Below are 56,569 nucleotides of genomic sequence, written 5' to 3'. Positions count from 1 at the left end.
CGGGGACACCTCGGCCTTGGCCAGCGCGTCGGTCAACGCCCGACGGGCGTCCGGGGCGATCGGGCAGGAACCGGTGTCCGCCGCGCACCAGCGGGTGAAGGTGTCGAACGCCCGCTCGAACCCCTTCGCCTGGCTCTCCGACCCGGCGATGTAGTCCTGCTCCGGGTCGATCGCACCGTCCAGCACGAACGCCCGTACGTTGCGCGGATAGAGTTGGGCGTACGTCGCCCCGAGCAGGGTCCCGTACGAGTACCCCAGGTAGGTCAGCTTCTCGTCACCGACCGCGGCCCGGACCGCGTCCATGTCCCGGGCCGCCTGCACGGTGGCGTAGAGCGGCAGCTGCGCGCCGTACTTCGCCCCGCAGGCGGCACCGATCCGCTGGTTGAGCGCCACCAGGCCGTCGAAGGCGGCCTGGTCCACCGGGTCCGGGTCGGCCCCGAAGGTGGCGTCCAGGTCGCCGTCGGAGATGCACTTCACCGGGCTGGACCGGGCCACCCCGCGCGGATCGAAACCGACGATGTCGAACCGCTCGGTCACCCGCTCCGGCAGCCCACCCAGGTTCGCCGGGAAGGACAGGTACACGGCCGTGTCGACGCCCGAACCACCCGGACCGCCCGGGTTGATCACCAGCGAGCCGATCCGGTCCCGCTGCCTGGTCGACCGGGCCCGCAGCAGGGAGATCCCGAAGGTCTCCCCGGTACCGGGCAGCGCGCTCGCGCCAGCCGTCGGGCTCGCACCCGGCGCCGGTGGTGCAGCCCAGTTCCGGGGTACGGCGATCGTCGCGCAGTCGTAGCGCATGTCCGGCGCGGTCCGGCCGGCCAGCTCACGCGGGATCTCCGGGCAGGGCCGCCAGTCCGGTTCGCCGCCGACCGGGGCGGCCCGGTTCTCCTCCCCGTCGGTACGCGGCGCGAAGGCCGGCAGCGTGCAACCGGCGCTGGCCACCACCACCGCCATCAGCCAGGCCAGCCTGGTCCGGACGCGCACGCGGTGGCCGTCGGTCCGGCGCCCGGTCACGCGGTGGCCGCCGGATCGCCGTGCAGTACCTGGTCCACGTCGTAGCGGACCGGCCGGTCCAACTGGTCGTACCCGCACGAACGCGGGTCACGGTCCGGCCGCCAGCGCAGGAAGCGGGCGGTGTGCCGGAACCGGTCACCCTCCATCGCGTCGTACGCCACCTCGGCCACCAGCTCCGGGAGCAGCGGCTCCCAGTCCAGGCTCTTCTTGCCGCTCCACCGGCTCGGCGCGCCCGGAATCCGCTGCCCCGACTCGTGGTCCCCGTGCGTCCACGGGTGGCCCTCCACCCCGGTGCGGTACGGCGCCAACTCGTCCAGCAGTTCCTGCCGGCGGGTCATGGTGAACGACGCCGACGCGCCGACGTGGTGCAGTACGCCCGCGTCGTCGTAGAGGCCGAGCAGCAGCGAGCCGACCACCGGGCCGGACTTGTGCCAGCGGAACCCGGCGATCACCACGTCGGCCGTGCGCGCGTGCTTGACCTTGAGCATCAACCGTTTGCCCGGCTCGTACGGCAGGTCCGCCGGCTTGGCGATCAGACCGTCCAGTCCGGCACCCTCGAACACCTCGAACCAGCGTCGCGCGGTCGCCGCATCCGTGCTGATCTGCGTGACGTGGACCGGTGGCCGTACGTGCGCCAGGGCCGCCTCCAGTTTCGCCCGGCGCTGCGGGTACGGCAGCTCCAGCAGCGACTCGTCGCCCCACGCCAGCAGGTCGAAGGCGACGAAGTCCGCCGGGGTGGTCTCGGCGAGCAGCTTCACCCGGGACGCGGCGGGGTGGATGCGCTGGTTGAGCTGGTCGAAGTCGAGCCGGGGCTGCCCGTCCGGACCGTCCCGCCGGATCACGATCAGCTCTCCGTCGACCGCGCACCGCTCGGGCAACTGCCGGCGGGCCTGCTCCACCACCTCCGGGAAGTACCGGGTCAGCGTCTTGCCGCCCCGGTTGGCCAGCTCCACCTCGTCGCCGTCGCGGAAGATGATGCACCGGAAGCCGTCCCACTTCGGCTCGTACGTCATGCCGTCGCCGGTGGGCAGCTCCGACACGCTCTTGGCCAGCATCGGTTCGACCGGCGGGTTGATCGGCAGCTTCACGGCGACCAGTCAACCAGACCGGACCGACGTCGTGGTGCAGATCACCGTCCCACCCGTCGCACCGGTCCCAGTCGTGGCGGAGTTTTCGCAGCTCAGCGCTACCGTCGCGGGATGCGGGGGTGGGTCTGCGAGTGCTGTGGCCGGTGGGAGGTGACCGTCGAGCTGATCCGGGGTCGCTACCGCTACCGGCTGGCGCACCGGTACCGCGCCGAGGTGGGCGGCGGCCGGAACGTGCTCGGTGAGGTGAACTCGGTGGCGGCACTGGAGACACTGCTGCGCACCCGTACCCCGCTCACCCTGGCCGACCTGCGCGAAGCCGGCTGACCCGGGACCCAAACCTGCCCGGCTGACCCGGGAGCCTGCCTGCCCGCCCGGCGGTGGCGTCACCGTTTCATCGCCCCGTCGGCGATCGCGTCGGCGGCCTCGCCGATCGCCACGCCCACGATCTCCAGGCGCCGGACCAGCTCCCGTTCCTTCAGCTTCATCGCGTCCACCGGGCACTCGCCGGAGAAGATCCGGGAGATCTCGTACTGGTACATCCGCCGGATCGCGCCACCGGCCTTCTTCGCCTCGAAGGCGTCCCGCACCACTGCGGACGGACCGGCGGCCAGGTCACGCACCGCCTCCTCCAGCGCGTCGATTCCGACGAGGACCTGGTCGAGCAGGGGAGCGAAACGGATCTGGTCGGGTACCCGGTAGAGGTGCGACTCGCGGACGAAATCCCGCAACGAATCGAGTACGTCGTCGATCGAGCGGGACAACCGGAACAGGTCCTCCCGGTCGATCGGGGTGACCAGGGCGTCCCGTAGTTCGTCGACCAGCCGGCGGCGCTCCGCATCCCCCAGGTGCTCGATGGCGCGCATCTGCTCGTGTGCGCCGGTCCGGCCCACCTCGCCGCCGATCATCGCCATCGCCAGCCGCGCGCCCTCCCGGGTCGCGCCGAGCTGGCCGAGCAGGGCGGCGGTCAGCGCGCCGTCCATCCGACCGGTCAACAGGTCCCGGATCCGCCGTAACCGTTTCACGTACCCGCCTGTCCGGTCATGCGATCAGCCCGGCTCATCCCGTCAACTCCCGACCGACCAGGGCGGCGAGGGCGGCGACGACCAGGGTCACCGGCAGGGTCACCAGCCAGGCCAGCACGATCCGGGCGGCGGCGTACCAGCGCACCCGGCCGCTGCTCTGCGCGATGCCGGCGCCGATCAGTCCACCCGCGATGGCCTGGGTCATCGACACCGGCGTACCGATCGCCGCGCAGGTGATCACGGTCAGGCCGGCACCCACCTCGGCCGCCACCCCGTGCAACGGGCGGGAGGCGATGATCCCGTAGGAGAGCACCCGACCGGCCTTCGGCATGCCGTACAGCGCGCCGACCGCGAACAGTCCGGCGACCAGGGCTGTGTACGTCAGCGGCGCGTCGGAGAAACCCAGCGCGATCATGAAGAGGGCGAGCATCTTCTGCCCGTCGTTCGCCGCGTACGCCACCGACTGCACGGCGAAGGCCGCCACGTGCCAGTGCGGCAGCCCGCCGTTGCGGGTGACCCCGACCAGCAGCCGGACCGCCAACCAGGCGGCCGACCCGCCGACGAACGGCGAGGCCACCCCGACCAGCAGCACCAGCGCCACCCAGCCGGGGGAGACCGGCAGGCCCCAGCCCAGCCCGGCCCCGGTCAGCCCGCCCACGATGGCCAGGGTCAGGCTGGTCGGCCAGCCCCGGGAGCTGAGTACCGTCACCACCGCCAGGGCGGCGACCACCGCCACGGTCATCGCCGGCCCGCCGTCGGGCGAGTCGAACGTGGCCAGTCGGGTCACGAAGGTCAGCGCCACCTGGTGGGTGACCAGCGGGACCAGGGCCACCAGGACCACCAGGGTGAGGATCCCGGTCAGTGGTCGTACGCTCGGCAGTTTGAGCCCGGTGGCCAGCAGCGCGCCCCCGTCGTTCATCCCCGCCACCACCGCGAACAACCCGGCGACCACGATCTCCCACGGCACCGCCCCACCCATCCGGCCACCGTCGCGTCACCCGGCGGTGGTCTCCAGCTAGATGCTCGACCCCCGTGAACGGTGATGACCCGGCTGGACGGGCAGTCGGGTACGGCGCAGCCAGTTCGGCGCGGCGCGCTGCATACTCCTCCGCCTCTTCCCAGCCGGGTCACCTCACCAGTCACGATAGCCCCGTAGTGGGCTAATTAGGCAAAAAGGGCGATAATTCGCCTGGGTCGGCGCGGGCACGAGGTAGCCCTCCGCCCCCTTTGCTCTGCTTCAGCGGAGGCAACACCGACCTTCCGGGTACGCCCGCGCCCGGTCCACCATGGCCGCCCACTCCCCGGCCACCCGGGCCAGCCCGTTGGCGTACCGCCGCTCGAACCGGACCAACTCCGGGGCGACCACCGCGAGCGCCACCTCGTACGCCGTCCGCCGGCACCGGGCGTCCGCCCTGGCTGCCGCGCGCTCCTGCTCGACCACCGCGGACCAGGCCGGTCCACCCACCCCGCCGTAGCCCGGCAGCGACGCCGGGCCGATCCGGGCGCCGATCAGCTCGATCAGCTCACCGTAGGTCGACACCGGGAAACCGTCGGCCCGCATACAGTCCGGGTACGACCGGCCGGCCGCCCGGACCCGCCAGTCCTTCGCCACCCGGGTCAGCACTTCCTGGTACGCGCTGTTGAGCGGAACCCAACTCGGCGGAAAGTGGATTTCTCCGACGCCGTGCGGTGCCGGACAGGCGATCACCGCCTCGTCGTACCGCCGCCGGGCCGCCGGGTCGAGCCGTTCGTAGGCCGAGCTGATCGCGTCCTGTTCCGCCTGCTGAGCTGCGGACAGGGCGAACCGCTCCGGGTCGGCCAGGCCCAGGGTCTGCGGGGTCAGCGGGGTCAACCAGAGCCCACCGTCCACCGGGAGACTCTTCGACCCCGCGTACGGATCGGCGAAGGGTAGCGTCGGATAGGACAAGCCGGTCCGGGCCAGACAGTCCCGGACCGGATCCTGGTACGCGTGGTACAGCAGGATCTCCCCGGCGCTGCGCTGCCCTGGAGTGCCGTTGATGACCTGGGACAGTCTGGCCAGCCGGTCGATCGCCGCCTGTCGGGCGGCGCCGGTGAGAGTGGGCGGCTGCACGCCCGACCAGAGCGAGAGCACGCTCAGCAGCGCGAGTGCCCCGGCGACCGCCCGCCGACCCGGTAGATCTTGGCGACAACCGGCCCTTCCAAGGGCCTTTTGCCACCAAGATCGCCTGCTACCGGTGGTGCTCGTAGCAGCGCTCCCGCTCCGGACCGGCTTTTCCGACGAAGCCGGTCGACACCTCGCCACCTGCTTTGGTGACCACCAGGCTGGCCAGCGACGGCTCACCTCGCTGGATGCAGTCGTGGGCCAGAAGATCGAGCGGCCGGGACAGATTGCGCTTGGTGTACAACTGGTCGATCGCGGCGGCCAACTCGCCGTAGGTCAGGGTGGAGCGCCGCTTCGCCGCGACGATCAGCGCCGAACGCATCCGGGTCGTCGCCTCGTAGAGCCGGGCGTTGACCTTCAGCGTCCGGCCCGGCCGCCACTGCGTGACGATGTGATCACCGATCTTGAACGTTACCGAGGACACGTGTTCACTCCGGTGGCTGGCGCGGCGCGAGGGCATCGGCGATGGCGGCGAACTTGCGGAGCGCCGCCTGAAGGTCCTCCACGATCTCCTGCACGATCACCTCGGGCGGCAGCAGCGAACTTCGTGCTCGGGGCCCGCGCGCCGGTACGCCGGACCAGGTCACGGGCCAGCACCTCACCGAAACAACGGGTCTTGACCATCGCCGACTGGGCATCGGCGTAGACCAGCAGGGGATGGTCCCGGATAAACCCGAAGTTGGCGGAACGTTCCGCCAGACGCCGCACCTGTCGAGGATCCACGACTCTCCACGTCCATAGTCGACAGCGAACGGTCAGGATATCGACCGGCTGTGAAAGTGGCTACGTCTGAACTATCGCCAAATCCGGTCAGTGGTGTGCAGGATGCTCGTGTTTTCCCTGCTCAGCGGTGATATGTGGTGACCGGAGAGCCAGTCGGCTGATTATCGGGTTTACGGCTCTGGTGAAGATCGACTCTTGTGCTCGCGGGGCGTTCCTACGCAATTTCCGGGAAGTAGGGGCCTCCTGGCACGGCTGAGGCCCCTACTTACCAGAAATTGCGTGATGTTGGAGTCGGAGCGGTCAGCCCGCAGCCTCGATGGCTGCCTCTACCTTGTCCAGGTAGTTGAACCACCACTCGCCGTCTTCGGAAGAGGCGGTGGTGGCAAGGAGGTTGGCGGCTACGAGGTATGGGAGGACGACCACGCTCTCCTCTGGCAGCACGTTCTTCAGGGGCTGATGGTGGACCAGCGCCCGCAGGAGATCGGCCGCTTCTCCGCTGTCGACATCCATCCACTGTTCCTGTCGGGCTATGTCTCGGGCGAGTTCGTCGATCTCTGACTCGCTCGGCTTTCCTTCGTGGATGTCAAAGAGCACGTAAGCGCAGACAGCGACCGCAATTTCCACGCCGCGTTGGGTGAGGTCCCTGCTGATGAAGACCGACAGGGCAGACTCGAATCTGGGTGTGTCCCGGTTCACCGCCGCGTCCAGCGTTGCCCTGACCAGCGGCTCGACCTCATTATCGATCTTCACCTGTAGATCCTCGCTTCTTGTGCTTTGCGCGATATGCCTTGTATGCGCCTATGGCTCCTGCCGTTGCCAACAGGGTTCCAGCGACTGTTTTTGGCATCGCGGGCAGGAACTCCTGGAAGGTTGCGTATGCCGCGACCGAAGCAGACGTCCACCAGCCGATCTGCTCGCTGCTGATCCCCTCACGTGGTTCGGCCGGCGGGTTGGGCCGATCACGTCGGGTGTTTTGCCGACGCCTTCTGGTGGGGCGGACGGCGATCTGCGCATTGGCTGCGCTGTTGTCGTCCGGCTCGGGGGCGGCTGGTCGCAGTGGGAGTGTTCGGTAGGCGGGCGGCTGGCGGGTTGCGCTGCCACCACCCGCGCCTAGTTTCCCAGTGCCTGCACCCTGGCGATCGTTTCCTGTACGTGGTGCGTGGCGGGGGCGTTCGCGTCGACCGCTTGGCCGAGGGCCTGCCGGTACTGGTCGATGACGCCGATCAGCGGGCCGGCTGCGATGCCCTCCAGTGCTCCGGCGACCAGGGTCCGTGCCTCGACGGCGTCCTGGGCGGCCGCCATCGCCTTGGCCTTGGACTCGTTGAGCTTCTGGGTGGCTGCCGCCAACCGGGCGATCATCTCCGCTGCGCTCACGCGCGTCTCCCCCTTGATCGTCTGCACATCAGCCGTACGACACGCCGGCTTGATCCCTGCTGAAGGCTAGACGATCAACACGCACCGGAGCTATCCCGTGACCGGTCCACGACAGCGATGATCACCGCTCCGCGACGAAGACGCCTACACCTTGCACGCCTTCGATCAACCCCTCGGTCCGCAACTTGAAGATTGCCTGTCGCACCACGATGGCGGACACGCCATGCTCCTGGCAGAGCTGTGTCGTGGATGGCAACTTGTCTCCGGGGGCCAGCTCGCCTGACTCGATCTGCGATCGCAGATGGTCGGCAAGCCGCTCCCACTTGGGTTTGGCGGGCATATCAACTCCCTGGTCAGCACCGCCATTTGATCACGTGCGAGCTTTGCATCGCAACGAATGGGTGCTCATGGCTTGCTTTGTATCGGCGCCCATGTAAAGCTACGTACAGCCAACCTCCCTGGTCGGCAGCCTGGAGTTGGTCCTTCCCCACCGCACCACCACTGCGCCCGGCCGGTTGGCTCCCCCGGCCGGCCGGGTGTGCCAGTGGCGTACCCGACGGGAGGCCCCTTTGTTCGACAGGCCCGACACCTGTACCGACCCTGACCTGCATCGAGCCCGCCGTCATCGCGGCGCTGCGTTACAGCACGCGCGACCGGCTATCGCCGCGCAGTGGCGATCATCGTTCGGCGACGAAGACGCCCACACCGGGGACGCCGACGACAAGACCTTCGGCTTTGAGTGTCAGCATCGCGTTCCGCACGACGATTTCGGAGACGCCGTGGATCTTGCAGAGCTGCGCGGTCGACGGCAGCTTGTCGCCTGGTGACAGTTCGCCCGAGGCGACCTGTTTCCGGATGTGGTCGGCGAGTCCGACCCACTTTGCAGTTGGCATGGCAGTACTCCCTGGTCAGCACTGCCATTCGATCACCCCGGACCTACGATCGCAAGCGATCCCTTGACTGCCTCCTCGACTCCGATACCCTCCTATCGTAGGCTCTCGTTTGGCCAACCTCCCTGGTCAGCAGCCTGGAGTTGGTCCTTCCCCACCGCACCACCACTGCACCCGGCCGGTTGGCTCCCCCGGCCGGCCGGGTGTGCCAGTGGCGTACCCGACGGGAGGCCCCTTTGTCCGACCCACCCGACTTCGTCTCTCCACCCGACTTCGTCTCTCCGGCTGACATCGACGACGCCGACGACATCCTGTTCCACCACCCACCCCGGACGGTCACCCGCTGGCGGTGCGCCTGCGGCGAGGACTACCCGTGCTCCGAGGTCCGCTTCGCGCTGATCGTCAAAGGGCTGACACCCCGGGAGGAGCACCGGTGACCGGGCTCTCCACCGCCGACTATCACGACCACGCCGCCGCCCGGGTCGCCGAGGCGTGGCAGACGATCGCCGCGCACTCGACGCAGGCGTACACCGGGATCTGCGTCGTCTGCGGACGGCCCGGACCCTGCGACGAGCAGCGCGCCGCGCGGCGAAAGCTGGCCCGCTACGCAGGGACCGGCCCGTCACCCGAGGATGCCGTGCAGTCCGTCGCGGAGAGCCTCGACGACCTGCGGACCGCGTGGGCGACCATCATCGTGGCCAGCGACCGGGCCGGTGCGCAGGCTCACGGTAGCGGGCTGACCCGCCGACTCGCCCCCTGGCAGGGTGCGCTCACCGAGTGTTGGCAGGCGCTCGGGCTGGTCTACTCCGGGCTCACCGAGGCCCGCCGTGACCCGGCGACCCCGGGCGGCTCGGCCGGCGAACTCCTGGCTGGGCTGCACGCCGCCCGCGCCGACGCCGACCGGGCTGCCGCGCTGGCCGCCGCCGTCCGGTTGCGCCTGATCGTCGCCGAGGACCGGCTCCGGCGTACCGGATCACCGGCGGGCCTGCTCGCGGCCCGGCGCTGGGGCGCGGCGGTCCGCCGGCTCGACCTGGTCGCCGCCCGGCTCGCCGTCGGCAGTCGGGCCATCCAGAGGTACGCGGACAGCCTGGCCGGGGTCAGCGAACCGGCACCACCCCGGCCACCGTCACGGTGTACCGCTCCCGCCGAGGAGATCGCCCTCGGTGTCCGGGCGGCCTGCCGGCTGGTCACCGCGCGGCGGCGGCGGGTGCGGCCCGGCTTCTGGCGGACGGTACGACAACGGGTACGTGAGGAGTTTGCCTGGTGAACGATCCGATGCTCGCCCTGCGTGACCTGCTCGACGGCCAACTGCGCGATCATGGTCGCCGGCTGCGTGGCTTCACCGACCCGGACTGGCAGCGGTACGCCGATCTGCTCGCCGGTGCGTTCCTGCTCGCCGTGCGGCGCCGGTTCGCCCCCGGGCCGGATCAGGCCCGGGTCATCCGGTTCGTGGCGACGGCCCGGGAGCGGTACGACCCGACCGGTGTCACCCTCGACCCGGCGTTCGCGGAGGAACTGGTCCGCGCCGCGCTGCTCGACGATCCGCCACCGGTTGTCGATGCCGTGCCAGTTGATGAGGCGGTCCTTGTCGACGGTGCGGTGCCGGTGAGCACCGGTGCACTCGTCACCGCGCAGAGCCTGCTTCTGCTCGCCCTGTTGGAGGACGAGGGGACGAGCGCGGACGGCAATGCGGAACTCCTCTCGGCCGCCGGGCGACTCGTCCGACCGTCGGGTCCGGCCCGCTCATGCGGGGCGGACCGGGTTGCCGAGGACTGGTCGATCCGGCCCCCGGCTCCTGGTGGAAGCTGACCCGGCCCCGGCTGACCAGTCCTCGGCTGGCCTGTTCCCGGCTGATCCGGCCCTGGCCGACCTGTTCCCGGCTGGCCTGTTCCGGGCTTACCGCCGTCGGGCCAGCCAGAGCCGGTGACCGAAGAGCAGCCCGTAACCGGCGAGCACCAGGCTGAGTACGACGAGGCCGCTGCCGCTGCCGCTGCCCGGCCGCACCGCCGCGTCGACGAGTACCCCGAGCATCGCGGCGGCGACGATCAGCGAGACGTGGTTGGAGGCCCAGAAGACCACCGGGGTCATCCGCGTCGGGTCCAGATCGGCCATGGCGCCGCGCCGGAGCTGGACGGCGAGCCAGACGGACAACGGCGCGGTGGCCATCATCGGCGCCCAGACCAGCCACGGTACCCAGCCGAGCAGGGCGAAGCCGGTGAGCATCGCGTACGCCACCGGCTGGGCCAGCACGATCACGGTGACTGCCCGCCGGTAGCCGATGATCACCGGCAGGGTGCGTTTACCCACCGTGGCGTCCGAGCGCCGGTCCCCGAGGTTCATCACCATCATCCGGACCACCTGGAGCAGTGCGGTGGGCAGCAGGATCGCCACCAGCAGGACGGGCACGCTGCCGGTCTGGAGCACCACCGCCACAGCCGGCCAGAGTCCGTTGAGGATGGCGGCGACCGTCAGCTCCCCGGCGCCCCGGTAGTTCAGCTTTCCCGGCGGCGCGGTGTAGAACCAGGCCAGCACCACGGTCACCGTACCGAGGATCCGGGCCGGCCAGGACGGCATCGCCGCCACCATCAGCTGCGCCACGCTCCACAGTACGAACGCCGTACCGAGCGCGACGATCGGGCGGACCGACCCGTCGACCAGGGCCCGGCTGCCCCCGGTCCACGGGGTGAAGTAGACGTTCGCCCGGTCGGCGTCCAGGTCGAAGTACTCGTTGCAGTAGTGCGTCATCACGTGAACCGTCCACGCGAAGAGCTGCGCGACGGCGTACCAGGTGAGATCGAGGTCGTGTCCCTGGTGGACGGCCACGGCGGCGCCGAGCCCCACCGGTAGCAGGTTGTAGAGCAGGAACCGGAGCCGGGCCAGCCGGATGAACCCGGTCACCGGACCGGGCCGGATGGAACCGGAATCCCTGACTGTCGCACTGTGGGAGGTTGCGGTAACGGCCATCTCGCCCCCGTCGTTTGATGGTGTCCCCACCACCCTGGTCGGTGACGTGAGCCAAGAGTGCTGGACATTCGACAGTGTGTGCAACGCGACAGCCGGCTGCTGGAGGTGTAAGGAAGGGCCCCCTATTAACCGGTGGCCCGCTTCTCCAGCCAGGTCAGGCCCGGACCGGCCCCGGACGGGCGGTGGTCGTACGCCACGAAACCGTGCCGCCGGTAGAGCCGCAGGTTCGCTTCGCTGTGCGTACCGGTGAAGAGTTCGAAGCGGGTCGCCCCGGCGGCACGGCCGGCCTGCTCTGCGGCGCTGAGCAACCGGCCGCCGAGGCCGAGCCCTTGCTGGTCGGGGGCGACGGCGAGGCGGGCGATGTGGCAGGTGCCGTCCACCGTCCTGGCGCGTACCGAGCCGACGAGGCGGTTGCCGAGCCGGGCTGCCAGCACCACGGTCCCGGCGTCGACGAGTGCGGCGCGTACCTCGGCCAGGGTCTCGGTCAGCGGCGGCAGGTGCGGATCGCGGTAGAGCTGCGCCTCGGTGACATAGGCGGCCCGTTGCACGGTCAGGATCTCGCCCGCGTCATCGACTCCGGCCCGGGTGATCGTTGCATCGTCGGTCACCCGGCCAGCCCACCACATCCTGCCCCGACCGTTGTCGGGCGGGCCGTCGGCCGGAGGTGTTAATAGGGGGCCCTTCCTCTACCAAAAGCGATAAGAAGGGGCCCTTCCTTACACTTAAGCGGTGGCTGAAGTGGCGTACGCCGAGGTCGGCGCCACCCGGAGCGACGCGGCGTTGCCGGCGGGCTACCGCCATCTGCGGCACCGGGTGCGGCTGCCGGACGGCAGCCTCGTCGCCGCCGGGGAGGCGGTGCTCACCTGGCGACTGCACCGGGCCGCCGGGGTGCGGATCGATGCCGCCGGGCCCCGCGCTGAGCCCGGGGTGGCGGTCACCGTCGGGGTGGGGGTGGGTCCGTTGCGGCTGTGGGGGCCGTGCCGGGTGGTCTGGTCGGTCGCCGACGACCGGCAGGTCGGTTTCGGGTACGGCACGCTGCCCGGTCACCCGGAGCGGGGCGAGGAGGCGTTCCTGGTGGAGCAGGACGACCGGGGCGCGGTCTGGTTCACCGTCCGGGCGTTCAGCGTCCCGGACCGCTGGTTCACCCGGGCCGGCGGGCCCGTCGTCCGGGCGTTCCAGTTCGGGTACGCCTGGTGGCTCGGGCGCACCCTGCGCCGGCTCTGTGCGGGCGCGGTCGGCTGAGGACGTCTGGTCGACCGGGGTGGCCCGGATCCCGGTATGTCGACGCGGCGGCCAGCCGTGGGCGATCAGATCCCCGCAGGGCCGGGCTGCCGGGACGGGTGGTCAGTAGCGGGCGAAGGAGCGGATCGGCATTCTCGGCCCGAACCGGGGTGCCTGCACCCCACCGGCGGCCAGCAGCACGCAGACCCGCCCCCGGTGCCCCCGGAACGGTTCCAGCAGAGCCAGCATCCGGGCGTCGTCGCCGCGCGCCTCGCCGGCCAGCGCCCAGGTCACCGTGTTCGGCACGTGGTAGTCGCCGACGCTCACCGCGTCCGGGTCGCCGTACGCGATCCGGACCACCTCGGCGGCGGTCCACGGCCCGATGCCGACGATCGAGGTCAACCGGCGGGTCGCCTCGGCCGCATCCGCGCAGCGTTCCAGCCGGTCGGCGACGGCGGCGGCCCGGCGCAGTGTCTCCGCGCGCCGCTGCTCCACCCCGAACGGGTGGAAGACCCAGTACGGCTGAGCGGCGACCACCGCCGGCTCGGGCGGTACCCACAGCGGGTGCAGCGGACCGGGTGCCGGTTCGCCGAGGCGGCGCACCGTCGCCGAGTACGCCCGGAACGCCTCCTTCCCGGTGACCTTCTGCTCCAGGATCGCCCGCAGTAGCCGGGGGAAGACCTGCCCGGTGGCCGGCATCCGCAACCCGGCGTGCCGGTGGGCGAGGCGGGCCACCACGGGATGTGCCCCGGCCAGCGCGGCGAAGCCGGTCAGGTCGTCGCGCAGCCCGGCGATCCCGTCGGCCCGGTCGACCAGCCAGCCCGCCCCGGGGCCGTAGCCGTCGGCGACCAGGTCGGCGCCCTGCCGGTACAGGGCCAGGGTCGCCGGCCCGTCCGGGGTACGCGTGGCGAACCAGCAGGTGCCGGCGTCGACCCGGACGCACGGGTCGTGCGCGCCCATCGCGAGGGCCCGCACCGTGCCGGCGAAGTCGTAGCCGGCCGGCGGGTGAAGTACCCGGCTCACCGCCGGTCCGGTCCCGGTCACCTGCGGAAGATACCTTCCGGCGGGGGAACGGAGGCGGTGGCGGTGCTGTCCGGCACCGGCGTCGCCCCGCCGACGAACCGGTCCAGCTCGTCGTCGGCGACCACCCGCCCTGGGAACCAGTCCCCGGCGGCGCGCCGGGTCAGTGCCGTCACCGGCAGGTCGGTCCGCCCGGCGAGCAGCACCAGGTTGCCGTACCGCCGGCCGCGCAGCACCGCCGCGTCGACCACCAGCGCCGCCCGGGGCAGCACCGACCGGACGGTGGCCACCTGGGCGCGGGCGTGCCGCAGCGGCGGGCCGTCCGCCACGTTCAGCAGGTAGTGCCCGCCCGGGGCCAGCACCCGGGCCACCTGCGCGGCGAACTCCACCGAGGTCAGGTGCGCCGGCGTACGCGCACCGGCGAACACGTCGGCGACCACCAGGTCGACCGTGGCGTCCCTGGTCGACTCCACCACCTGCCGGGCGTCACCCACCCGGACCCGGAGCCGGGCGTCCGTGGGCCAGGGCAGCGCCTGCCGGACCAGCTCCACCAGCGCGCCGTCGACCTCCACCGCCCGCTGGGTCGAGCCGGGCCGGGTGACCGCGACGTACCGGGGCAGGGTCAACGCGCCGCCGCCGAGGTGCAGCACCCGCAACGGGGCACCCGGTGGGGCGATCAGGTCGATCGCGGCAGCCATCCGCCGGACGTACTCGAACTCCAGGTGCGTCGGATCGGTCAGGTCCACGTGCGACTGCGGCGCCCCGTCGAGCAGCAGGGTGTACGCCCCCGGGCGGTCCGGGTCCGGCACCAGCTCGGCGCATCCGGTGTCCACCTGGGCGGTTGTCCGTTCGGTACCCCGTTTCCGTCCCACCGTCAGCTACCGCCGTCCGCCCCGACGGACCGTCGAGGTGAGCACCCGGTGCAGCAGCCGGCCGTCGCCGAGCATCGCGCGGAGCCGGCGTTCCAGACCGGCGATCGGGACGAGGTTCTGCGGGGCGCGGGGGTCCTTGTAGGGGGTGGAGGCGAACCGGGGCAGCGTCACCAGGGACAGGTCGGCCAACCCGATCGCCTCCTCGGCGGTCAGGTCGGGGGAGCACTCGACCCGGACGATGCCGGCCCACGGGGCGCCGGTGGACACCGGCAGCCGCAGGTACCACGACCAGCCGCCCCACGAGGTACGCAGGGCGAACACCGGGGACCGCTGTCCCGGCGCCATCCGGGTCACCACCGAGGTCAGCCGGGCGTCGAGGTACTGCGAGTGCTGGGTCTTGATGTACCCGATGGCGCGCGGCAGCCGTCGGCGGTTGCGCAGCGGCCCGTCCACCACCAGCAGGTCACCATCGGTACGGGCAGCCCCGGAGACCGCCACCTCCAGTTCGGTCAGCGGCCCCTGCACCGCCGCCTGGAGCCGGGCCAGTTCACCGGTGCCGCTGACCCGGTGCACCGGGTAGCGGATCTGTCCGGCGACCACGTCCCCGGCGGACGGGCTGGCGGTGAACAACCCCCGGCCGACCCGGGCACCGGCCAGCGCGGCGGCACCCCGGCCCAGGTCGCAGCGGACCACACCGGCCGCGTACGAGGCGGCCACCCCCGGGTACGAGGCGCCGTCCGGTTCCGCCGTCCAGAGGCTGGCGTCGATCCGGCGTACCCCGTCGACGAGCAGCACCACGTCCGGGGCCGGTACGCCCGGTGTCGGGTCGACCGGCCGCCACTCGGCTGCCGGGATCTCCACCGACGGGTCGACCGGGGTGCTGCTCGGGGTGGCCGGGCCGCCGCCGGCCGCCTCGAACGAGGCACCGTAGGACGGGTCCCAGGAGTCGACGAAGAGCTGCGTCTCCTCGCTCACCGCGCCGGCCTTCCGTTCGCGGCTGCGGGGCTCGCAAGCTCGCTCCTCGCGCTCACAACCCGGTCCGTTCCACGCGGGCGGTGCGGGCGTCCTTGTGTACCTGGAAGCGCACCGGCACCCGCTCGGCCAGCGCCGGTACGTGGGTGACCACCCCGACCATCCGGTCACCCCGGGCGGCCAGATTCTCCAGGGTGGCCGCGACCACGTCCAGGGTGGCCGCGTCGAGGGTGCCGAAACCCTCGTCCAGCACGATCGACTCCAGGCTCGCCGCCGCAGTGGACATCCCGGCCAACTGCTCGGAGAGGGCCAGGGCCAGGGCCAGCGACGCCTGGAACGTCTCCCCACCGGACAGCGTCCGCACCCCCCGGCGCAGCCCCGCGTCGTGGTGGTCGACGACGAAGAACTCGCCCTTGTCGTGCACCAGCTCGTACTGGCCGCCGGAGAGTTCCCGCAGGATCGTCGACGCCCCGTCGACCAGCAGATCCAGCGCCTCGGCGAGCAGCCAGCGTTCGAAGTTGTTGGCCCGCAGGTGACCGGCGAGCGCCCGGGCGACCCGGGCCGCCCGTTCGTGTTCGCCGCGCTGTTCGTGCAGCCGGTCCGCCTCGGCCCGCCGCTCCACCAGCCGCCGGTGGGCCGAGCCGGCGCGTTCCACGGCGATCGTGGCGGCGCGTACCGGATCGTCGTCGGGGGTGAGCCCGACGGCGGTGAACAGGTCGGCGATGCGGGCCCGGGCGGTCCCGCTGGCCGCCCGGGACTCGGCGACCGCAGCCGCCCGGGCGGTGCGGTCGGCGCGGCGCCGGTCGGCTGCGCCGGTGGCCCAGTCGGCGAGGGCGGCCCAGGCGGCGGTCAGGTCGTCCCGGTCGACGGCGGGCGGGCCGAGCCGGGCGACCCCGTCCCGGGCGGAGTCGAAGGTCCGCCAGGCGGTGCGCAGCCGCTCCTCGGTGCTCTCCACTGCGGCGCGGGCCCGGCGGGTGGCCTCCCGGGCGGCACGCACGGCCGTCCCGGCGGTCTCCAGCTCGTCGCGGAGCGCGCGGTGGGCGTCCAGCTCCCGGCGCAGTGCGGCCGGCCCGGGGGAGTCGGCGAGCCGGGCGGTCAGCTCGCGGAGCTGCTCGTCGAGCTGCTCGGTCCGGTTACGGGCCCGGTCCCGGGTCCGCTCGGCGTCCCGGGCGACCCGGTCCCGTTCGTCGACCAGTCGGGCGGCTGCCTCGGCGGCGGCCCGGGCGGCGTGTCCGGCGGCCTCGGCGGCCGGTACCGCCGACCCGGCCGGCAGCGGTGGTACCGCGGTCACCGGCTGGGTGCAGACCGGGCAGGGCGCCCCGGCGGTGAGGTGGGCGCGCAGGGCGGCGGCCCGGTCGGCGGCCTGGGCCTCCTGGTACGCCCGGCGGGCGGCCTCCAGTTCGGCGTCGGCGGTGGCCCGTGCGTCCCGGGCGGCGGTCAGTGCGGCCTGGGCCGTCGCGTGGGCGGCGTCGGCCCGGCGCAGGGCGTCCCGGCCGGTGGCCGCCTCGGCGGTGAGCCGGTCGGCGTCGGTGTGGGCGCCCAGCAGCAGGCTCAACGCGGCCGGATCACCGGCTGCGGCCAGCTCGCCCCGGAGCTTCTCCTCGCGTTCCTCGGCCTGGGTGACCGCCGCGCCCGCATCGGCGGCTGCGGCGCGGGCGTCGGCCACCGCCCGGGCGATCTCACCGACCCCGGCTGGCGGGCGTAGCCGGTCCAGCTCGGCCAGTTCCGCGTCGAGCGCGGCCAGCTCCGCCTCGGCGGCGGTCACCGCCGCCAGCGTCCGCTCCAGATCCGGTACGGCGGCATCGACCGCCGCCGCGAGCCGGTGCATCGCCGCCATCTCGGCCTCGGCGGCGGCCAGGGATGCGTCGTCGGCGTCGCTGAGCCGGTTGAGTTCCTGGTCGATGACGCCGAGCCGGGCCTCGGCCTCGGCGGCCCGGGCGGTCGCCTTCTTCTGCACCTCCTCGTAGACGCCGAGGCCGAGCAGGTTGACCAGGATCTGCTGCCGGGTGGCCGGCTTGGCGTGCAGGAAGTCCGCGAACTGCCCCTGCGGCAGCACCACGCAGCTGGTGAACTGTTCGTACGGCAGCCCGACCGCGTCGAGCACCGCCTGTTCCATCTCGGCCGGGGTGCCGGCCAGCACCTCGCCCAGGTCCTCCGGGCTCATCCCGGTGTCCAGTTTGGTGACGTCGAACCCGGGCGGCATGAGCTGGAGCCCGGCGTTACCGGTCTTCACGTTGCCCCGGCCGTCCCGGCGGACCACGCGGGTGGCCACGTACCGGTCCCCGGCGGACTCGAAGACCAGCCGGACCCGGGCCTCGGTGGCCGACGGGGCGAGCGCGTTGGCGATGCCCCGGCTGCTCGCCCAGCGGGGCACCGTGCCGTAGAGCGCGAAGCAGATCGCGTCCAGCACCGTCGACTTGCCGGAGCCGGTCGGGCCGACCAGCGCGAAGAAGTCCGCGTCGGTGAAGTCGATGGTGGTCTCCTCGCGGAACGCCGCGAAGCCCGCCATGTCCAGCCGCAGCGGACGCATCAGGCGTCCACCTCCTCGATCAGCTCACCGAAGAGGTCGCGTACCCCGTCGTCGGCCTGGCCCCGGCTGGTCAGGTAGTCACCGAACAGTTCGGCGGGGGAGCGGCCGGCCCGCTGGGCGGCCCGGGCCCGGCTGGCCGGGGTGGGCAGCATGCTCGGGTCGACCCGGACATCGAGGGCCCGGGGGAGCAGGTCCTGCACCTCCTCGCGCAGCCCGGCCCGGGGCGGCTCCCGGACGATCACCCGCAGCCAGGCGTCGCCCGGGTCGATCGCGGCCAGCTCGGACAGGGTGCCCCGGACGGTACGCAGCGGCACCGCCGTCGCGACCGGTACCTCCCGGACCCGGGCGGCGGTGGTGGCGGTCACCTCGACCAGGGTCACCGAGGGGACGTTCTCCTCCTCGCCGAAGTCCACCGCGAGTGGGCTGCCGGAGTAGCGGATCGGGCAGGGGCCGTGCACCTTCTGCGACCGGTGCAGGTGGCCCAGCGCCACGTAGTGCGCGGTGCCCGGGAAGACCGTGGCCGGTACGGCGTAACCGAGGACGGTGTGCGCCTCGCGTTCGCCGCCGCCGACCGCCGCGCCGACCACGGTCAGGTGCGCGGTGAGCAGGTGCACCCGGTCCGGTTCGGTGAACCCCTCGGCGAGCCGGCCGATCAACCGGCCCAGGTGGTCGGCGTAGGTCTGGTGGGCCTCGGCGGCGGTGAGTTCGTACATCTCCACCGCGCGGACCGCGTACCGCTGGGACAGGAAGGGCAGGGCGACCAGCTGCCAGCGCTCCCCACCGGAGGTGACCCCGTCGACGATGTGTTCGGCCGGGTTGTCCCGGACGCTGCCGCGCAGCACGATCCCGGCCGCCTCGGCCCAGGGCCGCAGGGCGTCCAGCGCCGGACCGTTGTCGTGGTTGCCGCCGATCGCCACCACCGCCGCGCCGCTGCCCCGCAGCGCGGTCAGGGCCCGGGTGACCAGCCGGGTGGCGTCCGGGGTGGGGGCGGCGGTGTCATAGAGGTCCCCGGCGACGATCACCAGGTCGGGGCGTTCGGCGCGGGCGATGTCCACCACCTGGCCGAGGACCCGCTTGTGCTCCTCGTAGCGGGACTGGCCCTTGAGCACCTTGCCGACGTGCCAGTCCGAGGTGTGCAGGATCTTCACCGTGCCCACTCTCCCTAGAAGGGGATGTCGTCGTCGCCCGGCGCGCCGGAGCCGATCACCGCGAACGGGTCGGCCGCCTGGGTGATCGAGCGCAGCGTCTCCGACGGGGCCCGGCCCGCCTCGGAGACCCGGGTGGCCCAGGCCGGGAAGGGGAACTCCAGGCAGAGCGGCACCGGGATGTCCGGCTGGTTGACGAACATGGTGCCCGGCTTGGCGAGCAGGGCGCGCTGCCGCTGGGCGGGCGGGAGGAAACCGTACTCCGGGCGGGACGCCTCGGCCGGGTCGAGCCGGCCGACCACCCGGATCGCCGAGTTGGTGACGATCCGCCGTTCCACCTCGCTGGCGGTCTGCTGGGCCCCGATCAGGATCACCCCGAGGGACCGCCCGCGCTCGGCGATGTCGAGCAGCACCTCCTTGATCGGCGAGGAGCCCTCGCGCGGGGCGTACTTGTTGAGCTCGTCGAGCACGACGAAGAGCAGCGGTTTCGCGGTGCCGGCCTTCTCCTTGCGCTCGAACTCGCTCTTGAGCGTCACGCCCACCACGAAGCGCTGCGCCCGGTCCGGCAGGTTGTGCAGGTCGACCACGGTGACCTGGGCGCTCTCCGCGGTGTTGATCGAGTGCGGGCGGCGGGTGGCCAGGTCGCCCCGGATCAGCCGGCTGAGGTCCTTCTTGCTGCCGATCAGGCGGCGGGCGAACGCGTTGACCGTGCCGAGGCCGACCGCGCTGCCCGCCCAGTCGGACCGGGTCTCGTCGTCGTTGAGCTGCTCGACGATGTGGTCGACCAGGTCGGGGTAGGAGCCGAGGCGGACCCCGTCGATGCTCACCCCGCCGTCGGCGGGCTGGGCGTACCGGGCCAGGTGGGCGGCGACCGAGTGGACCACCATCGTGTACTGCTGGCGCTCGTCGTCGGCGTCGGCGAAGACGTACGGCAGGAGCCGGTCGGCGCAGAACTCGGTCAGCGTCCAGTAGAAGCTGTCCACCCCGGCGAGTCGGCTGCTCACGTCCGGCGTGCCGGACGAGTCACCGGGCCGGGGCGGGGCGTAGACCCGCACGTCCGGGAAGGCCCCGGCGGTGAGGCCGAGTTTCGCGTACGCGGCGGTGGTCGCCTCGTCCAGCCGGGCGTTGGGATGGTCGAGGAAGAGCAGGTCCTCGCCCTTGACGTTGAAGATCAGCGCCTTGGCGTTGACCGCGTCCCCGCCGAGCACGCCGGAGCGGAACACGGAGTACAGCAGGAAGGTGGCGAAGCTGGTCTTGGTGGCGACCCCGGAAATGCCGGAGATGCTGACGTGCGCGCCCCGGCTGCCGTCGAGGAAGTCGGCGTTGAGGTAGACCGGTACCCCGTCGCGCCCCATGCCCATCGGGATGCGCCGTTCCATCCGGTCGAAGTGCAGGGCGCGGGCGCGGGCGTCCCCGGCGGCCCGGTAGACCACCGCCCCGGGGGTGGGGGGCACGTACAGCTCCGGGTCGACCCGGGTGGTGGTGATTTCGGCGGCCTCCTGCACCTGGGCTGGCAGGGTGCCGTCGGCGATGGCGAAGACGTCCGAGTCGAACTGGGCGCCCTCGTGCCGGGCGCGGACCCCGGTGACCACGCCGGCGATGGTGACCGGCTCCCGGTCGGGCAGCTCCCGGCGGGTGACCACCACGTCGTCGAGTTGGAGGTAGCTGTCGGGGGAGACGGCCGTCCAGAAGGTCAGCGGGGTGGCGTCGGCGGTACCCAGCACCCGCCCGACCTGCTCGCCGGTCCCGTCCGGGTCGCCTGCGTCGGCCAGCCCGCCCGGCCCGGTCAGCTCGGTCGTCATCGGGTCACCCCGCTCCAGGGTGGGGTCAGGTCATGGTGCACGCCCTGCATCCTGCCCGAGCCGTACGACAGGTTGCCACGCGACGCGGCGCAGGACACCAAACCGGTGCGTACCACTGACCGACCGTGCGTCGGAGGCGACCCCGGGTGACGGTGGGCGACCCGGGGTGGCGGTGCCCGGCATGGCGGTGTCCGGCATGGCGGTGCCCAGCATGGCGGTGGGCGGCATGGCGATGGCCGGTCGAAATTCGTTCACTAATTTATGAACTTAAATTTAAAGACGATGTTCACCGTCCCGTCATGAGCTGCCCGGGTGTCGCCGGGGCGGCGCACTGGAGATCCCCAATCTCATAGACATATGTCTAACAGTCGATACGATCGCGATGATCTGCCATCCGTGGCGGTCACCCCGGTCGGCGCTGCTCCGCACCGCCGGCCGTCGCCCGCCGATCCTCCGGCGGGCCGTCCTGATGAAGGGATGTTCCATGCGTCGACGCACCATCCTCGGCGGGTTGGTCACCGCCGCCCTCGTCCTCACCAACGCGCCGGTCGCCTCCGCCGCGCCGCCCACGGACGCCCTCACCCGCGCGGTCGGGCAACTGCGGGCGCACGCCGACCACGCCCGCGTCGGCGCCGAGCAGACGTTCACCCTGCAGAACGTCCTCACCGACCCGGACGGCACCGAGCACGTCCGGCTGCACCGCTACTACGGCGGTCTGCCGGTGCTCGGTGGCGATCTCGTCGTGCACCTGGGCAAGGGCAGCACCTGGCGCGGCGCCAGCCAGACGCTGCGGACCGCCCCCCGGCTGTCCCGTCAGGCCCGGATCGACGCCGCGACCGCAGGCGCGGTGGCGCTGGCCGCCTCCACCGCCACCGGCCCCCGGGTGGACGGCACCCAGTTGGTCGTGGACGCCCACGGCGACACGCCGACGCTGGCCTACGAGGTGGTCGTGGGCGGGGTGCACGCCGACCAGACCCCCAGTGAGCTGCACGTCCTGGTGGACGCGACCACCGGGGTGGTGCGCCGGTCCTGGGAGGGGGTGCACCGCGACGGGGTGGGCAACACCCTCCATTCCGGGCAGGTCCCGGTGGGTACCACGCTGGTCAGCGGCACCTACCAGCTTAACGACGGCGCCCGGGGCGCGCACAAGACGTACGACCTGAACGGTCGCCGTTTCGGCACCGGCACGATCGTCTCCTCGGCCAGCAACATCTTCGGCGACGGCACGCTGGCCAACCGGGCCACCGTCGCCGCCGACGCCCACTACGGGGCGGCGGTGACCTGGGACTACTTCAAGAACGTGCACGGCCGTAACGGCATCCGCAACGACGGGGTCGCCGCGTACAGCCGGGTGCACTACGGCAGCAACTACGTCAACGCGTTCTGGAGCGACAGCTGCTTCTGCATGACCTACGGCGACGGTGACGCCGCCCAGGGCTGGCGACCGCTCACCTCGCTGGACGTCGCCGGGCACGAGATGACCCACGGGGTCACCAGCAACACCGCCCGCCTGGTCTACAGCGGTGAGTCCGGCGGCCTCAACGAGGCCACCAGCGACATCTTCGGCACCCTGGTCGAGTTCCACGCCGCCAACCCGAACGACCCGGGTGACTTCCTGATCGGTGAGAAGCTGCGCACCAACGGGACGCCGCTGCGCTACATGGACCAGCCGTCCAGGGACGGGTCGTCGAAGGACTGCTGGTACAGCGGCATCGGCAGCATCGACGTGCACTACTCCTCCGGGGTGGGCAACCACTTCTTCTACCTGCTCGCGGTGGGTAGCGGCTCCTCGTCGTACGGCAACAGCCCGACCTGCAACGGCAGCACGGTCGCCGGGATCGGCAACGCCAACGCCGGTGCCATCTGGTACCGCGCCCTGACCCGCTACATGACCTCCAACACCAACTACGCCGGCGCGCGGACCGCCACCCTCTCCGCCGCCACCGACCTCTACGGCGCCGGCAGCACCGAGTACGCCACGGTCGCCGCCGCCTGGTCGGCGGTGGGCGTGAACTGATCCGATCCGGAACGCCCCGGGGGGTCGGCGTGACGCCGGCCCCCCGACAGGGCATTCGCGTAATCCTCTGAAGGGGTCGGAAGGTACCGGACGCCCGGCGTGGGGTCAGTCCGTCCGGGCGTACCGCAGCATCAGCGTGCCGTCGGCGGCGGCCAGCGTGTGCCGCAGCCGCATGGTGCGCGGCATTCCCGGCGGGCCGGCGGTGATCCGGCTGGCGCCGGCCCCGGCGAGCAGCGGCGCCACGGTCAGGCAGACCTCGTCGACCAGGTCGGCGGCGGTGAGCGCGCCGAACAGGTGCGGGCCGCCCTCGCAGAGCACCTGGCCCAGTCCCCGGCGGCGCAGCTCGGCCAGCCCGGCGGCGAGATCCACCCGGTCGGTGCCGAAGCGCAGCAGGTCGGCGACGGAGTCCAGGCCGGGTGGCGCGGTGGCCCCGCCGTGGGTGAGCACCAGCGGCCGTACCGGGGCGTCGGCGAACGCCGCGAGCGCCGGGTCCAGGTCCAGTGAGCCGGAGACGACCACCAGGGTGGGGTGGTCGGGCAGGCCGTGCGCCTGCCGCCAGGCCCGTCGCCGGGCGTCCATGCGTAGCGCCCGGTACGCCTCGTGCCGCAGCGTGCCGGCGGCCACCAGCAGCGCGTCGCAGAGCATCCGCAGGGCCCCGAAGACTCGCTTGTCCGGTTCGCCGGAGAGCCCGGCCGAGTAGCCGTCCACGCTGACCGCGCCGTCGATGCTGGTCACGAAGTTGACCCGCAGGCTCGGCTGCCCGGCGCGGGGATAGCAGTCGGCGATCGCCGCGTCGTCCAGCGGCCCCCCGGTGGCGGGCGGCCAGACCCGGGTGATCGCGGTGCGGCCGGTCATTCGCCGGCCGGCCCGGTGACCGGCGGCGTCGGTTCGGGCGTGCGGTGCTGGCAGTCGCACCAGCTCCGGCCCGGGCAGTCCTCGTGCCGCCGCTCCCGGCAGGCTCGGCAGATCATCTTCGCAGCCTAAGCCGCCGGAGCGGGGCGGGCACGGTGCGCCGGCACTTTCGCCGTCCGGTACGCCGGGCGCAATCAACCGGTAACGAAATGGGAACGCTCCCAAGGGTCTATTGACACCTTGCAGCCTCGCGGGCACGCTCGTGGGAGCGCTCCCGGGATGTGGTGGCGTAGGTCACTGAAGGGCCCCTCGGGTCACGGCGGCAACGCGGTGATCCGACCTTCGCGACCAGGACGAACCCGGGTCCCCACGGAGCGCACCGCACCCCCCACCACATATGCAAACCGACCTGAGAGGGGTCAGGATGAGCGTCACGCTCCGCCGTCGGCGGTTCGCGGCCATCGCGCTCGCTTCCGTCGCGGTGCTCGCCGTGGGCGCCTGTGGCGACAGCTCCGATTCGACGGACTCCGGCAACTCGAACGAGCCGATCACCCTCGTCGTCGACGTCTTCGGCGACCAGGGCTTCGGCTACGAGGAGCTCTACAAGCAGTACGAGGCGGAACACCCGAACGTCAAGATCCAGGAGCGGGGCAAGGGCCTCGGTCTCGGTGACTACAACACCCGGTTGACCCAGCAGATCACCGCCGGGTTCGGTGCCGGTGACGTCGTCGCCCTCGAAGAGGGCACGATCGTGCAGTTCTACGCGCAGGCCGACAGGTTCGTGAACCTCGCCGACCACGGCGCGAACGACCTCAAGGGCAACTTCCTGCCGTGGAAGTGGGAGCAGGGCACCACCCCGGACGGCAAGGTGCTGGGCCTCGGCACCGACGTCGGCTCGATGGCCCTGTGCTACCGCAGCGACCTGTTCAAGGCCGCCGGGCTGCCCACCGACCGCGAGCAGGTCGGCGCGCTCTGGCCCACCTGGGACGCCTTCATCGAGCAGGGCAAGAAGTTCGCCGCCGCCGACAAGAAGAACAAGTTCGTCGACTCGGCGACCAACTTCTACAACGTCGTGCTGATGCAGACCGCCGGCCAGGGCAGCGGCTACACGTACTACGACAAGAGCAACAAGCTGGTCATCGACAGCAACCCGGACGTCCGGACCGCCTACGAGCTGACCGCCAAGATGATCGCGGCCGGTCTGTCGAACAACCTCCAGTCGTTCTCGAACGAGTGGAACGCCGGCTTCAAGAACGGCACCTTCGCCACCATCGCCTGCCCCGCCTGGATGACCGGTGTCATCAAGGGCCAGGCCGGCGACGCGGCGGCCGGCAAGTGGGACGTCGCCAAGGCGCCGGGCAACGGCGGTAACTGGGGCGGTTCCTTCCTCGCCGTGCCGAAGTCCAGTAAGCACGCCAAGGAGGCCGCCGAGCTGGTCAAGTTCCTGACCAGCGCCAAGGGCCAGGTCGAGGCGTTCAAGAAGGTCGGTAACCTGCCGTCCTCGCCGCAGGCGCTCGCCGACCCGGCGGTGGCCGAGTCCAGCAACGAGTACTTCAGCAAGGCCCCGGTCGGCAAGATCTTCGCCGCCGGTGCCAGCGAGCTGAAGCCGGTCTACCTCGGCCCGAAGAACAACGCGGTGCGTACCGCCGTGGAGAACACCCTCCGCGCCGTCGAGCAGGGCAAGTCCGCCGACGAGCAGTGGCAGGCAGCGCTGAAGAACGGTGCCGCAGCCGGCAAGTGACCCGGCCGTGACACCACCGGTGGCGGCGGCAGTCCCCGGACTGTCGCCGCCACCGGAGCCCGTGGGCGCTCCGCCGGCCGCCCCTGCTCCGTCCTCCTCGCCCCAGCCCCGCCGTCGCCGTCGGGTCGCCCCGCCTGACCGGCCCGGTGCCCCACCGCTGTCGCCGGGTCGCCACGTCTGACCGCCATCCGTGGTGCCGCCCGCCGCCGGATGGACGCCGTCTAGTCAAAGGACCACGATGAGCCTGGATCTCGACACCGCCGCGCCGCCCGGACCGGGCGGACCACCCCGCGCCGGCTCCACCACCCACCGTGCCAGCCGCCGCCCGTCGCTGACCCGGATCGACCTGACGTACTCGCCGTACCTCTACGTCCTGCCGTTCTTCGCCCTCTTCGCCGTCTTCGGGGCGTACCCGATCGCGTACACGGTCTGGATCGCGCTCACCGACCGCTCGCCGCTCAACGCCACCATCAGCTTCGTCGGGCTGGACAACTTCGTCGAGCTGCTCACCGAGGACCCGCAGTTCTGGAACGCGGTCGTCAACACCTTCGGCATGTTCGTGCTCTCCACCGTGCCGCAGCTGCTGCTGGCCCTGATGCTGGCCAACGCGCTCAACCGGCGACTGCCGGCGCAGACGTTCTTCCGGATGGCCATCGCCATGCCGATCATCACCTCCACCGCGGTGGTCGCGCTGATCTTCTCGATGATCTACTCCCGGGACTTCGGCCTGGTCAACTGGGCCCTCGACCTGGTCGGCATCGATCCCATCGACTGGCGAGCCAACCGGTTCGCCTCCTGGTTCGCCATCTCCACCATGGTCGACTGGCGCTGGATCGGCTACAACGCGCTGATCTACCTCGCTGCCATGCAGTCGATCAGCAAGGACATGTACGAGGCCGCGTCCCTGGACGGCGCCGCCCGCTGGCGCCAGTTCTGGTCGATCACCATCCCGCAGCTCCGTCCGACGATCATCTTCACGCTGATCATCTCCACCATCGGTGGGCTCCAGCTCTTCACCGAGCCGCTGCTGTTCACCAGCGGTTCCGGGGGCATCTCCGGTGGTTCCGAGGGGCAGTTCCAGACCATCACGATGTACCTGCTCGACGTGATGAACCAGCGCTTCCGCTGGGGGTACGCCGGCGCGGTCGCGCTCGTGCTCTTCCTCCTGATCGCCGGCATGTCGGTCGTGAACTACCTGCTGGCCCGCCGCATCAGTTCCGAAAAGTGAGGGTTGCGCCAGATGACGACCACGACGCTCCGTCCCCCCGCACCGGCCGCCCCCTCGCGGCGTAACCGCCGCGAACGGCACCGCGCCGAAACGCTCTGGAAGGCCAGCCCGCTGACCTGGGTGGGCCTCGTCCTCGGTGTGATCCTCTCGCTCTTCCCGTTCTACTGGATGATCGTCATCGCGTCGCGGACCAACGACGCGGCCAACTCCTGGCCGCCGCCGTTCCTGCCCGGCGGCAAGCTCGGCGAGAACATCGAGCGGGTACTCGCCAACGGCGACGCCAACGTGGTGAAGGGCCTGATCAACTCGTTCCTGGTCTCCGGCACGATCACCATCGCGACCGTCTTCTTCGGCTCGCTGGCCGGCTTCGCCTTCGCCAAGCTGCGGTTCAGGGGCAAGAACGCCCTGCTGCTGATCATCCTCGCCTCGATGATGGTGCCGATCCAGCTCGGCGTGCTGCCGTTGTACATCCTGATGGCCAAGCTGGAGTGGCTCAACACCATGCCGTCGGTCACCGTGCCGTTCCTGATCGGCGGCTTCGGCATCTTCATGATGCGCCAGTACGCCGAACAGGCCGTGCCGAACGAGCTGATCGAGGCGGCCCGCGTCGACGGCTGCTCCACCTGGCGCATCTACTGGCACGTCGTGGCGCCCGCCCTGCGCCCGGCCGCGGCCGTGCTCGGTCTGCTCACCTTCATGGAGCAGTGGAACCAGTTCTTCTGGCCCTTCGTGGTACTCGCCGACCCGGCCAACCCGACCGTGCAGATCTCCCTGCGGAGCCTCAACACCGCGTACTTCGCCGACAACTCGCAGATCTTCGCGGGTACGTTGATCGCAACGCTTCCGCTCTTCATCGTGTTCATTCTCTTCGGCCGCCAGATCATCGGCGGAATCATGGAAGGTGCCGTCAAGTCGTGACCGATCAGGAACTCACCTTCCCGTCCGACTTCCTCTGGGGTGCCGCCACCGCGGCCTACCAGATCGAGGGAGCGGCCCGCGAGGGTGGACGCACCCCGTCCATCTGGGACACCTTCAGCCACACCCCGGGCAAGGTGGTCGCCGGTCACACCGGTGACGTGGCATGCGACCACTACCACCGGTTCCGCGACGACATCAAGCTGATGGCCGACCTCGGTCTGAGGTCGTACCGGTTCTCGGTCTCCTGGCCCCGCGTGCAGCCCGGCGGTTCCGGCCCGGCCAACCAGACCGGCCTGGACTTCTACCGGGAACTGGTCGACGAGCTGCTGGCCCACGGCATCGAGCCCTGGGTGACGCTCTACCACTGGGACCTGCCCCAGCCGCTGGAGGATGCGGGCGGCTGGCCGGCCCGGGACACCGCCGCCCGGTTCGCCGACTACGCCCAGCTCACCCACGCGGCACTCGGTGACCGGGTGCGCTACTGGACCACGCTCAACGAGCCGTGGTGCTCGGCCTTCCTGGGCTACGGCTCGGGTGCGCACGCCCCCGGCCGCTCCGACCCCGGTGACGCGGTCCGGGCCGGGCACCACCTGATGCTCGGGCACGGCCTGGCCGTGCAGGCGCTGCGGGCGGCCCGGGCGGACCACGAGTTCGGGGTCACGCTCAACCTCTACCCGGTCACCCCGCAGACCCAGGACCCGGCCGACGCGGACGCGGCCCGCCGGATCGACGGGCTGGCCAACCGGTTCTTCCTCGACCCGATCCTGCGCGGGGACTACCCGGAGGACCTGCGCAACGATCTGAGCGGGATCACCGACTTCGGGCACGTGCACGACGGTGACCTGGCCACCATCTCCACCCCGCTGTCCATGGTCGGGATCAACTACTACAGCCGGCACGTGGTCGCCGCGCCGGTCGGCGGCGCCCCTGCCGAGCCGTACTGGCGGGCGCCGTCCTGCTGGCCCGGCAGCGAGCAGGTCCGGTTCGTCACCCGGGGCGTGCCGGTGACCGACATGAACTGGGAGATCGACGCTCCCGGACTGGTCGAGACCCTGCAGCGGGTGCACCGGGAGTACACCGACCTGCCGCTGTACATCACCGAGAACGGGTCGGCCTTCGTCGACGCCGTGATCGACGGTCAGGTGGACGACACCGACCGGCTGGCCTACTTCGACGCCCACCTGCGCGCCGCGCACACGGCGATCAGTTCCGGGGTACCGCTCAGGGGGTACTTCGCCTGGTCACTGATGGATAATTACGAGTGGGCGTGGGGGTACACCAAGCGGTTCGGGATGATCTACGTCGACTACGACAGCCAGCTCCGCATTCCCAAGTCGAGCGCCAGGTGGTACGCCGAGGTGATCCGACGTAACGGTCTGGCCGCACAATAGGCTCACGGCCAGCCAGTAACCGGGCCCGGTGCCGATCTTTGACGGAGGTCGGCCCCGGCGCCGGCCTCCACCGGGCCGGTGCCGGTCCGCCCGACGTCGGAGGAGCAGACGATGACAACCCAGCGCAGCCGATCGCTCGGGCGCCCCACTCTCGATGCGGTCGCGGCCCGCGCAGGCGTCGGACGTGGCACGGTGTCCCGTGTCGTCAACGGCTCGCCCCAGGTCAGCCCGGAGGCCCGGGCCGCCGTGCAGCAGGCCATCGCCGAACTGGGGTACGTACCGAACCGGGCCGCCCGGGCCCTGGTGACCCAACGTACCGACTCGGTGGCACTGGTCGTCTCCGAGTCCGGTGAGCGGGTCTTCACCGAGCCGTTCTTCGCCGCGATCGTGCGGGGCATCAGCTCCGGGCTGCTGGAGACCCCGATGCAGCTCTGGCTGGCCATGGCCCAGTCGCCGGTCGAGCGGGAACGGGTCGAGCACCACCTGACCAACCAGCACGTGGACGGCGTCCTGCTGCTGTCACTGCACGACGCCGACCCGCTGCCCACCCTGCTCGAGGAGCGCGGCCTGCCCACCGTGCTCGGCGGTCGGCCGGCCCGGATGCTGCAACCCGGTGCCCAACCCGCCTACTACGTCGACGTGGACAACGTCGGCGGTGCCCGGCAGGCCGTGGAGTACCTCTTCGAGCGGGGCCGACGGACCGTTGCGCACATCGCCGGTACCCAGGACATGGGGGCCGGTCTGGCCCGGCTCAGCGGCTACCGGGCAGCGGTCAAGGCGACCGGGCAGCCGATCAACCCGGACCTCATCGCGTACGGTGACTTCAGTGAGGGCAGCGGTACGGCCTGTATGCGCCGGCTGCTGGAACTCTGCCCGCACCTCGACGCGGTCTTCGTCGCCTCCGACCTGATGGCGTTCGGGGCGCTCCGGGCACTGCGCGAGGCCGGCCGGCGAGTACCCGAGGACGTCGCGGTGATCGGTTTCGACGACGCCCCGATCGCCCGGCAGGCCGAGCCGCCGCTGACCACGGTCTTCCAGCCGGTGGAGGAGATGGGCCGGCAGATGGCCCGGTTGCTGGTCGACCGGATCCGGGGGGAGGTCGTCTCCCCGTCGGTGCTGCTGGACACCAAGCTCATCCACCGCGAATCCGCCTGACCCGCCCCGCGCCCCCGCCCCCGCCCCGCCGAACGTCCGGCCGAACGCCCGCCCCGCCGAACGCCCCGCCCGCCCCGCCCCGTGGATCATGGAGTTGTGGTGGGCGATTGGTGGTGATTAGCGGCTTCTGTGGGGCGCCACAACTCCATGATCGACGCGCTTGGGGGTGAGTCGACGCGCTTGGGCCGTGGGGGGTGGGTCAGCGGGGCGGGGAGTTGGTCTGGCGACGCAGTTCATGTCGGGCCAGCGAGGCACGGTGCACCTCGTCCGGCCCGTCGGCGAGCCGGAGGGTACGGGCCTGCGCCCAGAGGGCGGCCAGCGGAGTGTCCTGGCTGACACCGGCTCCGCCGTACGCCTGGATCGCCTTGTCGATCACCCACTCCGCCATCGCCGGCGTGACGATCTTGATGGCCTGGATCTCCCGGTGGGCACCCCGGTTGCCCACGGTGTCCATCAACCAGGCGGTCTTGAGGACCAGCAGCCGGGCCTGCTCGATACGGACCCGGGCCTCGGCGATCCAGTCCCGGACCACGCCCTGCTCGGCCAGCGGCCGACCGAACGCGACCCGGTCGGACACCCGGCGGCAGAGCAGTTCCAGGGCCCGCTCGGCCATCCCGATCAGCCGCATGCAGTGGTGGATCCGGCCCGGACCGAGCCGCGCCTGGGCGATCGCGAACCCGCCGCCCTCGGTACCGATCAGGTGGTCCGCCGGGACCCGAACATCGGTGAAGTCGATCTCCGCGTGCCCGCCGTGCGGGGCGTCGGAGTACCCGAAGACGGTCATCCCCCGGCGGACCGTCACACCCGGGGTGTCCCTGGGCACCAGCACCATGCTCTGCTGCCGGTGCCGGTCGGCGTCCGGGTCGGTCTTGCCCATCACGATGAGGATTGCGCAGGCCGGGTCCATCGCCCCGGACGACCACCACTTGCGGCCGTTGATCACGTAGTCGTCGCCGTGGCGCTCGATCCGGGTGGCGATGTTGGTCGCGTCGGAAGAGGCGACGTCCGGCTCGGTCATGCAGAACGCGGACCGGATCGTCCCCTCCAGCAGCGGGTGCAGCCAGCGTTCCCGCTGCCCGGGGGAGCCGAACTCGGCGAGCAGTTCCATGTTGCCGGTGTCCGGCGCGGCGCAGTTCAACGCCTCCGGGGCCAGGTGCGGGCTGCGTCCGGTCAGCTCGGCCAGCGGCGCGTACTGGAGGTTGGTCAGTCCGGCGCCGTAGCGCGGGTCGGGGAGGAAGAGGTTCCACAGGCCACGCCGCCGGGCCTCGGCCTTCAGCTCGCCGAGCACCGGTGGCCGGGCCCACGGATCACCTGCGGCGGCCACCTGTGCGGCGTGCACCGGCTCGGCCGGATAGACCCGCTCGACGAGGAAGTCCTGCAGGGCCTCCTGCAACTCGGTGGTCCGGGCGTCGAAGCTGAAGTCCATCATCTCTCCCTGGCGGCGGTCAGCCCGTACCCGACCAGCGGTGCCACCAGCTCGCCGATCCGGTCGAAGCCCGCACCGAGGGTCTGCCCCAGGGTGTGCCGGTAGTGGATGCCCTCACAGATCACCGCGAGCTTGAAGCAGCCCAGGGCGACGTGCCAGTGCAGCGGTCCCACGTCGATGCCGCTGCGGCCGGCGTACCGGTCGATCAGCGTCGTCCCGGCTGGGAAACCGGCGCGCGGACCCAGCCCGTCGGCCACCGGGTTGCCCTCGGCCGCGTCGCTGTCCCCGAGCACGTCCCAGTACGTCAGCAGCAGCCCCAGGTCGGTCAGCGGATCACCGACGGTGGCCATCTCCCAGTCCAGTACCGACCGGACCGTCACCCCGGCCCGGTCGGTCACCTCGGCCAGCAGGTTGTCCAGGCGGTAGTCGCCGTGCACGATCCGCCCGGCGTTCGCCCCCTCCGGCACACTCGCGGCCAGGCGGTCGCGCAGCTCGTCGATGCCGGGCAACTCCCGGCTGCGGGACCGGTCGAGCTGCCCGGCCCAGCGGCGTACCTGCCGGGCGAGGAAACCGTCCGGGCGCCCGAAGTCGGCCAGCCCGACGCTGGCCGGTTCCACCGTGTGCAGCGCCGCGAGCGTGTCCATCATCGCCATCGCCAGCTCGTGACGCCGCCCGGCACCCAGCGGGTCGGTCTGTGCCCGGCTGCGGTACACCACCCCGGGCACCCGCTCCATCAGGTAGAACGGCGCGCCGAGCACCTCCGGATCGGTGCAGAGCAGCAACGCCGCCGGGACCGGTACGTCGGTCGGGGCGAGTGCGGAGATCACCCGGTACTCGCGGGCCATGTCGTGCGCGGTGGCCAGGACGTGCCCCAGTGGTGGCCGGCGCAGCACGAACTCCCGGTCGCCGGCGCGTACCACGTAGGTCAGGTTCGACTTTCCCCCGGCGATCAGGTGGGCCCGCAGCGGGCCGGCATCGGTCAGCTCGGGCCGGTGCCGGGCGAGATGGGCGGTGAGCCGGTCGAGATCCAGGCCGGCGGGGGAGGTGCTACCCGGCCGGGGCGGGTGGCTGGCCGGGTCGGTCATCCGACTAGTTGATGGCAGGCCGCCTGCCTTGTCAAGGCTCGGATACCGACGGGTAACCATCGGGTCCGTCCCTGCCGGCGGCCGAGCCGTGCCCGCCCGGCCGATGGGCCGTCACCCACTGGCCGCCGGCTCCCTGATGAACCGTGGTGTGGATTGTTCCCGCCGGGACATGGCCAGGCAACGGTTACGAAACTGTCACCCCGCAGGCTGTTCCTCACACGCCGGTGAGAGGCCGGCCCACCGAGCGGAGGGAGCGCGATGTTGCTCAGAGTTCGGGTGACCCTGCCGGACCGACCCGGGACGCTCGGCCAGGTGGCCCGCACCCTCGGTGTCGCCGGCGCCGACATCGTCCAGGTCGTCGTCCTGGAACGCCTTGGCGGGCGGGCGGTCGACGACTTCACCGTGGTCTGGCCGGGCACCGCCCGCGTCGACCGATTGCTCGCCGGCCTTGCCGCGATCCCCGGCGTACGGGTCGACGGCGTGTGGCGGGCGATCGGCAGCCCCATCGTCGGTGGTCAGGACGCCGAACTGCTGGCCCAGGTGGCGGCGAACCCGAACGACGGGCTGGCCACCCTGGTCGACGCGGTACCGGGACTGCTCGCCGCCGACTGGGCCGCCGCCGCCGTCGTACCGGTCGACTGGGCGGAACGCGGCGGCACCGGCACGGCCACCCTGGCGTACGCCAGTTGGCGGGCACCGGTACCGGCCCGGTTGCCGGAGATCACCCCGCTGCGGGCCCGTGCGCTGACCGGACCGACCGGCGAACACTACGCGGTGGCGCCCTTCGGTCGGGCCGGACTGGTCCTGGTGGTGTCCCGCGCGGACGTGGCACCGCTCACCGCCGCAGCCTTCCACGCCACCGAGGTGGACCGGTTGGCCCAGCTCGTCCGGGCCGCCGCGGTGATCCTCGGTGACCGGCTCGACCTGGTCGGCACACCGCCGGCCACCGCCACGTTCTAGGTGTAAGGAAGGGCCCCCTCTTATCGCTTTCGGTAGAGGAAGGGGCCCTTCTTAACACCTCTCAGGAGAACCGCCGGATGGGCGGAGAGGAGTGAGGGATGGCGCTGTGGCGGATCCGGGCCACGGTTGACGACCGGCCCGGCTACCTTTCGGTGCTGACCGCCAGCCTGGCACTGCGCGGAGTCAACATCCTGGCGGTCCAGGTGCACACCACCGAGGCGGGTGCCGTCGACGACTTCCTCGTCGACGCACCGGACACCGTCGGGGAGGCGGAGCTGCTGGCCGCGGTGGAGCGCGGCCGGGGCCGGGACTGCTGGATCACGCGCAGCGAGGCGCGTGGCCTGGCGGACCAGCCGACCCGGGTACTCAGTCTGGCGACCCGCCTGGTCCGTGACCCGGACGCGTTGGGCGAGGTGCTGCGGGCGTTGCTCGCCGCCGACACGGTCACCTGGCGGCCGGCGCCCGCACCGGAACGCTCCGGGGTGGGTACGGACACGCTGCACCTGGCCGAGCCGGCCGGTGGGTGTTTCATCCTGCACCGTGTCGCCCCGACGTTCACCCCGGCCGAGTACGCCCGCGCGCAGGCCCTCGTCGAACTGGCCGGCACCGCCGCGCGCCGGCTCGCCGAGCAGGTCACCCTGGTGCTCCCCGACGGCGCGGAGCTCAGCGTACGGCCCGCCTCGGTCGACGACCTGCCGGGCGTACTCGAACTGCACGAACTCTGCTCGCCGATTAGCCGGCAGCGGCGCTATCTCAGTGCCGGGGCGGCGCCGACGCCGGCCCGGCTGCGGCGGCTGCTTGACCCGGTGTGCGGCCTGACCCTGCTCGCGGTGACCGTCGGTGCGGACGGATCGGACCAGGTGGTCGCGATGGCCAACCTGCTTGGTGAGGGCGACGAGGCCGAGGTGGCGTTCCTGGTCCGCGACGACTGGCAGCGGCGCGGAGTGGGGGCCGCCCTGTTCCGCCGGCTGGTGGCGTACGCCGAGCGGGCCGGGTACGCGGCGCTGCTGCTGCACACCCAGGCGGACAACGCGGCGATGCTACGGACCCTGCGCCGGCTGGACCGGCCGGCCCCGATGCAGCTCGACGGGGCGCTGCTGACCGCGACCGTGGCGCTCAGCCCGGCGGCCGTCGACAGGCACTGAGGTGTTAAGAAGGGCCCCTTCCTCTACCGAAAGCGTTAAGAAGGGGCCCTTCCTTACCACCGTCAGGTGGTCGGGTAGCTGCTGTAGTCGGGGAAGTTGCCGTAGAGCCGCCCCTCGCCGCCCACGGTGACCGCCTGCACCAGCAGGTCGCCGCCGACGAAGGCGCCCTTCCAGGAGGCACCCCGACCGCCGAACGGCTCGGCCCGGTCGCCCCGGGAGCGCGGCTTGTTGATGCCGACCTTGAACGCCTGAAGATCGACCGCGAGCTTGCCGGCGAGTTCCTCGTCGTCGCAGGCCAGCGAGGCGACCAGGGCGCCGTTGGAGGCGTTCATCGCGGCCAGCAGCTCGTCGGTGGTGTCGACCACCACGATGGTGTCGACCGGACCGAACGGCTCGGCGTGCATCAGCCGGGACCGGCCGGGCGGGGCGAGCAGCACCGACGGGGCGACGTACGCCGAGGTGTCCTGCCCGTCGAGGAACGGCGCACCGTCCAGCTTGCCCCGGTACAGCGGGATCGCGCCGCCACGTACCGCCTCGTCGACCTTACGGCGCAGCTCGTCGGCCTTGGTGCCGCTGATCAGCGGACCGAAGTCCAGCTCGGGCAGCGGGTCACCGGTGGTCCAGTCGTCGCCGACCGCGAGCGGGTGGCCGAAGCGTACCGACCGGACCACCGGCAGGTACATGTCGAGGAACGCGTCGACCAGGTCCCGCTGCACCACGAAGCGCGGGTACGCGGTGCAGCGCTGCTTGCCGTACTCGAAGCCCTTCTTGAGGTGGGCGGCGAGCAGGTCCCACTGGGAGAAGTCCCAGATGCCCCAGGCGTTGAGGCCCTCCTGCTCGATGAAGTGCCGCTTGTCGCTGTCCAGCAGGGCGGCAGCCACCTTGCCCCCGTTGGAGCGACCACCGACGAAGGCCACCGCGCCGATCTCCGGGGCCCGGACCAGCACCTCGGACAGTTCCTCGCCGCTGCCGGAGACCAGGGTGGCCGGCAGTCCGGCGCGGCGCATCAGCGCGTGCGCGACGGTGAGGCAGACCGCGCCGCCCTGGGACGGGGTCTTGGCGATCACCGCGTTGCCGGCGAGTAGCTGCACCAGTTCGGCGTGCACCAGCACGCTCATCGGGTAGTTCCAGCTGGCGATGTTGCTGACCGGCCCGGGTAGCGGCTCGCGGCCGTCGGCGAGCATCCGGTCGATCTCCTCGACGTACCAGCGCACGCCGTCCAGCGCCCGGTCCACGTCGGCGCAGGCCAGCCGCCACGGCTTGCCGATCTCCCAGACCAGCAGCAGAGCCAGCAGGTCACGGTGCTCGGTCAGCGCGTCGAGGGCTGCGTTCACCCGGGCCTTCCGCTCGGCGATCGGGGTGGTCGCCCACTCGCGGTGCTCGGCGGCGGCGGCGAGTACGGCGGTCCGGGCGGTGGCGGCGTCCAGGCGGGGGATGTTGACCAGCACGGTGTTGTCCACCGGGGTGCGTACCGGTGCCGGCGCACCGACCGACTGCCAGCCACCCTCGACCAGGTTGCGCAGGGTGGTGGTGCCGTCGGCGGCGACCGGGTCGAACGCGTCGGGGGTGGCGGTGACGGCCCGGGCGAGTACATCGGTCCAGGCGGTGCCGTCAGCGATACGTAGAGCCATCGCGGTCTCCTCGGGTGGCCAGTGGAGCGGCGGCGTCGATGGCACCGCTGGTGGGGCGTACTGTCTCCCGGTCGAATACCGGCCGGCAACAGTACGCTCGTATGCCAGGATGCGGCCGACGGCTCAACGACCCGTCAACCACCGTCGCAGGCCGAGCGTAGCGGCGGTGAGCTGCTCATTTGTTCCCAGCATATTAATTTTTATCGATAATGTGATTCCGGCTCCAGCAGCAGGTAAGGGATTTCCTGGCCTCTGTTGGCCAGGGGGTGTGCTGCGGGTGCTTGTTACGCGGCCCGATGCGACGCGGCAGCGGCCGGGCGGGGTGACAGAGGCGGCCGACAGCGGCCAAGGCGAAGGTACCGGGAACGGCCGGGGTGGAGGGTTCGGAGGTGCCGGGCTGCCGGGTTGCGGACGGGCCGGATGGCTCGGTGGGACGCGATGAGGGCCGCCCGCGTAGGCGGGCGGCCCTCATGGAATCCGGCCGGTGGCCGGGTGGGTGGAGCCGGTTGACCGGCCGGTGGGTGCGCACCGGTCGGTCAACCGGAGTCAGCTGATGAACGTGACGTTGCGGCGGCGGCGGAGCACCAGCATGGTGGCGCCACCCCCGATCAGCGCGACGCCCAGCAGGGCGATGGTGGTCGCGGCGGCGCCGGTCAACGGCAGGCCGCCATCGGTCCCGCCCTCGCCTCCGGTGCCGGGGGTCGGGGTGGCGCTCCCGCCCGGGGTGCCCGGGCCGGTCTCGCTGGCGCTCGGGCTCGGCGAGGCAGTCCCACCCGGGGTGCTCGGCGACGGGGTGGGCGTCGGAGTGCCCGGGGTCCCGGGCGTGCCGGCGCAGGTGTGGCTGAGGTTGAACTTGGCGGCCTCGCCGCTGATCGTGGCGGTGCCGTCAGCCAGCGTCCAGCCGGCCGGGGTGAACAGGTAGGCGTGGATCAGCCGAGTGTCGTCCTGGCCCGCCGGGTAGAGCGCGTCCGGGTAGGCGTCGTTGGCGTCCGGCACCTTGATGATGACGCCGTTGGTGAAGGTCAGGGTGAGCGTCTCGAAGGCGCCCGCCTCCTTGCCGCCCGGCAGGACGAAGTGCCAGCCGTCGTAGCCGTCCGGCAGGTCGCCGAACCGCTCGTCCTTGCAGTCCTGGGTACCGAAAGTGCCGGCGGTGGCGCCCTTGTGGTCCTTGTTGATGGAGATGTTCATCGACGCCCAGGCTGGCGTGGCCAGCGCAAGGCAGGTCGCGGCGACGGTCGCCGAGAAAAGAGCGCGCATCGTACGGCGGCGCTGTCGCATGGGTGGGCCTCCACGGAACGTGGTCGAGGGGACAGCACATGATCGCTGAGGTGCGGCTCAACCTGTATCGGCTGAACGGGTTTCTGTTGGATCCTTCACAAAGCGGCAATGACCCGGTTACATTGTTGGGAATCCATGGGAGCGCTCCCGCGCGGCTGTGGAACACCCCTCACCACACCGCCGCGCAGGCGCGTAGATAGGGGAACGGATGCGCCCACATCCGTTCCCCCGACGTCCTCCGCTACGCGTTGCCACGAGCGGCTCCACGGACAGGAGCGATTGTAGTGCGCGAACCGACCCCGCCGGGCCGCCCGAAGGGCCGACCCGGATCACCCGTACCCCGCCCGCCGCGCTGGCGCCGGCAACTCGCCGCCCTCGGCGCGGCCCTGGCCACCACGGTCTCGCTGGGCGTCATCGCCCCGGCGATCGCCCCCACGCCGGCCACCGCCGCACCCGCCTTCAACTACGGCGAGGCGTTGCAGAAGTCCATCCTCTTCTACGAGGCACAGCAGTCGGGCCGGCTGCCGGACTGGAACCGGGTCTCCTGGCGGGACGACTCGGCGCTGACCGACGGTGCCGACGTCGGCGTCGACCTCACCGGTGGCTGGTACGACGCCGGGGACCACGTGAAGTTCGGCTTCCCGATGGCGTTCAGCGCCACCATGCTCGCGTGGGGTGCGGTGGAGTACCGCTCGGCGTACGCCGATTCCGGGCAGTTGCCGCACCTGCTCAACAACCTGCGGTTCGTCAACGACTACTTCATCACGGCACACCCCGCCCCGAACGTCCTCTACGGACAGGTCGGCAAGGGCGACGACGACCACAGGTGGTGGGGGCCGGCCGAGGTGATGCCGATGGCGCGGCCCGCGTACAAGATCGATGCGAGCTGCGGCGGCGCGGACCTGGCCGCGGCCTCGATCGTCTTCCGGCCGACCGACCCCACCTACGCGAACACGCTGGTCACCCACGCGAAGCAGCTCTACACCTTCGCCGACACGGTACGGAAGGCGTACCACGAGTGCATCACCGACGCGACCAGCTTCTACCGGTCATGGAGCGGGTACACCGACGAACTGGTCTGGGGGACGGTCTGGCTCTACCGGGCCACCGGTGACGCCGCCTACCTGACGAAGGCCGAGGCGCTCTACGACAGCCTCGGTAACGAGAACCAGTCCACCACCAAGTCCTATAAGTGGACCATCGCCTGGGACAACAAGCAGTACGGCACGTACGTGCTGCTGGCCAACCTGACCGGCAAACAGAAGTACATCGACGACGCGAACCGATGGCTGGACTTCTGGACCGTCGGCGTGAACGGCCAGCGGGTGCCGTACTCGCCCGGCGGGATGGCGGTGCTCGACTCCTGGGGTGCGCTGCGCTACGCCGCGAACACCGCGTTCGTGGCGCTGGTCTACAGCGACAAGACCACCGATGCGACCCGGAAGACCCGCTACCACGACTTCGCGGTCCGGCAGATCAACTACGCGCTCGGCGAGAACCCGCGCAACTCCAGCTACGTGATCGGCTTCGGCGCCAACTCCCCGCGCAACCCGCACCACCGCACCGCGCACGGCTCCTGGTGGGACAGTCAGACCGTGCCCACCGAGACCCGGCACGTGCTCTACGGCGCGCTGGTCGGCGGCCCGTCCGCGGCGAACGACGCGTACACCGACAGCCGGTCGGACTACGTGATGAACGAGGTGGCCACCGACTACAACGCCGGCTTCACCTCGGCGGTGGCCCGGCTCCACGGCGAGTACGGCGGCGCGCCGCTGACGAACTTCCCCCAGCCGGAGCAGCCCGACATCGACGAACTGACCATGGAGACCACGGTCATGCAGAACGAGCCCCGGGCGATCGGCCTGAAGGCGATCATCTACAACAGGTCGGCCTTCCCGGCCCGTGCGCTGACCGCCGGGAAGTTCCGCTACTACTTCCGCCCCGACGGCACCGCCCCGGTCCAGGTGACCCCCGGTTACACCCAGGGCTGCCCGTCGCCGAGCACGGCGAAGCAGCACTCCGCCGACATCTGGTACGTCGAGGTCGACTGCACCGGCCACACCATCGCCCCGGCCGCACAGTCCGCGCACCGGATGGAGGTGCAGTTCAAGATCGGGGTACCGGAGGGCGGCACCTGGGACCCGACCAACGACCCGTCGTACCAGGCGACCGCCGGCCCGAACCCGAGGGTGCCGCTCTACGCCAACGGCACCCGGATCTGGGGTACCGAGCCCGGCCCGGCCACCCCGGACACCACCGCGCCGACCGCCCCCGGCACCCCAGTCGCCTCGGCGGTCACCGCCAACGGCCTCACCCTGACCTGGGGGCCGGCCACCGACAACGTCGGCGTCACCGGCTACCGGGTGTACCGGGAGGCCGGCGCCACCGACGCGCTGCTCGCCACGGTCACCGGCACCACGTACCCGGTCACCGGACTGACCCCGGCGACCGCGTACCAGTTCTACGTGGTCGCGGTCGACGCCGCCGGCAACGCCTCGGCGCCCTCGGCGGCGGTGGCGGTGACCACCGCACCGGACAGCCCGACCGCGTCCTGCACGGTCACCTACACGACCAGCGACTGGACCACCGGGTTCACCGCGAACATCACCATCGCCAACACCGGGACCAGCACGGTCAACGGCTGGAGCCTCCAGTTCGCGTACACCGCCGGGCAGCAGGCCGGCCAGGGCTGGTCGGCCAACGTCACCCAGACCGGCAGCACGGTGACCGCGACCAACCTCGCCTACAACGGGACGCTCGCCCCGGGCGCGTCGACGAGCTTCGGCTTCAACGGCACGCACAGCGGCAGCAACCCGAAGCCCACCGCGTTCACCCTCAACGGATCGGCCTGCGCCATCGGCTGACCCACCCCGCACCGCCCCGGCCGGTCACCGCACCCGCGGTGGCCGGCCGGTCCGCGCCCCGGCCACCGCCGCCCCGGGTGACGGAGCAGCCCTGGCGGGGCTCAGTGCCCCGGTGCCGGGTCGGTCAGCTCGTCGGCGAGCAGGTCCATCAGCAGCCCGTCGTGCCAGCTTCCGTCGGCACCCCGCTCGTACCGGCGCAGCACCCCGACCGGCCGGAACCCGACCCGCCGGTAGCACCGGATCGCCGCCGCGTTGTCCGCCGCCGGATCGATGGTGAGCCGGTGGTGGCCGTGCACCTCGATCAGGTAACAGGCCAGGGTGTGGACCACCTCACCACCCAGCCCCCGGCCGTGTACCGCCGGGTCGAGGTAGATGTCGATGCCGGCGTGCCGGTAGTCCGGGTCCTCCTCGGCGTACCACTGCACAGCACCGACGACCCGGCCCGCGTACCCGACCGCCAGCACCGGGGTCGCCGGGTCCGTCAGACCCTCCGCGACCTCGGCCGCCAGGTCGTCCCCGCCCCGCCACCAGCGCCGGACCTCCGGCCGGGCCCGGATCGCGGCCAGCGCGGGGACGTCGGCCGGGGTCGCCGGCCGCAGTGTCACCCGCCGGCCGCGTAACTCGGTCATCGCCGGTCAGGACCGGGTCAGCCCGTGCTCGACGCAGGTCGCCGTCCAGCCGGCCGGCAGGATCTGCACCTTCATCCGGCGCCGGCACCGGGAGCAGAAGCGCGGCGGCTCCAACTCCCGCGCCGTACGGCAGGTGCCGTGGTCGGTCCCCGTCTCCGGCTCACCACAGCGGTCACACCAGGTCGCGGTCGTGGTCATCGGGCACCTACAGGGTCGCGGAGAGCGCCTTGACCGGCATCTTCAGATCCGCCAGCAGGGCCAGATCCGCGTCGGCCGGCCGGCCCAGGGTGGTGAGGTAGTTGCCCACGATCACCGCGTTGATCCCACCGAGCAGACCGTCCCGGGTGCCGAGGTCACCGAGAGTGATCTCCCGCCCACCGGCGTACCGCAGGATCGTCCGCGGCATCGCCAGCCGGAACGCGGCGATCGCCCGCAGCGCGTCCTTGCCCTCGACCACCGGCCGGTCGCCGAGCGGGGTGCCGGGCCGGGGGTTGAGGAAGTTCAGCGGTACCTCGTGCGGGTCCAGCTCGGCCAACTGTGCGGCGAACTCGGCCCGCTGTTCGACGGTCTCACCGAGGCCGAGGATGCCACCGCAGCAGACCTCCATGCCGGAGGCCCGCACCATGTTCAGCGTCTCCCACCGCTCCTCCCACGAGTGCGTGGTGACCACGTTCGGGAAGTAGGAGCGGCAGGTCTCCAGGTTGTGGTTGTAGCGGTGCACACCCATGGCGACCAGCTCGTCGACCTGGGCCTGGGTGAGCATGCCGAGCGAGGCGGCGACCTGGATGTCCACCTCGGCCCGGATCGCCGCGACCCCCTCGCGCATCTGCTTCATCAGCCGCTCGTCCGGACCGCGGACCGCGGCCACGATGCAGAACTCGGTGGCACCGGTCGCCGCGGTCTGCTTCGCGGCCTCGACCAGGGACGGGATGTCCAGCCACACCGAGCGCACCGGGGAGGCGAACAGCCCGGACTGCGAGCAGAAGTGGCAGTCCTCGGGGCAACCGCCGGTCTTGAGGGACACGATCCCCTCGACCTCCACCTCCGGCCCGCACCAGCGCATCCGTACGTCGTGGGCGAGTTGGAGGGCGGCGGGCAGGTGCTCGTCGGGCAGGCGGAGCACCGCGAGGACGCCTGCCTCATCAAGCCCGACACCGTTCTCCAGTACCTGGGTCCGGGCCTGGTCGAGGATCTCTGGCATGGCTCGTACCCTACAAGGCCCCGGCGGGGGTGCGAGAGTGCGCCGGTCGGGGGTCCGGGTGGTAACTTCCCCCGGCAGACGGGGCCCTGCCGGCGGGCGGGGTGGGATCGGCGACCCGGGGGAGATGCGGTGGCGGACTGGCTGGCGGCACTGGACCGGCGTGCCCGGCTCCGCGCCAAGGCAGGGCTGACCCGCCACATCCGCTCGCGCGGTGCGCACGAGCGGATGGTCGATCTCGCCGGCAACGACTACCTCGGTCTGTCCGGTCACCCGGCGGTCACCGCCGCCGCCGCCACGGCGCTGACCGGGTACGGCCTCGGGGCCACCGGCTCCCGGCTGGTGCGGGGCTCCACCGACCTGCACGACGCGCTGGAGCACGCCCTGGCCGACTGGCTGGGCGCCGCCGGGGCGCTGCTCTTCTCCTCCGGCTACCTGGCCAACCTCGCCGCGGTACGCGCGCTGGTGACCCCCCGGACCCTGCTCGTCTCCGACGCGCACAACCACGCGTCCCTGATCGACGGGTGCCGGATCTCCGGGGCCGAGACGGTGGTCGTCGCGCACGCCGACCCGGCGGCGGTGCAGGCCGCCCTGGCCGCCGCGCCGGGCCGCCCGGCGGTGGTGGTGACCGAGTCGGTCTTCTCCGTCGACGGTGACCTCGCCCCGCTGGCGGAGCTGCACGCGGTGGCCCGCCGGCACGGCGCCCTGCTGCTGGTGGACGAGGCGCACGCACTCGGCATCCGCGGGCCGTCCGGTGCCGGTGGGGTGGTCGAGGCCGGTCTGGCCGGGGAACCGGACGTGGTCGTCACCGCCACCCTGTCCAAGGCGTTGGGTGGGGCGGGGGGTGTGGTGGCCGGGCCGGCGGAACTGGTCCGGCACCTGGTGGACACCGGTCGTACCTTCATCTTCGACACCGCGCTGCCACCGGCGGTGGCAGCCGGGGTGCTGACGGCGACCGGCCTGGCACGGGAGGGTGATCCGCTGCGGGACGAACTGGCCGGCCGCGCCGCCCTGGCGGTGGCCCGGCTGCGCGCCGCAGGTTTGCGGGTCTCCACGCCGTCGGCGGCGGTGGTGTCGGTGACCGCGCCCGGACCGGAGGCGGCGGTGAGCTGGGCGGCGGACTGCCGAGACCGGGGGGTGGCGGTGGGCTGCTTTCGGCCGCCGTCTACGCCGGACACCCGGTCCCGGTTGCGGCTGACGATCAGTGCGGGAGTGGCACGGATGGACTTCGAGCGGGCGTTGGACGTGATCGTGGAGTGTGCGCCGTGAGCGCCCCGGCGTGGCGGGGACCGGTCCTGGTCACCGGTACCGACACCGGGGTGGGCAAGACCATCACCACGGCGGCGGTCGCGGCGGCGGCCCAGGCCGCCGGGCTGCGGGTCGCGGTGGTCAAGCCCGGCCAGACCGGTACGGCCACCGGGGAACCGGCCGACGCGGACACCGTGGACCGGCTGGCCGCGCCCACCACCACCCGCACCCTGGCCAGCTTCCCCGACCCGCTCGCCCCGCTCGCTGCGGCCCGGGTCGCCGAGCTGCCCCCGCTGGAGCTGTACACGGTCGTCGACGCGGTACGCGCCGAAGCTGACAAACACGACCTGGTGCTCATCGAAGGGGCCGGTGGCTTGCTGGTACCGATGGGGCTGCGACCGTCCGGGGAGGCCTGGACCCTGGCCGACCTGGCCGTGTCGCTCGGTGCGCCGGCCGTCGTCGTCGCCCGGGCCGGTCTCGGCACGCTCAACCACACGGCGCTGACCCTGGAGGCACTGGACCGCCGTGCGGTACCGGCCGGTGTGGTGGTCGGCGCCTGGCCGGCCGAGCCCGAGCTGGTGCACTGGGCCAACCTCACCGAGCTGGTCCCCAACCTGATGGGCGCGCTGCCCACCGGTGCCGGCCGGATGGACCCGGGGGTGTTCCGCCGATCCGCGCCCGGCTGGCTCACCCCGGCGCTGTACGGCGTCCTCGACGACTGGCGGGCCTGGGCCGAGGACGTGCAGTGACCGGCGCCGTGGCCCGGCCACGGTACCGGCCGGAACCCTGACTTTCGGCAGGTACCGCTGCCCCGCACGCGGGTGGCACGAATCCAGGATTCGAGGGGTGACGGGGATCTCTACCGTGTGACACGTACCGTCCGGTGCGTGCCGGCGGTCCCGTCTGGCGAGGAGCGACCATGCGTGTCCCAGTCCTGCCCCGTGCCGTTGCCGTCGCCGTCGGCGGCCTGCTCGCCGCCACCGGCTGTACCGTCGTGACCAGCCCCGCCGGCTCCGGTGGGACGGGACCGGCTCCGTCGTTCGACAGCAAGGTCGGGGACGGCGGCGGGACGGCGGCCAGCCCGGCCTCCGGGGGCACCGGCAGTTCCGGTGGCAGCGGCACCGGTAACAGCGGTGGCGGCGACGGCGGCACCGGCCATTCCGGTGGGCAGCCGGCGCCGAAGCCGTCGAGCGCCGCCCCGAGCGGCCCGATGATCAGCTACTTCCGGGTACGCCAGCAGCCCTCCTGCCCGGCCGGCACGAACGTCAACCCGATCCCGGGTACCCCGGTGGTGCTGGAGTGGAAGGTCACCAACGTGGACACCGTCGCCCTCTCGGTGGACGGGCCGGGCGTCTACGGGGATAACTACCCGCCCACCGGTACCGAGACGCTCAACTTCCCCTGCTCCGGCGCGGCGGGCGACATCCAGCGGCACACCTACCTGCTGACCGTGACCAACGCCGCCGGGAAGAAGACGAAAAGCGTGGTGGTCACCGCGACGGTGCACGATATCGCCTCGGTCTGATCGGCACCGGGCGGCGACGGTCAGCCGGGGGAACGCCGGCTGACCACGGTCGCGGCACCGTCCCGCCGGATGACGAAGGCGTCCGGCATCCGGAAGGAGAGGTTGTCCGGGCACCACGGTGGGCGTACCACGACCGCGTCGGTGAGCAGCGGAGCCGCCTCCGACACGACCACGGCCGCCTCCATCCTGGACAGTTGCGCCCCCACGCAGCGGTGGGCTCCGGCACCGAAGGCGAGGTGCCGGCGGGAGCCGGGCTGCCCCGGGCGGAACGCCGCCGGCTCGGCCACCACCGCCGCATCCCGCCCGGCGCGGGCCAGCCAGAGCACCACGCTGGTCCCGCGCGCCACCGGCGTACCGGCCAGCGTGGTGTCCTCGGCGGCCACCCGGCGCCAGGTCACGATCGGCGGCTCCAGCCGCAACCCCTCCTCGACCACGTCGGCGACCGGCACGGTGCCCGACCGGAGCCCGGCCAGTACCGTCGGCTCACCGGTCAACCGGTGCAGCAGCAGGGTGAGGAACTGCGACGTGGTCTCCTGACCGGCGACCAGCAGGAAGAACAGCGCGCCGACCACCACGTCGACCGGGTGCCCGTCGGCGCGCAGCCGCGCGGCCAGGCCAGCACCGGTCGCCGCGAAGTCCCGCAGCACCCGGTGGAAGTGCCCGACGGTCGCCGCGAGGGCGACCTGCCGGTCGTGATCCAGCGGCGCCCAGAACAGTTCCAGCGCGGCCCGGGAGAACTCCTTCACCGTCGCCGTCTCCGCCGCCGGCAGGTCCACCATCCGGGCCAGTACCCGTAGCGGCAGGTCGGCGGCGAGGCCGGCGTGCAGGTCGACGGACTCCCCGGCGTCGAGGGCGGTGGCGAGCCGGTCGACCCGCGCCCGGACCAGACCGGTCAGCCAGGGCTGCTGCTCGGCGACCCGGGCCGGGTGCAGGGCCTCGGCGACGATCGCCCGGATCCGGGGGTGGCTCGCGCCGCCGTTGTTGGCCAGGGTGGGCGGCAACCGGAACCGGTGCCCGGTCAGCACCCGAAGGGCGGCCACCGGGATGGGGGTCACCGCGTCCAGGGCGTTCTCCGGTCGCCAGGTCCCCGGATCGCCCAGCACCTGACGGACCAGCGCGTGCCGGGTCACCACCAGGTGCGGCACCCCGAGGTGGTCGGTGACGGTGGCAATGTCCGGCCACGGGTCCGCGACGGGGCCCCGCCAGCTGGAGAAGAGCACGGCGGTCAGGCTACCCAGCGGTCCGACCGGGGCCGGCGACCAACTCCCACACGGTGGTCCGCTTCACCCGTACGCTCTCCAGCGCCGGTGGGACCGGGACGTCGTAGGTCGCCAGCTCGGTGAACCGGTTGCGGGGCAGGAAGGCCCGGCCCGGGTCACCGACCAGCACCCGGGCACCACCGCGGGCGGCGCGCAGCAGGAAACGCAGTACCCGGTTGGCCATCGCCTCGCTGTAGAAGACGTCCCCGGCGAGGACCAGTTCGGCGTCCCCGGCAGCACCGTCGAGCAGGTCGGCCAGTTCGGCGTCGACGCGTACCCCGTTGGCGTCGGCGTTCAACCTGACGGCCGCGACCGCCCGGGGGTCGACCTCGACGGCCCGGACCGACGCCGCGCCGATCCGGGCGGCGGCGATGGCGACCAGCCCGGAACCGGAGGCGAGGTCGAGTACCCGCCGGCCGGCGACCACCTCGGGATGGTCGATGAGGTACCGGGCCAGCGCCTGACCGCCGGCCCAGGCGAACGCCCAGAACGGCGGGGGCTGCTCGCTGCGGAACTCGCCCTCGGTCAGCTCCCACAGGCCGATCGGCTCGTCCGCCTGGTGCAGGCGGACCTCGGGTACGAAGGCGACCGGGGCGAGGCGGGCGTGCAGGCGAACGAAGGCCGTGGCGATGTCGGACACCTGCCGGATTCTGCCCGGTATGCCACCGGCCGCGCGCCGCAGGGCCGGCCCACCACCGCCATTCCCTTTACAAAAACTTCTGTCTTGTAAAAAGAGGTGGGTCGTGCCAGGCTCGGGACATCGACCAGCGATCGGAGGTTGACTATGGCTGTGGACCCTGCCCCGACCCGGGCGACGGCCGGCTGGCGTGACCCCCGCCGGCCGCTCTGGCCGCTGGCGCTGCTCGTCCCGGTGCTTCCGTTCCTCGCCTTCCTCACCTGGCGCGGCACCGGCGCGGTGTGGGCCTGGTGGCTCACCCCGGTGGTGGTCTTCGGGGTGATCCCGGTCGTCGACCTGCTGATCGGCGACGACCGGGACAACCCGCCCGACGAGGCGGTCCCCGCGCTGCAACGCGACGGCTACTACCGGTGGCTCACCTACCTCTTCCTGCCCGTGCAGTACGCCGCCCTGGTGCTGTGCTGTCACGTGTTCACCACCGCCGACCTGTCGCTGTTCGGGGTGGCCGGGCTGGTGGCGACCCTCGGGGTGGTCAACGGCATCGCCATCAACACCGCCCACGAGCTGGGCCACAAGCGGGAGCGCCTGGAACGGTGGCTCAGTAAGGTGGCGCTCGCCCCGACCGGGTACGGGCACTTCTACGTCGAGCACAACCGGGGGCACCACACCCGGGTGGCCACCCCCGAGGACCCGGCCAGCGCCCGCCTGGGGGAGAGCTTCTGGGCGTTCTGGCCGCGTACCGTGATCGGCAGCCTGCGGTCGGCCTGGCGGCTGGAGACCGGCCGGTTCCGGCTACGTGGCCGCAGCCCGTGGACGTACCACAACGACATCCTCAACGCCTGGGCGATGACGGTGCTGGTGTTCGCGCTGCTGACCGTCGCCTTCGGCCCGGCGGTGCTGCCGTTCCTGCTGCTCCAGGCGGTTGCCGGGTTCTCCCTGCTGGAGGTGGTCAACTACCTGGAGCACTACGGGCTGGCCCGGCAGCGGACCGCCGCCGGCCGGTACGAGAAGGTGGACCCCCGTCACAGCTGGAACAGCGACCGTACCGTCACCAACATCTTCCTCTTCCAGTTGCAGCGGCACAGCGACCACCACGCCAACCCGCTGCGGCGGTACCAGGCGCTGCGTACCTTCGACGAGTCCCCGCAACTGCCCGCCGGGTACGCGACCATGGTGGTCTGCGCGCTGGTGCCGCCGCTCTGGCGACGGGTCATGGACCACCGGGTGCTCACGCACTACGACGGCGACCTGGACCGGGCGAACGTCGCGCCCCGGGCGCTGCCCCGGCTGCGGTCCCGCCTCGGGACCTCCGCCGCCCGGTGACCCGGCCGGGCCCGCGTCGTTCCGGGGTGGCCCGCCGGACCGGTGGGTCAGTCGTCGTCCGTGGTCATTCGTCGTCCGTGGTCAGTCGCCCGGCGCCCAGTCGGGGTCCCGGCCGAACGCGGCGATCAGCCGGTCCTGCTCGTCCGCGTCGGCCGCCACGTCCACCCCGGGGCGGACCAGGTTCCCCTCCTGGTAGTCGCTGACCCGCTCGGCGAACCAGCGGGCGCACTCCTGGACCACCGCCGGGTCCAGACGGGGTTCCGCGCCGATCGCCACGGCGAGGTCCCAGCCGTGGATCAGGTGTTCGGCGACGAGCTGCTGGACGTACTCCCGGGCCGGGGTGTCCCCGGCGGAGAGGTGGACCGTGCGCTCCAGCGCACCGGGTGCGGCCATCGCCTGCTCGGCCTGCGCCACCGCGTCCCGGGCCGCCCCGGCCGGGTCGGCGCCGAGCTGGTCACCGGCGAACCGGTCCCCCACCGACTCGACGGTCTCCCCGGCGAACAACGGCACCACCCAGCGGTCCTCGCCCACCACGTGACCCACCAGGGTACGGACGTCCCAGTCCGGGCAGGGGGTCGGATCCGACCACTGCTCGGGCCTGACCCGACCGACCCGGTCGGTGAACTCGGTCAGGCTGCGCCGGTACGTCTCGATCAGGTCCATGGGGCGGTTCTTCCCGCCGATCGGCCGGTTACGCCCGGGAGCCGGCATCGGTCGCGGGTCGGTCGTGGTCAGTCCAGTTGGCCCGGGTCCAGGCCCAGCTCCCGGGCGGTGGTCAGGCGTACCCACTCGGCGAACTGGCGACGGGAGATGACCCTTTCGTGCACGGCCAGTTGCACGGCCAGGCCGTCGAGGATGGCGTTGATCCGCCAGGCGGCCCCGGCCGGGTCCGCGCAGTCGAAACTCCCGTCGGCCACGCCGGCCGCGATGACCGCCGCCAGGTCCTCCCGTCGGCGCAGGTCGAGCCGGCGGGAGACCTTCTCCAGTTCGGGGGTACGCAACGACTCCGCCCAGCCGTCGATCCACATCGCCCAGGCGGTCGGTCGGCTGGTGTGGGCGTAGAGCTTGAGCAGCCGTTTCAGCTTGGTCAGCGGGGGAGCGCTGGACCGGGCCACCGCGTCCAGCCGGGCCAGATCCTGCTCGGCGGCGTACGCGAACGCCTGCGCGAGTAGTCGCTCCTTGGTGGCGAAGTGATAGAAGACCAGCGCCTGACTCACCCCGGCGGCCTGGGCGACGTCCGCGGTGCGAGTGTTGGCCAGACCTCGTTCCACGATCACGTCACAGGCGGTGCGCAGCAGGGCATCCAGGCGGATCTCGGCCGCACGTCTCGTCACGCGGCTACCGTAGCCTATTCACGTGAGTACGGGGAGTGATCATCCCTGGGGTATTGGTAACGGCATGGTCGGACATCGGACACCATTTAGGCTATTGACCGAGATCGGGCGAGTAGGGCGGTCTTGTCGGTCGAGCTGCTGCGGGTTCCGTGCGTGGGGCACCCCGTGGGTGGGGCACCCTGGTTTGCGGCGGCGGAGTGTGCGCTTGCGGGTCGGGCACTGTCGAGCTGCTCCGTCTGTGCTATCGCCGGCAGGCCGCGGGGTGGTGCTGGGAGGTCGTGAGACGGTGCTGGGAGGCTGCGGGGCAGTGCCGGCAGGCCGGCAGCCGGACCAATATGCCAGGTTCCTAGGATGCCTAGCGCGGGTGGCGCCCCTTTGGCTGCGTGCTGGGCCAGTGGCCTGGGCCTGGCGTGAGGTAGCCCAGAGGTGGCGTCGGCGCCGGTCCCACCCCAGGTAGAACACCTTTCGCTGGCATTCCGCCACCCGGTCGGTAGGGAGGCCCGGTGTCGGGCGGGCGGTGGCGTGCCGAGCCAGGGCGGTCACCGCCAGTTTGCTCCGCAGTGAGCTGTTTGCCCTGAATGGGCCGCAACGCAGGCCCCTTGCCCGATGCGTGGACGGAGCAGCTCGACAGTGTGCTCGGGTGACGGGTCGCCCCCGCCGGGCGCGAGGGGCGGCCGCACGGCGGCGCGCCGGGGACCCCCGATTTGGCACATGCATCGGGCCTCGGCTAAAGTTCTCACCTGTCACCGGGAAGTGCCGGAGACAAGCGGACGTAGCGCAGCTGGTAGCGCATCACCTTGCCAAGGTGAGGGTCGCGGGTTCGAATCCCGTCGTCCGCTCGGAGATGCCGCCACGATAGCGGGGGCAACCTCGGTGGAGTGGCCGAGAGGCGAGGCAACGGCCTGCAAAGCCGTGTACACGGGTTCAAATCCCGTCTCCACCTCGGCAACATGCGAGGGCGATTGGCGCAGTGGGAGCGCGCTTCCTTGACACGGAAGAGGTCACTGGTTCAAACCCAGTATCGCCCACCAGGTCAGAGGGCTTGTCCGGGAAACCGGACAGGCCCTCTTTTCGTTTCTGCGTGACGAACCGGGTGACTACCTGATCCCACCCGTTGTCCGGCCGCGCCCGACGGGCCTGCTGCTGCACCTGAACATCGCGCTGGTCATGGGGTTGCGAGATGCCGGCTCACCATGTGGATGATGGACCCGACGACCGGTCCGTTCGGGGGAAGGAACGATACGTTGCGGCTGCCCGCCTCCACCCGCCGCAGGCGCCTGGCACTGCTCACCGCTGGCCTGATCTGCCTCGCCGCGGCCGGCTGCGGCGCCGCGCCGCAGACTACGGTGGCTCCCGGGGTGCCCCCGGCCACCCCGGAGGGCACGTCGGTGGTCCTGCCCGGGCAGCTCACCTGGTCCGACGAGTTCGACGGTCCGGCGGGTAGCCCGCCCGACCCGGCGAGGTGGGGTTACGACCGGGGTGGACAGTGGAACCGGGAGGAGTTGCAGTACTACACGGACAGTCCGGAGAACGTCGCGCTGGACGGGCAGGGCAGCCTGGTGATCACCGCACTGCGTGACGACTCCGGCAGCCGGATCTGCCGGGACGGCCCCTGCCGGTTCACCTCCGCGCGGTTGAGTACCGCCGGCCGGTTCAGCCAGCTCTACGGCACCTTCGAGGCCCGGATCAAGCTACCGGTGGAGGCGGGTCTGCTGCCGGCCTTCTGGATGCTCGGCGACGACATCCGTACCGCCGGCTGGCCGGACTGTGGGGAGATCGACGTCGTGGAACACCCCGGTGAGGAGGCGGACACCGTACACGGCGGGGTGCACGCACCCGGCCACTCCGGTGGTGCCACCTTCACCCTGCCCCAGGGGCGGTCCTTCGCCGACGACTTCCACACCTTCACGGTGCGGTGGACGCCGGAGGCGGTGAACTTCTTCGTCGACGGGGTGTGGTACGGCCGGCGGACGCCGGAGAACACCGGCCTGGCCGGTTGGGTCTTCGACCAGCCGTTCTTCCTGGTGCTCAACCTCGCCGTCGGTGGCGAGTGGGCCGGGCGGCCCGCCGACCGCACCCGGTTCCCGCAGCGGATGGTCGTCGACTACGTACGGGTGCACAGCTGGGACACCAAGCCGCAGTGAGGCCCGGTGTCCCCGCCATGGGTCAGCTGTACCGCTGCCAGACGTCGCGCATCGGTTCCCACTTCTGGTCGAGCCCGTCGTTCCAGTTGGCCACCAGGAAACCGCTGACCGGGGACTTCGTGTCGTCCCACCACAGTCCGGCGAAGAGCCGGCCGTCGTCCAGCTTGAAGCCGTACTCGATGTAGTTGCCCTCGGCGTGCCCGGAGGTGCTGCGCTTCGTGGCCGGTCCGGCAACGCCGGGCAGCAGCTTGGTGGCGTCGTAGTGCTGGAGCATGTGCCGCTCGCGGGCCTTGTCGCGCTCCTGGGTGGAGACGAACTGGACGAAGTTGACGTTCACGCTGCCGTACTGGCAGGCGATCCGGACGGTTTCCCCGTCACCGAGCTGCGGGCCGTACGGCTGGCCGTTGCGGACGCAACTGGCCACGTACGGCAGCCACGACTCGGCGAAGGTGCGCAGGTCGCCGGTGAACTTCTCGCGGTTGACGGCGAGCTGGGTCTGCTCGTACACGCCGAGTTTGCCGTCTCCGGCGGGCTGGCCGGTCTGCTGCGGCGCGGCCGGTGTCTCGGGTGCCCGCTTCGTGCCGACGACGTATCCAGCCGAGCCGAACAGCAGCAGCCCGGCGAGGAGCCCGATGAGGATGCCGGGTACCAGTTTGCTGCGGGGAGGCTTCGGCGTCGGAACGATCCGGGGGCCCCGGCTGGGGCTGAGCGGATCATCGGCGAACGAGGGGGCCGGACCCGGGGGCGGCCCGACCGGCGGGGGTACCGGCGTGGGCCGGGGCCCCGTCGGGTACGCCTGGGCAGGTGCCTGGGCGAACGGGTTGGCGTGCGGCGGGGTCGACATCGGCTGGGCCGACACGGGCGGGGAGGACATGGGCTGCCCGGACATGGGCTGCCCGGATACCGGCGGTGCCGACATCGGCTGGCCGGGTGCCGGCTGCGGGGGCACCGGCACGACGGGCATCGGCTGGGTCGGGGCTGCGGTCGGGCCGCCGGGCGGGCCGGGTGGCGGCGGCACCGGCCGGTACGGCCCGCCCGGTCCGTATGACGGTGGGAACGGGCCCGCCGGTGGACCGGAGGGCGGGCCGGCCGGCTGCGCCGGCGGAACGGGCATCGGATGGCCGGTCGGCGGCACCGGCCCGGCCGCCACGCCCGGTGGCGGTCCCGGCGCCGGCGGGGGTGGCAGGTGTCGTTGCCCCGTGACCGGCAGGCCGTACTCGTCGTATCCGTCCTGCCCGCCGGGCGGGCCCCCCTGAACGTCGTTCACGAGCAGGCAGGCTATCAGGAGCCGACCAGGGGTTGGCGGGTGCCGAGCGGCCCGGCCGGGATGGGCACGGCGTCCCGTACCCCGCAGCCGGGCCGGGACGTCTACCGTGGACGTGCCGTGCCGGTGGGTTCCGCAGGGGACCCGGTCGGTCGGGGCGGCACCTCGGCGGTCACCCGGGGCACCACGTTCGTCGTCCACCGCACGTCGTACCGCTTGTCGTCGGCCTCGGTGGCGAAGGCGGCCGAGGCGGCCGGGGCGGTGGCGATCCGCCAGTCCCACTCCTTAACCGACTCGTACCAGATGAACCCGATGATGTCCGGGTTGTCCTCCAGGTAGCCGAAGAACTCCCGTACCCAGCGGGCCTTCAGGCCGGCGTTGTCGGTGGCTGCGGTCTCGGTGATGACCAGCGGTTTGGCGGTGAAGGTACGTAGGTGGGTGATGGACCGGCCGAAGACGGTCCGGGGGGAGCGGTAGTTCTCGGTGCCCTCGGTGCCGTAGTAGCCGGACAGGCCGATCCAGTCCACCCACTCGTCACCGGGGTAGAAGGGCTTGAGCTGCTTGTCGCCGAAGAGGACGTTCGGGCTCCACACCCAGATGACGTTCGTCGCGCCCGCCTCGGTGAAGACCTGCCGGACGTGCCGCCACGCCTTCACGTAGTCCCCGGCGACGTTGCCGTTGACGTCGGCGCCCCACGGGTACCAGAAGCCGTTCATCTCGTGGGCGAAGCGGATCGCGACCTGGTAGTTGAGCCGCCTGATGCCGGTGGCGTAGGCGCGGATGTAGTCGTCGTGCTCGCCGCCGTAGATGGTGTTGAGCTGGTAGCGGGGCTGGCTGGCGTGGGTGCCGTCGGCGTTCTTCCGGTCGTCCTTGTAGTTCCACGGTTCCCAGCTGAGCATCGGGAGCATGCCCCGGCGGGCGACCGCGTCGAACTCGGCCCGGTCGAACGTCTCGTTGACCGCCCAGCCGTGGTTGAACAGCATCACGCTCGGGCGGTGCCGGATCGCCTTGCCGAACCGGTCGACCGGGGCGAAGTCGTAGGTGCCCTCCTTGGTGGTCACCCCGATGAACGCCTGGTCCTCCGGCGGGAAGAGCGGCGGTGCGGTCACGGTCGCGCCGGGGCTGGCCGACGGTTCGTCGGCGGCCACCGGGCCGGGTAGGGCCGGTTGCTGTGCGGCGAACAGGCGTGGCGCGAGTACGAAGGTGTAGCCGCCCAGGGCCAGGACCAGCAGCACGGTCAGCACCCGGGGGCCGGTCAGTCTCACCATCGGTTCCCTCCCGGTCGGCGCGACGGATCGGCGGTGGGTCCAGCGGTGGGTCCGGCGGTGGGGTCGAGTGGTCCGCGGGCCCGGGGGATCAACGCGGTGGCGTCGTCGGGATCCTGACCGGCGGTGGTGGTCGGCAGCAAGACGGTCGGTGAGTCCACCACCCGGCGGCCGGCCCGGCGACCGGGCCAGGCCGGTGCCGGGGTGAGCACGCCGTCGGTGTCGCGGACCCAGCCGCCGGTGTCGTCGTCCCAGCGGTCCCGCTTGTCCAGCGAGGTGGTGATCGGGTCGTCCGCGCGCCAGCCGAGGGAGGGCAGTGCGGTCTCCTCGGCGGGTCGGCGGCGGGCCGCCAGCCCGGAGACGGCGGCGATGACCGGCGGGGCGAGCCCGGTGAACAGGGTCAGTCCGGCCCAGAACCGCAGCAGGGTGTAGTCGTGTCCCAGCACGACGCTCGCCCCGAGCAGGGCGGCGGCGAACGCCGCCCAGAGCAGGTGCAGCCGGAACGTGGCCAGCGACTCGGTGGTGCGCAGCTTGCCCTTGGCGGTGACCACGAAGGCGAGTTTGCGGCGCAGCAGCGCCCCGATGCCGGCGGCCACGTAGACCGGGCCGGCGAAGAGCGCGAGGGCCATCCCGGGCATGCCGATCTCCTCCCGCTCGTGGGCGGCGATGTTGAACCGGCGCAGCCACAGCCAGAGCACGAACCAGGTGACCACGGTGGCGCTCCAGAGCAGCCCCCACAGGTTGGCGTCGAGGCGTACCGAGCTGACCCCGGTGAGCAGGTAGACGGCGGTGGCGGCGTTACCCAGCAGCACCCCGACCGCGACGCTGGGGTAGTAGAACTGGAGCAGCCGGTACTGCCAGCGCCGGCGGGTGCGCAGTTCGCGGGGGGCCCGCAGGTCGGGGCGGACCAGGATCTCCCAGATCCCGGCCGCCCAGCGTTTCTGCTGGTTGAAGTAGTCGGCCCAGGAGGTCGGGCCTTCGCCGATGGCCACCACGTCGGGGGTGTAGACGCCCTTCCAGGGCTGGCCGGTCTGCGGGTTGGTGGCGGCGTGGATGCGGATGCTGGTCAGATGGTCCTCGATGATCGAGTCCTGGTACCCGCCGATGCACCGCCAGGCGGACGGTCGGTAGAGGTGACCGGTGCCGGTCAGCAGTGGCGCGTCCAGTCCGTTGCCGCCCCGGGCGATGACCCCGTTGAACAGGTACTGCTGGACGGACGCGCCGTGCGCCACCCAGTTCTGGTGCATGTTGCCGTAGACCTGCGGGGTGACCACGAAGGCCACGTCCGGGTCACGGAAGTAGCCGAGGGTGCGTTCCAGGAAGCCGGGCATGGGTACGTGGTCCGGGTCGACGTTGGCGATCACGTCGTAGCGGTGCTCGTGCTCGGCCCGCCAGGCGTTGTGGTTGCCGGACTTGGTCTTCGTCCGGAACTCACCGGCGGGCTGGTTGTACTCCGCTCGGCCCTTGCGGCTGAAGTGGTGCACCCCGATCCGGCGGGCCATCGCCTTGACGGCCGGGTCGTCGCCCTCGTCGAGGATCCACACGTCGACCTTGCCGGCGTAGATGACCTCCTTCATCTTGCGCAGGGTGCGCTCGGCGACGTCGATCGGTTCCTTGCTGGGCACGATGGTGGTGAGCAGCGCCACCCGCAGCCCGATGGGTGGGTCCGTCGGTACCGGGTCCTTGGCGTAGAAGGCGAAGACCCAGATGGTGACGCTCTGCATCAGCCGGATCAGCTCGGCGATGATCATCACGCAGTAGCTGGTCCGGGCCACCGCCAGTTGCCAGCCGTCGTCGGGGCGTACCGCGCCGGGCACGTGCTCGGGCAGCAGCAGCCAGCCGACGAAGAGCAGGGTGGCGCCCAGGTTCGCCAGGACCAGCAGGGTGAGCACGAACCGGGCGCCCCGGCCGGCGATGGGCCGGAACCGTACCGGCTGGTCGGGCCGCTCCGGTGTGGTGGGCGGGCCGGTGACCTCGGCACAGTCGGCGTACGTCTTGCGGACCTCGATGTTGAGCTGCTCGGCGGTGGGCCGGTCGCGGGTGCCCGTGAGCCGTGGATCGCGGTGCGAGGTGGATGCCCGGCGTCGACCGGACGACCCGGTGCCCGTCGTCGAGGTTGTCTGGTTCGCCGGCACGGCGTCCTTTCTGGCCGGGTGCACTGGCAGCCGCACCCCGGCGGCGGCACGAGTGGCAGGGGCAGTGGCTGAGGTTACCCGGACCGGCGGCCGGGCGGGTTTCGTCGCGGTGTCGACTCAGGACGGCCGGCGGGTGA

Annotated in this window: 54 protein-coding genes and 3 tRNA genes (2 of these 57 only partly in view); 22 read left to right on the top strand and 35 right to left on the bottom strand. The window is 71.9% G+C overall.

All coding sequences use genetic code 11. The features are described 5' to 3' along the window. Positions 1 to 954, bottom strand: partial view of an alpha/beta hydrolase gene (locus V6U90_RS07940; protein WP_334432870.1) — the 5' portion only. The gene continues 603 nt to the left of window position 1, outside the view; 954 of the gene's 1,557 nt are visible here — the first part of the coding sequence; its start codon is at positions 952 to 954; its stop codon lies beyond the left edge, outside the window. A 56-nt stretch (positions 955 to 1,010) separates the two neighbouring features. Further along, entirely contained in the window at positions 1,011 to 2,102 is a 1,092-nt protein-coding gene (locus V6U90_RS07935; protein ID WP_334432722.1) for an ATP-dependent DNA ligase, read from the bottom strand. Between the two features lie 111 nt (positions 2,103 to 2,213). On the opposite strand from V6U90_RS07935, the gene V6U90_RS07930 reads away from it, so the two are divergent. Next, positions 2,214 to 2,426, top strand: a complete 213-nt coding sequence (locus V6U90_RS07930; RefSeq protein ID WP_334432720.1) for a hypothetical protein — start codon at positions 2,214 to 2,216, stop codon at positions 2,424 to 2,426. 59 nt (positions 2,427 to 2,485) lie between these two features. Here V6U90_RS07930 and V6U90_RS07925 read toward each other — a convergent pair whose 3' ends face one another. The 9 genes from V6U90_RS07925 to V6U90_RS07885 form a co-directional block, all read right to left on the bottom strand. Next, the gene (locus V6U90_RS07925; RefSeq protein WP_334432718.1) at positions 2,486 to 3,124 is read right to left on the bottom strand and encodes a DUF47 domain-containing protein; all 639 of its coding nucleotides are present in this window, start codon (positions 3,122 to 3,124) and stop codon (positions 2,486 to 2,488) included. Between the two features lie 34 nt (positions 3,125 to 3,158). Continuing rightward, complete coding sequence (locus tag V6U90_RS07920) at positions 3,159 to 4,103, bottom strand: inorganic phosphate transporter (RefSeq protein WP_334432716.1); 945 nt, start codon at positions 4,101 to 4,103, stop codon at positions 3,159 to 3,161. Positions 4,104 to 4,361: 258 nt separating this feature from the next. Beyond that, positions 4,362 to 5,237 carry a hypothetical protein gene (locus V6U90_RS07915; protein ID WP_334432713.1) on the bottom strand — a complete coding sequence of 292 codons (876 nt, stop codon included), beginning with the start codon at positions 5,235 to 5,237 and terminating at the stop codon, positions 4,362 to 4,364. 97 nt (positions 5,238 to 5,334) lie between these two features. Beyond that, positions 5,335 to 5,691 (bottom strand): hypothetical protein, encoded by a 357-nt coding sequence (locus V6U90_RS07910; RefSeq protein ID WP_334432711.1) that lies wholly within the window; start codon positions 5,689 to 5,691, stop codon positions 5,335 to 5,337. A gap of 4 nt (positions 5,692 to 5,695) precedes the next feature. Further along, positions 5,696 to 5,854, bottom strand: coding sequence for a hypothetical protein (locus V6U90_RS07905; RefSeq protein ID WP_334432710.1), 159 nt, complete (start codon positions 5,852 to 5,854; stop codon positions 5,696 to 5,698). Positions 5,855 to 6,290: 436 nt separating this feature from the next. After that, complete coding sequence (locus V6U90_RS07900) at positions 6,291 to 6,740, bottom strand: hypothetical protein (RefSeq protein ID WP_334432708.1); 450 nt, start codon at positions 6,738 to 6,740, stop codon at positions 6,291 to 6,293. Positions 6,741 to 7,100: 360 nt separating this feature from the next. Then, positions 7,101 to 7,364 carry a DUF6244 family protein gene (locus V6U90_RS07895; RefSeq protein WP_334432705.1) on the bottom strand — a complete coding sequence of 88 codons (264 nt, stop codon included), beginning with the start codon at positions 7,362 to 7,364 and terminating at the stop codon, positions 7,101 to 7,103. A 121-nt stretch (positions 7,365 to 7,485) separates the two neighbouring features. After that, positions 7,486 to 7,704 carry a GntR family transcriptional regulator gene (locus V6U90_RS07890; RefSeq protein ID WP_334432703.1) on the bottom strand — a complete coding sequence of 73 codons (219 nt, stop codon included), beginning with the start codon at positions 7,702 to 7,704 and terminating at the stop codon, positions 7,486 to 7,488. Positions 7,705 to 8,041: 337 nt separating this feature from the next. Continuing rightward, entirely contained in the window at positions 8,042 to 8,257 is a 216-nt protein-coding gene (locus tag V6U90_RS07885; RefSeq protein ID WP_334432701.1) for a winged helix-turn-helix domain-containing protein, read from the bottom strand. Positions 8,258 to 8,490: 233 nt separating this feature from the next. Here V6U90_RS07885 and V6U90_RS07880 point away from each other — a divergent pair, with 233 nt between their 5' ends. From V6U90_RS07880 to V6U90_RS07870, 3 genes are read left to right on the top strand one after another with little or no spacing between them, the layout of a single operon-like run. Continuing rightward, entirely contained in the window at positions 8,491 to 8,691 is a 201-nt protein-coding gene (locus V6U90_RS07880; protein WP_334432700.1) for a hypothetical protein, read from the top strand. After that, on the top strand, positions 8,688 to 9,521 hold the full coding sequence (locus V6U90_RS07875) for a hypothetical protein (RefSeq protein WP_334432698.1): 834 nt from the start codon (positions 8,688 to 8,690) through the stop codon (positions 9,519 to 9,521). Before V6U90_RS07880 ends, V6U90_RS07875 begins: the two co-directional genes overlap by 4 nt. Then, positions 9,518 to 10,063 carry a hypothetical protein gene (locus V6U90_RS07870; protein ID WP_334432696.1) on the top strand — a complete coding sequence of 182 codons (546 nt, stop codon included), beginning with the start codon at positions 9,518 to 9,520 and terminating at the stop codon, positions 10,061 to 10,063. The genes V6U90_RS07875 and V6U90_RS07870 overlap by 4 nt, the downstream gene beginning before the upstream one ends. Before the next feature lie 87 nt (positions 10,064 to 10,150). Here V6U90_RS07870 and V6U90_RS07865 read toward each other — a convergent pair whose 3' ends face one another. Further along, positions 10,151 to 11,152 carry a prenyltransferase gene (locus tag V6U90_RS07865; protein ID WP_334432694.1) on the bottom strand — a complete coding sequence of 334 codons (1,002 nt, stop codon included), beginning with the start codon at positions 11,150 to 11,152 and terminating at the stop codon, positions 10,151 to 10,153. A 191-nt stretch (positions 11,153 to 11,343) separates the two neighbouring features. Then, a complete protein-coding gene (locus V6U90_RS07860) occupies positions 11,344 to 11,844 on the bottom strand; it encodes a GNAT family N-acetyltransferase (protein ID WP_442933548.1) in 501 nt (166 codons plus the stop codon). A 103-nt stretch (positions 11,845 to 11,947) separates the two neighbouring features. Here V6U90_RS07860 and V6U90_RS07855 point away from each other — a divergent pair, with 103 nt between their 5' ends. Then, positions 11,948 to 12,460: a DUF1990 family protein gene (locus tag V6U90_RS07855; protein ID WP_334432689.1), complete on the top strand. Its 513-nt coding sequence runs from the start codon at positions 11,948 to 11,950 to the stop codon at positions 12,458 to 12,460. 102 nt (positions 12,461 to 12,562) lie between these two features. Here V6U90_RS07855 and V6U90_RS07850 read toward each other — a convergent pair whose 3' ends face one another. From V6U90_RS07850 to V6U90_RS07825, 6 genes are read right to left on the bottom strand one after another with little or no spacing between them, the layout of a single operon-like run. Beyond that, positions 12,563 to 13,483, bottom strand: a complete 921-nt coding sequence (locus tag V6U90_RS07850; protein ID WP_334432686.1) for a DNA-3-methyladenine glycosylase family protein — start codon at positions 13,481 to 13,483, stop codon at positions 12,563 to 12,565. Further along, on the bottom strand, positions 13,480 to 14,331 hold the full coding sequence (locus tag V6U90_RS07845) for a spermidine synthase (protein ID WP_334432684.1): 852 nt from the start codon (positions 14,329 to 14,331) through the stop codon (positions 13,480 to 13,482). The genes V6U90_RS07850 and V6U90_RS07845 overlap by 4 nt, the downstream gene beginning before the upstream one ends. 6 nt (positions 14,332 to 14,337) lie before the next feature. Next, positions 14,338 to 15,306 carry a hypothetical protein gene (locus tag V6U90_RS07840; protein WP_334432682.1) on the bottom strand — a complete coding sequence of 323 codons (969 nt, stop codon included), beginning with the start codon at positions 15,304 to 15,306 and terminating at the stop codon, positions 14,338 to 14,340. Positions 15,307 to 15,358: 52 nt separating this feature from the next. Beyond that, complete coding sequence (locus tag V6U90_RS07835; RefSeq protein WP_334432680.1) at positions 15,359 to 17,833, bottom strand: SMC family ATPase; 2,475 nt, start codon at positions 17,831 to 17,833, stop codon at positions 15,359 to 15,361. Then, entirely contained in the window at positions 17,833 to 18,981 is a 1,149-nt protein-coding gene (locus V6U90_RS07830; RefSeq protein ID WP_334432677.1) for an exonuclease SbcCD subunit D, read from the bottom strand. The genes V6U90_RS07835 and V6U90_RS07830 overlap by 1 nt, the downstream gene beginning before the upstream one ends. A 14-nt stretch (positions 18,982 to 18,995) precedes the next feature. Further along, positions 18,996 to 20,780 carry an ATP-binding protein gene (locus V6U90_RS07825; RefSeq protein WP_334432674.1) on the bottom strand — a complete coding sequence of 595 codons (1,785 nt, stop codon included), beginning with the start codon at positions 20,778 to 20,780 and terminating at the stop codon, positions 18,996 to 18,998. A gap of 484 nt (positions 20,781 to 21,264) precedes the next feature. Between V6U90_RS07825 and V6U90_RS07820 the strand changes: the two genes are divergently transcribed. Beyond that, on the top strand, positions 21,265 to 22,797 hold the full coding sequence (locus V6U90_RS07820) for a M4 family metallopeptidase (RefSeq protein ID WP_334432671.1): 1,533 nt from the start codon (positions 21,265 to 21,267) through the stop codon (positions 22,795 to 22,797). 105 nt (positions 22,798 to 22,902) lie between these two features. On the opposite strand, the gene V6U90_RS07815 is transcribed toward V6U90_RS07820, so the two are convergent. Next, on the bottom strand, positions 22,903 to 23,652 hold the full coding sequence (locus V6U90_RS07815) for a pyrimidine reductase family protein (protein ID WP_334432867.1): 750 nt from the start codon (positions 23,650 to 23,652) through the stop codon (positions 22,903 to 22,905). A 421-nt stretch (positions 23,653 to 24,073) separates the two neighbouring features. Here V6U90_RS07815 and V6U90_RS07810 point away from each other — a divergent pair, with 421 nt between their 5' ends. From V6U90_RS07810 to V6U90_RS07790, 5 genes are all read left to right on the top strand, one after another. Beyond that, positions 24,074 to 25,390 (top strand): ABC transporter substrate-binding protein, encoded by a 1,317-nt coding sequence (locus V6U90_RS07810; RefSeq protein ID WP_334432669.1) that lies wholly within the window; start codon positions 24,074 to 24,076, stop codon positions 25,388 to 25,390. 238 nt (positions 25,391 to 25,628) lie between these two features. Further along, a complete protein-coding gene (locus V6U90_RS07805; RefSeq protein ID WP_334432668.1) occupies positions 25,629 to 26,618 on the top strand; it encodes a carbohydrate ABC transporter permease in 990 nt (329 codons plus the stop codon). Between the two features lie 12 nt (positions 26,619 to 26,630). Further along, entirely contained in the window at positions 26,631 to 27,536 is a 906-nt protein-coding gene (locus V6U90_RS07800; RefSeq protein WP_334432667.1) for a carbohydrate ABC transporter permease, read from the top strand. Continuing rightward, on the top strand, positions 27,533 to 28,927 hold the full coding sequence (locus V6U90_RS07795) for a GH1 family beta-glucosidase (protein WP_334432665.1): 1,395 nt from the start codon (positions 27,533 to 27,535) through the stop codon (positions 28,925 to 28,927). The genes V6U90_RS07800 and V6U90_RS07795 overlap by 4 nt, the downstream gene beginning before the upstream one ends. A 111-nt stretch (positions 28,928 to 29,038) precedes the next feature. Continuing rightward, entirely contained in the window at positions 29,039 to 30,082 is a 1,044-nt protein-coding gene (locus V6U90_RS07790; protein ID WP_334432663.1) for a LacI family DNA-binding transcriptional regulator, read from the top strand. Between the two features lie 199 nt (positions 30,083 to 30,281). On the opposite strand, the gene V6U90_RS07785 is transcribed toward V6U90_RS07790, so the two are convergent. Together V6U90_RS07785 and V6U90_RS07780 are read right to left on the bottom strand one after the other, a co-directional pair. Next, complete coding sequence (locus V6U90_RS07785) at positions 30,282 to 31,508, bottom strand: acyl-CoA dehydrogenase family protein (protein ID WP_334432661.1); 1,227 nt, start codon at positions 31,506 to 31,508, stop codon at positions 30,282 to 30,284. Continuing rightward, complete coding sequence (locus V6U90_RS07780; RefSeq protein WP_334432659.1) at positions 31,508 to 32,593, bottom strand: phosphotransferase family protein; 1,086 nt, start codon at positions 32,591 to 32,593, stop codon at positions 31,508 to 31,510. Before V6U90_RS07780 ends, V6U90_RS07785 begins: the two co-directional genes overlap by 1 nt. A 258-nt stretch (positions 32,594 to 32,851) precedes the next feature. Here V6U90_RS07780 and V6U90_RS07775 point away from each other — a divergent pair, with 258 nt between their 5' ends. After that, complete coding sequence (locus V6U90_RS07775; protein ID WP_334432656.1) at positions 32,852 to 33,553, top strand: amino acid-binding protein; 702 nt, start codon at positions 32,852 to 32,854, stop codon at positions 33,551 to 33,553. Between the two features lie 98 nt (positions 33,554 to 33,651). After that, positions 33,652 to 34,698: a GNAT family N-acetyltransferase gene (locus V6U90_RS07770; RefSeq protein ID WP_334432654.1), complete on the top strand. Its 1,047-nt coding sequence runs from the start codon at positions 33,652 to 33,654 to the stop codon at positions 34,696 to 34,698. A gap of 62 nt (positions 34,699 to 34,760) precedes the next feature. Here the strand turns inward: V6U90_RS07770 and V6U90_RS07765 are convergent, their stop codons facing one another. Together V6U90_RS07765 and V6U90_RS07760 are read right to left on the bottom strand one after the other, a co-directional pair. Beyond that, positions 34,761 to 36,329: an aldehyde dehydrogenase family protein gene (locus V6U90_RS07765; RefSeq protein ID WP_334432652.1), complete on the bottom strand. Its 1,569-nt coding sequence runs from the start codon at positions 36,327 to 36,329 to the stop codon at positions 34,761 to 34,763. A gap of 546 nt (positions 36,330 to 36,875) precedes the next feature. Next, positions 36,876 to 37,607 carry an LPXTG cell wall anchor domain-containing protein gene (locus V6U90_RS07760; protein WP_334432650.1) on the bottom strand — a complete coding sequence of 244 codons (732 nt, stop codon included), beginning with the start codon at positions 37,605 to 37,607 and terminating at the stop codon, positions 36,876 to 36,878. A 284-nt stretch (positions 37,608 to 37,891) separates the two neighbouring features. Between V6U90_RS07760 and V6U90_RS07755 the strand changes: the two genes are divergently transcribed. After that, entirely contained in the window at positions 37,892 to 40,471 is a 2,580-nt protein-coding gene (locus V6U90_RS07755; protein ID WP_442933547.1) for a glycoside hydrolase family 9 protein, read from the top strand. Between the two features lie 101 nt (positions 40,472 to 40,572). Here the strand turns inward: V6U90_RS07755 and V6U90_RS07750 are convergent, their stop codons facing one another. The 3 genes from V6U90_RS07750 to bioB are packed head-to-tail and all read right to left on the bottom strand — an operon-like array spanning position 40,573 to position 42,301. Continuing rightward, complete coding sequence (locus V6U90_RS07750; RefSeq protein ID WP_334432648.1) at positions 40,573 to 41,100, bottom strand: GNAT family N-acetyltransferase; 528 nt, start codon at positions 41,098 to 41,100, stop codon at positions 40,573 to 40,575. Positions 41,101 to 41,106: 6 nt separating this feature from the next. Next, positions 41,107 to 41,298 (bottom strand): biotin synthase auxiliary protein BsaP, encoded by a 192-nt coding sequence (gene bsaP, locus V6U90_RS07745; RefSeq protein WP_334432645.1) that lies wholly within the window; start codon positions 41,296 to 41,298, stop codon positions 41,107 to 41,109. Between the two features lie 7 nt (positions 41,299 to 41,305). Beyond that, on the bottom strand, positions 41,306 to 42,301 hold the full coding sequence (bioB, locus tag V6U90_RS07740) for a biotin synthase BioB (RefSeq protein ID WP_334432642.1): 996 nt from the start codon (positions 42,299 to 42,301) through the stop codon (positions 41,306 to 41,308). Positions 42,302 to 42,430: 129 nt separating this feature from the next. Between bioB and V6U90_RS07735 the strand changes: the two genes are divergently transcribed. The 3 genes from V6U90_RS07735 (at position 42,431) to V6U90_RS07725 (ending at position 45,071) form a co-directional block, all read left to right on the top strand. Further along, positions 42,431 to 43,567 carry an 8-amino-7-oxononanoate synthase gene (locus tag V6U90_RS07735; protein WP_334432640.1) on the top strand — a complete coding sequence of 379 codons (1,137 nt, stop codon included), beginning with the start codon at positions 42,431 to 42,433 and terminating at the stop codon, positions 43,565 to 43,567. Further along, entirely contained in the window at positions 43,555 to 44,295 is a 741-nt protein-coding gene (gene bioD / locus V6U90_RS07730) for a dethiobiotin synthase (protein WP_334432637.1), read from the top strand. Before V6U90_RS07735 ends, bioD begins: the two co-directional genes overlap by 13 nt. A 170-nt stretch (positions 44,296 to 44,465) precedes the next feature. Then, positions 44,466 to 45,071: a hypothetical protein gene (locus V6U90_RS07725; RefSeq protein ID WP_334432635.1), complete on the top strand. Its 606-nt coding sequence runs from the start codon at positions 44,466 to 44,468 to the stop codon at positions 45,069 to 45,071. Positions 45,072 to 45,091: 20 nt separating this feature from the next. On the opposite strand, the gene V6U90_RS07720 is transcribed toward V6U90_RS07725, so the two are convergent. Then, positions 45,092 to 46,300 carry a cytochrome P450 gene (locus V6U90_RS07720; protein ID WP_334432861.1) on the bottom strand — a complete coding sequence of 403 codons (1,209 nt, stop codon included), beginning with the start codon at positions 46,298 to 46,300 and terminating at the stop codon, positions 45,092 to 45,094. Between the two features lies 1 nt (position 46,301). After that, positions 46,302 to 46,970, bottom strand: coding sequence for a class I SAM-dependent methyltransferase (locus tag V6U90_RS07715; RefSeq protein ID WP_334432633.1), 669 nt, complete (start codon positions 46,968 to 46,970; stop codon positions 46,302 to 46,304). Positions 46,971 to 47,114: 144 nt separating this feature from the next. Between V6U90_RS07715 and V6U90_RS07710 the strand changes: the two genes are divergently transcribed. Then, on the top strand, positions 47,115 to 48,290 hold the full coding sequence (locus V6U90_RS07710; RefSeq protein WP_334432632.1) for an alkane 1-monooxygenase: 1,176 nt from the start codon (positions 47,115 to 47,117) through the stop codon (positions 48,288 to 48,290). A gap of 81 nt (positions 48,291 to 48,371) precedes the next feature. On the opposite strand, the gene V6U90_RS07705 is transcribed toward V6U90_RS07710, so the two are convergent. Together V6U90_RS07705 and V6U90_RS07700 are read right to left on the bottom strand one after the other, a co-directional pair. Beyond that, positions 48,372 to 48,953: a TIGR03086 family metal-binding protein gene (locus V6U90_RS07705; protein ID WP_334432629.1), complete on the bottom strand. Its 582-nt coding sequence runs from the start codon at positions 48,951 to 48,953 to the stop codon at positions 48,372 to 48,374. Positions 48,954 to 49,021: 68 nt separating this feature from the next. Continuing rightward, entirely contained in the window at positions 49,022 to 49,624 is a 603-nt protein-coding gene (locus V6U90_RS07700; RefSeq protein WP_334432627.1) for a TetR/AcrR family transcriptional regulator, read from the bottom strand. 766 nt (positions 49,625 to 50,390) lie between these two features. Between V6U90_RS07700 and V6U90_RS07695 the strand changes: the two genes are divergently transcribed. From V6U90_RS07695 to V6U90_RS07680, 4 genes are all read left to right on the top strand, one after another. After that, positions 50,391 to 50,463: transfer RNA gene (locus V6U90_RS07695), tRNA-Gly, on the top strand. A 33-nt stretch (positions 50,464 to 50,496) separates the two neighbouring features. Beyond that, positions 50,497 to 50,567: transfer RNA gene (locus V6U90_RS07690), tRNA-Cys, on the top strand. 13 nt (positions 50,568 to 50,580) lie between these two features. Then, a tRNA-Val gene (locus V6U90_RS07685) sits at positions 50,581 to 50,655 on the top strand. 171 nt (positions 50,656 to 50,826) lie between these two features. Then, entirely contained in the window at positions 50,827 to 51,768 is a 942-nt protein-coding gene (locus tag V6U90_RS07680) for a glycoside hydrolase family 16 protein (protein ID WP_334432625.1), read from the top strand. Positions 51,769 to 51,790: 22 nt separating this feature from the next. Here V6U90_RS07680 and V6U90_RS07675 read toward each other — a convergent pair whose 3' ends face one another. The 4 genes from V6U90_RS07675 to V6U90_RS07660 all read right to left on the bottom strand — a co-directional run. Beyond that, complete coding sequence (locus V6U90_RS07675) at positions 51,791 to 53,035, bottom strand: hypothetical protein (RefSeq protein ID WP_334432623.1); 1,245 nt, start codon at positions 53,033 to 53,035, stop codon at positions 51,791 to 51,793. Between the two features lie 101 nt (positions 53,036 to 53,136). Then, positions 53,137 to 54,300 carry a glycoside hydrolase family 26 protein gene (locus V6U90_RS07670; protein ID WP_334432621.1) on the bottom strand — a complete coding sequence of 388 codons (1,164 nt, stop codon included), beginning with the start codon at positions 54,298 to 54,300 and terminating at the stop codon, positions 53,137 to 53,139. Then, the gene (locus tag V6U90_RS07665) at positions 54,294 to 56,456 is read right to left on the bottom strand and encodes a glycosyltransferase family 2 protein (protein WP_334432619.1); all 2,163 of its coding nucleotides are present in this window, start codon (positions 56,454 to 56,456) and stop codon (positions 54,294 to 54,296) included. Before V6U90_RS07665 ends, V6U90_RS07670 begins: the two co-directional genes overlap by 7 nt. A gap of 93 nt (positions 56,457 to 56,549) precedes the next feature. After that, positions 56,550 to 56,569, bottom strand: the 3' portion of a protein-coding gene (locus V6U90_RS07660) for a glycosyltransferase family 39 protein (protein WP_334432617.1). Its footprint extends 1,510 nt past the window's final position; the window shows 20 of its 1,530 coding nt (coding positions 1,511-1,530); the start codon falls outside the window, past its right edge; it ends in the stop codon at positions 56,550 to 56,552.

It is taken from the genome of Micromonospora sp. CPCC 206060 (genome assembly GCF_036906895.1).
Lineage (GTDB): Bacteria > Actinomycetota > Actinomycetes > Mycobacteriales > Micromonosporaceae > Micromonospora.
Note: the sequence above shows the minus strand (reverse complement) of the source record. Positions and strands in the feature narration are given on the sequence as shown.

Excerpts from the sequence above, each read along its gene's own strand:
- V6U90_RS07930 (WP_334432720.1), top strand. The coding sequence starts at position 2,214 with ATGCGGGGGTGGGTCTGCGAGTGCTGTGGCCGGTGGGAGGTGACCGTC.
- V6U90_RS07920 (WP_334432716.1), bottom strand. The coding sequence starts at position 4,103 with ATGGGTGGGGCGGTGCCGTGGGAGATCGTGGTCGCCGGGTTGTTCGCG.
- V6U90_RS07890 (WP_334432703.1), bottom strand. The coding sequence starts at position 7,704 with ATGCCCGCCAAACCCAAGTGGGAGCGGCTTGCCGACCATCTGCGATCG.
- V6U90_RS07885 (WP_334432701.1), bottom strand. The coding sequence starts at position 8,257 with ATGCCAACTGCAAAGTGGGTCGGACTCGCCGACCACATCCGGAAACAG.
- V6U90_RS07860 (WP_442933548.1), bottom strand. The coding sequence starts at position 11,844 with ATGTGGTGGGCTGGCCGGGTGACCGACGATGCAACGATCACCCGGGCC.
- V6U90_RS07835 (WP_334432680.1), bottom strand. The coding sequence starts at position 17,833 with ATGCGTCCGCTGCGGCTGGACATGGCGGGCTTCGCGGCGTTCCGCGAG.
- V6U90_RS07825 (WP_334432674.1), bottom strand. The coding sequence starts at position 20,780 with ATGACGACCGAGCTGACCGGGCCGGGCGGGCTGGCCGACGCAGGCGAC.
- V6U90_RS07820 (WP_334432671.1), top strand. The coding sequence starts at position 21,265 with ATGCGTCGACGCACCATCCTCGGCGGGTTGGTCACCGCCGCCCTCGTC.
- V6U90_RS07815 (WP_334432867.1), bottom strand. The coding sequence starts at position 23,652 with ATGACCGGCCGCACCGCGATCACCCGGGTCTGGCCGCCCGCCACCGGG.
- V6U90_RS07810 (WP_334432669.1), top strand. The coding sequence starts at position 24,074 with ATGAGCGTCACGCTCCGCCGTCGGCGGTTCGCGGCCATCGCGCTCGCT.
- V6U90_RS07805 (WP_334432668.1), top strand. The coding sequence starts at position 25,629 with ATGAGCCTGGATCTCGACACCGCCGCGCCGCCCGGACCGGGCGGACCA.
- V6U90_RS07800 (WP_334432667.1), top strand. The coding sequence starts at position 26,631 with ATGACGACCACGACGCTCCGTCCCCCCGCACCGGCCGCCCCCTCGCGG.
- V6U90_RS07790 (WP_334432663.1), top strand. The coding sequence starts at position 29,039 with ATGACAACCCAGCGCAGCCGATCGCTCGGGCGCCCCACTCTCGATGCG.
- V6U90_RS07785 (WP_334432661.1), bottom strand. The coding sequence starts at position 31,508 with ATGGACTTCAGCTTCGACGCCCGGACCACCGAGTTGCAGGAGGCCCTG.
- V6U90_RS07780 (WP_334432659.1), bottom strand. The coding sequence starts at position 32,593 with ATGACCGACCCGGCCAGCCACCCGCCCCGGCCGGGTAGCACCTCCCCC.
- V6U90_RS07775 (WP_334432656.1), top strand. The coding sequence starts at position 32,852 with ATGTTGCTCAGAGTTCGGGTGACCCTGCCGGACCGACCCGGGACGCTC.
- V6U90_RS07770 (WP_334432654.1), top strand. The coding sequence starts at position 33,652 with ATGGCGCTGTGGCGGATCCGGGCCACGGTTGACGACCGGCCCGGCTAC.
- V6U90_RS07765 (WP_334432652.1), bottom strand. The coding sequence starts at position 36,329 with ATGGCTCTACGTATCGCTGACGGCACCGCCTGGACCGATGTACTCGCC.
- V6U90_RS07760 (WP_334432650.1), bottom strand. The coding sequence starts at position 37,607 with ATGCGACAGCGCCGCCGTACGATGCGCGCTCTTTTCTCGGCGACCGTC.
- V6U90_RS07750 (WP_334432648.1), bottom strand. The coding sequence starts at position 41,100 with ATGACCGAGTTACGCGGCCGGCGGGTGACACTGCGGCCGGCGACCCCG.
- bsaP (WP_334432645.1), bottom strand. The coding sequence starts at position 41,298 with ATGACCACGACCGCGACCTGGTGTGACCGCTGTGGTGAGCCGGAGACG.
- bioB (WP_334432642.1), bottom strand. The coding sequence starts at position 42,301 with ATGCCAGAGATCCTCGACCAGGCCCGGACCCAGGTACTGGAGAACGGT.
- V6U90_RS07725 (WP_334432635.1), top strand. The coding sequence starts at position 44,466 with ATGCGTGTCCCAGTCCTGCCCCGTGCCGTTGCCGTCGCCGTCGGCGGC.
- V6U90_RS07710 (WP_334432632.1), top strand. The coding sequence starts at position 47,115 with ATGGCTGTGGACCCTGCCCCGACCCGGGCGACGGCCGGCTGGCGTGAC.
- V6U90_RS07705 (WP_334432629.1), bottom strand. The coding sequence starts at position 48,953 with ATGGACCTGATCGAGACGTACCGGCGCAGCCTGACCGAGTTCACCGAC.
- V6U90_RS07680 (WP_334432625.1), top strand. The coding sequence starts at position 50,827 with ATGGACCCGACGACCGGTCCGTTCGGGGGAAGGAACGATACGTTGCGG.
- V6U90_RS07670 (WP_334432621.1), bottom strand. The coding sequence starts at position 54,300 with ATGGTGAGACTGACCGGCCCCCGGGTGCTGACCGTGCTGCTGGTCCTG.